The organism is Comamonas odontotermitis, from assembly GCF_014207855.1.
GTDB classification, from domain to species: Bacteria; Pseudomonadota; Gammaproteobacteria; order Burkholderiales; family Burkholderiaceae_C; genus Comamonas; species Comamonas odontotermitis_A.
On the sequence record NZ_JACHKZ010000016.1, the window covers coordinates 1 to 57,671 of the forward strand.

Annotated in this window: 50 protein-coding genes (1 of these 50 running past the window's edge); 15 read left to right on the forward strand and 35 right to left on the reverse strand. The window is 61.6% G+C overall.

What is annotated here, in order from left to right; genetic code table 11:
* Positions 1-331 precede the first annotated feature (331 nt).
* Together HNP33_RS12985 and HNP33_RS12990 are read right to left on the reverse strand one after the other, a co-directional pair.
* Positions 332-622 carry an H-NS family nucleoid-associated regulatory protein gene (locus tag HNP33_RS12985; protein WP_184709258.1) on the reverse strand — a complete coding sequence of 97 codons (291 nt, stop codon included), beginning with the start codon at positions 620-622 and terminating at the stop codon, positions 332-334.
* Between the two features lie 127 nt (positions 623-749).
* Positions 750-2,057, reverse strand: a complete 1,308-nt coding sequence (locus tag HNP33_RS12990; RefSeq protein WP_267906717.1) for a hemolysin family protein — start codon at positions 2,055-2,057, stop codon at positions 750-752.
* Positions 2,058-2,083: 26 nt separating this feature from the next.
* Between HNP33_RS12990 and HNP33_RS12995 the strand changes: the two genes are divergently transcribed.
* Complete coding sequence (locus tag HNP33_RS12995) at positions 2,084-2,926, forward strand: symmetrical bis(5'-nucleosyl)-tetraphosphatase (RefSeq protein WP_184709256.1); 843 nt, start codon at positions 2,084-2,086, stop codon at positions 2,924-2,926.
* Positions 2,927-3,006: 80 nt separating this feature from the next.
* On the opposite strand, the gene HNP33_RS13000 is transcribed toward HNP33_RS12995, so the two are convergent.
* From HNP33_RS13000 to guaD, 4 genes are all read right to left on the reverse strand, one after another.
* Positions 3,007-4,437, reverse strand: coding sequence for a DEAD/DEAH box helicase (locus HNP33_RS13000; protein ID WP_184709254.1), 1,431 nt, complete (start codon positions 4,435-4,437; stop codon positions 3,007-3,009).
* Between the two features lie 246 nt (positions 4,438-4,683).
* Entirely contained in the window at positions 4,684-5,562 is an 879-nt protein-coding gene (locus tag HNP33_RS13005; RefSeq protein WP_184709253.1) for a neutral zinc metallopeptidase, read from the reverse strand.
* A 243-nt stretch (positions 5,563-5,805) separates the two neighbouring features.
* Positions 5,806-6,372, reverse strand: coding sequence for a dCTP deaminase (dcd, locus tag HNP33_RS13010; protein ID WP_184709251.1), 567 nt, complete (start codon positions 6,370-6,372; stop codon positions 5,806-5,808).
* A 119-nt stretch (positions 6,373-6,491) separates the two neighbouring features.
* Positions 6,492-7,790 (reverse strand): guanine deaminase, encoded by a 1,299-nt coding sequence (gene guaD, locus HNP33_RS13015; RefSeq protein ID WP_184709249.1) that lies wholly within the window; start codon positions 7,788-7,790, stop codon positions 6,492-6,494.
* Positions 7,791-8,096: 306 nt separating this feature from the next.
* Between guaD and HNP33_RS13020 the strand changes: the two genes are divergently transcribed.
* Complete coding sequence (locus tag HNP33_RS13020) at positions 8,097-8,558, forward strand: HIT family protein (protein ID WP_184709247.1); 462 nt, start codon at positions 8,097-8,099, stop codon at positions 8,556-8,558.
* Here the strand turns inward: HNP33_RS13020 and HNP33_RS13025 are convergent, their stop codons facing one another.
* The 13 genes from HNP33_RS13025 to HNP33_RS13085 all read right to left on the reverse strand — a co-directional run bounded on the left by HNP33_RS13025 (position 8,559) and on the right by HNP33_RS13085 (position 23,548).
* Positions 8,559-9,263 carry an outer membrane protein gene (locus HNP33_RS13025; RefSeq protein ID WP_184709244.1) on the reverse strand — a complete coding sequence of 235 codons (705 nt, stop codon included), beginning with the start codon at positions 9,261-9,263 and terminating at the stop codon, positions 8,559-8,561.
* A gap of 26 nt (positions 9,264-9,289) precedes the next feature.
* Complete coding sequence (locus tag HNP33_RS13030; protein WP_184709242.1) at positions 9,290-9,775, reverse strand: GlcG/HbpS family heme-binding protein; 486 nt, start codon at positions 9,773-9,775, stop codon at positions 9,290-9,292.
* 92 nt (positions 9,776-9,867) lie between these two features.
* A complete protein-coding gene (locus tag HNP33_RS13035; protein WP_184709240.1) occupies positions 9,868-10,494 on the reverse strand; it encodes a response regulator transcription factor in 627 nt (208 codons plus the stop codon).
* A gap of 22 nt (positions 10,495-10,516) precedes the next feature.
* A complete protein-coding gene (locus tag HNP33_RS13040; protein ID WP_184709238.1) occupies positions 10,517-12,037 on the reverse strand; it encodes an ATP-binding protein in 1,521 nt (506 codons plus the stop codon).
* A 168-nt stretch (positions 12,038-12,205) separates the two neighbouring features.
* On the reverse strand, positions 12,206-13,270 hold the full coding sequence (locus HNP33_RS13045; protein ID WP_184709236.1) for an adenosine deaminase: 1,065 nt from the start codon (positions 13,268-13,270) through the stop codon (positions 12,206-12,208).
* Between the two features lie 175 nt (positions 13,271-13,445).
* A complete protein-coding gene (locus HNP33_RS13050) occupies positions 13,446-14,594 on the reverse strand; it encodes a BMP family ABC transporter substrate-binding protein (RefSeq protein WP_184709234.1) in 1,149 nt (382 codons plus the stop codon).
* A 183-nt stretch (positions 14,595-14,777) separates the two neighbouring features.
* Complete coding sequence (locus tag HNP33_RS13055; RefSeq protein WP_184709231.1) at positions 14,778-15,929, reverse strand: BMP family ABC transporter substrate-binding protein; 1,152 nt, start codon at positions 15,927-15,929, stop codon at positions 14,778-14,780.
* A 57-nt stretch (positions 15,930-15,986) separates the two neighbouring features.
* The gene (locus HNP33_RS13060) at positions 15,987-16,907 is read right to left on the reverse strand and encodes an ABC transporter permease (RefSeq protein ID WP_184709229.1); all 921 of its coding nucleotides are present in this window, start codon (positions 16,905-16,907) and stop codon (positions 15,987-15,989) included.
* Positions 16,907-17,989, reverse strand: a complete 1,083-nt coding sequence (locus HNP33_RS13065; RefSeq protein ID WP_184709227.1) for an ABC transporter permease — start codon at positions 17,987-17,989, stop codon at positions 16,907-16,909. The genes HNP33_RS13060 and HNP33_RS13065 overlap by 1 nt, the downstream gene beginning before the upstream one ends.
* Complete coding sequence (locus tag HNP33_RS13070) at positions 17,976-19,541, reverse strand: ABC transporter ATP-binding protein (protein WP_184709225.1); 1,566 nt, start codon at positions 19,539-19,541, stop codon at positions 17,976-17,978. The genes HNP33_RS13065 and HNP33_RS13070 overlap by 14 nt, the downstream gene beginning before the upstream one ends.
* 75 nt (positions 19,542-19,616) lie before the next feature.
* Positions 19,617-20,561: a LysR family transcriptional regulator gene (locus tag HNP33_RS13075; RefSeq protein ID WP_184709223.1), complete on the reverse strand. Its 945-nt coding sequence runs from the start codon at positions 20,559-20,561 to the stop codon at positions 19,617-19,619.
* A gap of 81 nt (positions 20,562-20,642) precedes the next feature.
* Positions 20,643-22,697, reverse strand: a complete 2,055-nt coding sequence (locus tag HNP33_RS13080; protein WP_184709221.1) for a diguanylate cyclase domain-containing protein — start codon at positions 22,695-22,697, stop codon at positions 20,643-20,645.
* A 218-nt stretch (positions 22,698-22,915) separates the two neighbouring features.
* On the reverse strand, positions 22,916-23,548 hold the full coding sequence (locus HNP33_RS13085) for a Crp/Fnr family transcriptional regulator (RefSeq protein ID WP_184709219.1): 633 nt from the start codon (positions 23,546-23,548) through the stop codon (positions 22,916-22,918).
* Positions 23,549-23,741: 193 nt separating this feature from the next.
* Here HNP33_RS13085 and HNP33_RS13090 point away from each other — a divergent pair, with 193 nt between their 5' ends.
* On the forward strand, positions 23,742-24,758 hold the full coding sequence (locus tag HNP33_RS13090) for a porin (RefSeq protein WP_184709217.1): 1,017 nt from the start codon (positions 23,742-23,744) through the stop codon (positions 24,756-24,758).
* Between the two features lie 250 nt (positions 24,759-25,008).
* Here the strand turns inward: HNP33_RS13090 and HNP33_RS13095 are convergent, their stop codons facing one another.
* Together HNP33_RS13095 and xdhC are read right to left on the reverse strand one after the other, a co-directional pair.
* Entirely contained in the window at positions 25,009-26,244 is a 1,236-nt protein-coding gene (locus HNP33_RS13095; protein ID WP_184709215.1) for a urate hydroxylase PuuD, read from the reverse strand.
* Between the two features lie 356 nt (positions 26,245-26,600).
* Entirely contained in the window at positions 26,601-27,425 is an 825-nt protein-coding gene (gene xdhC / locus HNP33_RS13100) for a xanthine dehydrogenase accessory protein XdhC (protein ID WP_184709213.1), read from the reverse strand.
* Positions 27,426-27,487: 62 nt separating this feature from the next.
* Between xdhC and HNP33_RS13105 the strand changes: the two genes are divergently transcribed.
* Entirely contained in the window at positions 27,488-27,976 is a 489-nt protein-coding gene (locus HNP33_RS13105; RefSeq protein WP_184709211.1) for a hypothetical protein, read from the forward strand.
* A gap of 107 nt (positions 27,977-28,083) precedes the next feature.
* Here the strand turns inward: HNP33_RS13105 and uraH are convergent, their stop codons facing one another.
* Positions 28,084-28,434 (reverse strand): hydroxyisourate hydrolase, encoded by a 351-nt coding sequence (gene uraH, locus HNP33_RS13110; RefSeq protein ID WP_184709209.1) that lies wholly within the window; start codon positions 28,432-28,434, stop codon positions 28,084-28,086.
* 92 nt (positions 28,435-28,526) lie between these two features.
* On the opposite strand from uraH, the gene HNP33_RS13115 reads away from it, so the two are divergent.
* The 6 genes from HNP33_RS13115 (at position 28,527) to HNP33_RS13140 (ending at position 37,469) form a co-directional block, all read left to right on the forward strand.
* Positions 28,527-29,204, forward strand: coding sequence for a GntR family transcriptional regulator (locus tag HNP33_RS13115; protein ID WP_184709207.1), 678 nt, complete (start codon positions 28,527-28,529; stop codon positions 29,202-29,204).
* Positions 29,201-30,160, forward strand: coding sequence for an allantoinase PuuE (gene puuE / locus HNP33_RS13120; protein WP_184709205.1), 960 nt, complete (start codon positions 29,201-29,203; stop codon positions 30,158-30,160). Before HNP33_RS13115 ends, puuE begins: the two co-directional genes overlap by 4 nt.
* 71 nt (positions 30,161-30,231) lie before the next feature.
* The gene (uraD, locus tag HNP33_RS13125) at positions 30,232-32,007 is read left to right on the forward strand and encodes a 2-oxo-4-hydroxy-4-carboxy-5-ureidoimidazoline decarboxylase (protein WP_184709203.1); all 1,776 of its coding nucleotides are present in this window, start codon (positions 30,232-30,234) and stop codon (positions 32,005-32,007) included.
* A complete protein-coding gene (locus tag HNP33_RS13130; protein WP_184709201.1) occupies positions 32,004-33,272 on the forward strand; it encodes a M20 family metallopeptidase in 1,269 nt (422 codons plus the stop codon). Before uraD ends, HNP33_RS13130 begins: the two co-directional genes overlap by 4 nt.
* 286 nt (positions 33,273-33,558) lie before the next feature.
* Positions 33,559-35,046 carry a nucleobase:cation symporter-2 family protein gene (locus HNP33_RS13135; RefSeq protein ID WP_184709199.1) on the forward strand — a complete coding sequence of 496 codons (1,488 nt, stop codon included), beginning with the start codon at positions 33,559-33,561 and terminating at the stop codon, positions 35,044-35,046.
* Between the two features lie 98 nt (positions 35,047-35,144).
* Positions 35,145-37,469 (forward strand): NADP-dependent malic enzyme, encoded by a 2,325-nt coding sequence (locus HNP33_RS13140; protein WP_184709197.1) that lies wholly within the window; start codon positions 35,145-35,147, stop codon positions 37,467-37,469.
* Positions 37,470-37,631: 162 nt separating this feature from the next.
* On the opposite strand, the gene HNP33_RS13145 is transcribed toward HNP33_RS13140, so the two are convergent.
* From HNP33_RS13145 to HNP33_RS13155, 3 genes are all read right to left on the reverse strand, one after another.
* On the reverse strand, positions 37,632-38,909 hold the full coding sequence (locus HNP33_RS13145; protein ID WP_184709195.1) for an NAD(P)/FAD-dependent oxidoreductase: 1,278 nt from the start codon (positions 38,907-38,909) through the stop codon (positions 37,632-37,634).
* Positions 38,910-38,924: 15 nt separating this feature from the next.
* Positions 38,925-39,776, reverse strand: coding sequence for an NUDIX hydrolase (locus HNP33_RS13150; RefSeq protein WP_184709193.1), 852 nt, complete (start codon positions 39,774-39,776; stop codon positions 38,925-38,927).
* 120 nt (positions 39,777-39,896) lie between these two features.
* Positions 39,897-40,877, reverse strand: a complete 981-nt coding sequence (locus HNP33_RS13155) for a quinone oxidoreductase family protein (protein WP_184709191.1) — start codon at positions 40,875-40,877, stop codon at positions 39,897-39,899.
* A 151-nt stretch (positions 40,878-41,028) separates the two neighbouring features.
* Between HNP33_RS13155 and HNP33_RS13160 the strand changes: the two genes are divergently transcribed.
* Together HNP33_RS13160 and HNP33_RS13165 are read left to right on the forward strand one after the other, a co-directional pair.
* Positions 41,029-41,931: a DMT family transporter gene (locus HNP33_RS13160; protein ID WP_184709189.1), complete on the forward strand. Its 903-nt coding sequence runs from the start codon at positions 41,029-41,031 to the stop codon at positions 41,929-41,931.
* Positions 41,932-42,072: 141 nt separating this feature from the next.
* Complete coding sequence (locus HNP33_RS13165; RefSeq protein WP_184709187.1) at positions 42,073-42,855, forward strand: DUF2076 family protein; 783 nt, start codon at positions 42,073-42,075, stop codon at positions 42,853-42,855.
* 105 nt (positions 42,856-42,960) lie between these two features.
* On the opposite strand, the gene HNP33_RS13170 is transcribed toward HNP33_RS13165, so the two are convergent.
* From HNP33_RS13170 to HNP33_RS13215, 10 genes are all read right to left on the reverse strand, one after another.
* Positions 42,961-43,788 carry an SDR family oxidoreductase gene (locus HNP33_RS13170; protein WP_184709185.1) on the reverse strand — a complete coding sequence of 276 codons (828 nt, stop codon included), beginning with the start codon at positions 43,786-43,788 and terminating at the stop codon, positions 42,961-42,963.
* A 66-nt stretch (positions 43,789-43,854) separates the two neighbouring features.
* On the reverse strand, positions 43,855-44,760 hold the full coding sequence (locus HNP33_RS13175) for a DMT family transporter (protein WP_184709269.1): 906 nt from the start codon (positions 44,758-44,760) through the stop codon (positions 43,855-43,857).
* A 343-nt stretch (positions 44,761-45,103) separates the two neighbouring features.
* Complete coding sequence (locus tag HNP33_RS13180; RefSeq protein WP_184709183.1) at positions 45,104-46,618, reverse strand: tripartite tricarboxylate transporter permease; 1,515 nt, start codon at positions 46,616-46,618, stop codon at positions 45,104-45,106.
* A 14-nt stretch (positions 46,619-46,632) separates the two neighbouring features.
* Complete coding sequence (locus HNP33_RS13185; protein ID WP_184709181.1) at positions 46,633-47,121, reverse strand: tripartite tricarboxylate transporter TctB family protein; 489 nt, start codon at positions 47,119-47,121, stop codon at positions 46,633-46,635.
* A gap of 300 nt (positions 47,122-47,421) precedes the next feature.
* On the reverse strand, positions 47,422-49,185 hold the full coding sequence (locus HNP33_RS13190) for a GspE/PulE family protein (RefSeq protein ID WP_184709268.1): 1,764 nt from the start codon (positions 49,183-49,185) through the stop codon (positions 47,422-47,424).
* 304 nt (positions 49,186-49,489) lie between these two features.
* Positions 49,490-50,269 (reverse strand): spermidine synthase, encoded by a 780-nt coding sequence (locus HNP33_RS13195; RefSeq protein WP_184709179.1) that lies wholly within the window; start codon positions 50,267-50,269, stop codon positions 49,490-49,492.
* A 209-nt stretch (positions 50,270-50,478) separates the two neighbouring features.
* Positions 50,479-51,003: a DNA-deoxyinosine glycosylase gene (locus tag HNP33_RS13200; RefSeq protein ID WP_184709178.1), complete on the reverse strand. Its 525-nt coding sequence runs from the start codon at positions 51,001-51,003 to the stop codon at positions 50,479-50,481.
* Entirely contained in the window at positions 50,996-51,862 is an 867-nt protein-coding gene (locus HNP33_RS13205; protein WP_184709176.1) for a TatD family hydrolase, read from the reverse strand. The genes HNP33_RS13200 and HNP33_RS13205 overlap by 8 nt, the downstream gene beginning before the upstream one ends.
* Before the next feature lie 81 nt (positions 51,863-51,943).
* Positions 51,944-52,624 (reverse strand): lipoprotein-releasing ABC transporter ATP-binding protein LolD, encoded by a 681-nt coding sequence (gene lolD, locus HNP33_RS13210; protein ID WP_184709174.1) that lies wholly within the window; start codon positions 52,622-52,624, stop codon positions 51,944-51,946.
* Entirely contained in the window at positions 52,617-53,873 is a 1,257-nt protein-coding gene (locus tag HNP33_RS13215) for a lipoprotein-releasing ABC transporter permease subunit (protein WP_184709172.1), read from the reverse strand. The genes lolD and HNP33_RS13215 overlap by 8 nt, the downstream gene beginning before the upstream one ends.
* A 75-nt stretch (positions 53,874-53,948) precedes the next feature.
* On the opposite strand from HNP33_RS13215, the gene HNP33_RS13220 reads away from it, so the two are divergent.
* The 3 genes from HNP33_RS13220 to HNP33_RS13230 form a co-directional block, all read left to right on the forward strand.
* On the forward strand, positions 53,949-54,869 hold the full coding sequence (locus tag HNP33_RS13220; protein WP_184709170.1) for a phosphoglycerate mutase: 921 nt from the start codon (positions 53,949-53,951) through the stop codon (positions 54,867-54,869).
* The gene (gene recJ / locus HNP33_RS13225) at positions 54,866-56,641 is read left to right on the forward strand and encodes a single-stranded-DNA-specific exonuclease RecJ (RefSeq protein ID WP_184709168.1); all 1,776 of its coding nucleotides are present in this window, start codon (positions 54,866-54,868) and stop codon (positions 56,639-56,641) included. The genes HNP33_RS13220 and recJ overlap by 4 nt, the downstream gene beginning before the upstream one ends.
* A 274-nt stretch (positions 56,642-56,915) precedes the next feature.
* On the forward strand, positions 56,916-57,671 hold the 5' portion of the coding sequence (locus HNP33_RS13230; protein ID WP_184709167.1) for an NAD(P)/FAD-dependent oxidoreductase. The gene runs 501 nt beyond the window's last position; only the first 756 of its 1,257 coding nucleotides appear in the window; it begins with the start codon at positions 56,916-56,918; its stop codon lies off the right edge, out of view.

Here is a 57,671-nt window from a genome sequence, read left to right on the forward strand (position 1 = left end):
CAGTTTGTGGTGCGGTACTTGCGCCGACCCCAGTTCGTCTCACTCATCATCCGAGCCTACTACCGCTGCGGCCCGGATTTGTGCAACAAAGCCCTATCCAACGCGAGCCGCCCCCTGAGCGCGGGCCTGACAGGCCTTTCCAGGAAATTCACGAGCCTGATATCTCAATATCCCACCAATTGGGACAAAACTCTAAATTTATTCTCAGAATGAATTTGGCCTATCGATAGCACAAGACTATTATTCAGAATATACCCCGCCAATAGGCAATCAGCCCCTGAAATACAAAAACCCGCCGAGGCGGGTTTTATTCATTGCGAGATCTAATCAATCAGATTGCAAACTTCTCACGGTCTTGGCCTTCGATCCATTTTGGAGCCTTGCCACGGCCAGTCCAGGTTGCGCCAGTCGCTGGATCACGGTATTTAGGAGCAACCTTGGAACCAGCTGCAGAATTGCGGCTACCGCGGGCTGGTGGAAACACATCTTGCTCACTGAGTGAATATTCCGCCACCAGGCTGCGCACCTGGTCCACCACGTTCTTCAGTTCGGTTTTACGAACCTCTTCACGTTGTGCTTGCAGCGCTGCCAATTGGGCGTCGATTTCCTTCAAAGTAGCCATGTTGGTATATCCTAGTAATTTGAATAACGGCCCAAGTATACCCAAAAGTCGAATTTGAAAAAGTTTTTTTTGCCTTCAGCCATTAAACATCAATGTAAATTTTCATAAACAGGGTCGTCTACTGCCATCAGTAATCGGCAAGCCCCGCGTCGATGCGAGCAATCACCTTGTCCACCCGTTTCCCTTCGAGGGCCATAACTTCGAATACCCATCCGGCACAATATATCTTTTCGCCCACTGGCGGCATATGTCCTGATTCGGCCATCAACATACCTGCCAGGGTGTTATACCGGCCCTTGTCTTCATCGGGTAATTCCTTGATATCCAGGCGGGCTTTCAATTCTGATACCGGCATCAAACCGTCGAGATACCAGGAGCCGTCGTCGTTCTGCACGGCCCAGGCTTCATTGGCACCGCCTGGTTTAAGTTCCCCGGTAATGGCTTCCAGCAAATCACGGGGCGTGATGATGCCCTGCACGACCCCATATTCGTCCACCACGAAAATCATGCGGCCTGCGCGGGCACGAAATTGCTCCAGAAGTTCAAAGCCACTGAGGGTCTCGGGCACATAGGTAGCCGCCACCACCAGATCTGACACCGGCACGGTCTTGGGTGCAGTCTCATCCAGCAGGCGGGCAACACTCACCAGGCCTACTACGTTGTCAAGCGACTCGCGGCAAACCGGATACCAGGAATGCGCGCCCTTGCCCCCGGCGGCACGTACCTCGTGCAAAGCCTCGGCCACTGTCAATCGAGCATCCAGCCACTGGACATCGCCACGCGGCACCATCATCGAGATCAGGGGGCGGTCATCGAGATGGAATACGTTCTGCACCATCAGGTGCTCATTCTGTTCGATCACACCGGCGTCACGGCCTTCATCCAGGCTGGCCACGATTTCCTCCTCAGTCACCGCTCGACTCGATTCATCCTTGATGCGCAGCAACTTGAGAACATACTGCGCCGAAACGGAGAGCAACCAGACAAAGGGTTTGGCAATTTTGGAGACCCAGGTCAGCGGCAACGCAATCACCCTGGACGAGGCCTCGGGATACATCTGGCCAATGCGCTTGGGTACCAATTCACCAAACACAATGGTGAGGAATGTGATCACAATGATCACTGTGGCAGTCGCCGCGACAGAGGCGATGGAAGCTGGGACTCCGGTAGAAATCAGCCAGCGCGCCAAGCCATCACTGAACGCGGCTTCACCGAAAATACCATTGAGCATGCCGATGGATGTGATGCCCACCTGAATGGACGAAAGAAACTGGGTAGGATTGGCCAACAATTCCAGGGCAGCCTTGGCGCCCTTGTCGCCGCTTTCCGCCATGGCCAGCAAACGTGATTTACGGCTGCTGGCCAGTGCCAACTCCGACATGGCAAATACACCATTGAGCAGGGTCAAAAGCGCGATCAGGAGTACGTCTAACAAAATAGTTCACAGGTAGTTCAACAAGCATGTCACTTTACTGTATTGGCGATATCCAGGGGTGCGATGGCGCTTTGGAGCGTTTGCTCGCAAAAATAGACTTCTCGCCCAGCCGCGATACCGCCTACCTTCTTGGTGATCTGGTCAACCGAGGTCCGGACTCCGAAAAAACCCTGCGCCGTTGCATGAAATCGGATGGCGCCATCCGTGCATTGTTGGGCAACCATGATCTGCATTTGCTCGCCGCAGCCAATGGGCGGCGCAAATTTTCCAGGCGAGACACCTTGCTGCAGGTGCTCCAGGCACCTGATGCGGAACAGCTGCTCCAATGGGTGCAGCAGCAGCCGCTGGCGCGTACCCATGAGGTGGGTGGAGAGACCCTGCTGATGGTGCATGCCGGCGTGCACAAATGCTGGAGCCTGGCCGACACCCTGCGCTACGCGCAGGAAGTGGAGACGGTGCTACAGAGCGATGAACTGCCCGCCTTTCTGCAGGCCATGTACGGCAATGAGCCCGATCAATGGAGCGAGCAACTCACCGGCATGGAGCGGCTGCGTGTCATCACCAACGTGCTCACGCGTATGCGATATTGCGCGCCTGATGGCCGAATGGATTTTGAAAGTGCAGAGAGCACAGAAAACGCCCCTGTCGGCCTGATGCCATGGTTCGATCTGCCAGGCCGATGCGCCGCCAACACGACCATTGCCTTTGGCCACTGGTCCACCTTGGGCGAATTGAACCGCCCGCACCTCATCGCGTTGGACACCGGCTGCGTCTGGGGAGGGTGCCTGACGGCGGTGCGCTTCGGTGCAAAGCTGGCCGAGCGTGAACTCATTCACGTGGAGTGCGAGCAGGCACAGCAACCAGGCTAAGAGCAACAAGCTCCGCGTCCGCTAAAGAAAAAGGCCTCTGCAAAATACAGAGGCCTTTTTTTCTTTTGGAAGTGACCGAATCACGAGTCGGTGGTCGGCGCGGGCTTGAACAGCGCTGCCACCTTACGGCGGGGCTTGACGCTCGCTGCACCCCTTGCAGGCGCAGGCTTGGCGCTTGCGTCCCAGGCTGCCGGTTCGGCAGCTTTGGCTTCGTAGGGTTTGTCAAAGAACGGATCGCGCGACACAGGAGCCGGACGGTAACGCTCGCGGCGATCTGATGTGTCGTCATCGCGCTCTCGGCCGCGTTGGTCGCGGCCTTCGCGCTCGCGGCGGTCCCGATGGCCGTCGTTGAAGCGACCACGTGGTCGCTCATCCAGCTCAAAGGGTTCGACCTCGATCTTCTTCTTGATCAGCTTTTCAATGTCGCTCACATGGCGCGCATCCGCGCTGGTCACCAGCGTCACCGCCAGGCCCGAAGCGCCTGCGCGCCCGGTGCGGCCAATGCGGTGCACATAGTCTTCGGCATTGAAGGGGACGTCGTAGTTGAAGACGGCGGGCACGTCCTTGATGTCGAGCCCGCGTGCAGCCACGTCGGTACACACCAGCAGATCAACCTCGCCCTGCTTGAACGCTTCAAGCGCCTTCAGGCGCTCGTCCTGGCTCTTGTCGCCATGCAGTGCTGCGGCGCGCAGGCCATCGCGCTCCAGCGCACGCGTGAGGCGCGAGCAGCCAAGCTTGCTGTTGACGAACACAAATGCCTGGCGGATCTGGCGATCACGCAGCACTTTGGTGATGACGCGACGCTTGTCATCATCGGTGGCGCTGAAAAAGCGCTGCTCGACGGTAGAAGCGGTTTCGTTGGGGCGCGCGACTTCGATCGTGATCGGGTCTTGCAGGTAGCTGTTGGCCAGGCGCTTGATCTCAGGCGAAAAGGTAGCCGAGAACAGCAAGGTGGTGCGCTTTTTGGGCAGGTACGACAGGATGCGCTGCAGATCGGGCAGAAAACCGATGTCGAGCATGCGGTCCGCTTCGTCCAGCACTACATATTCCACCTGGTTGAGAACCGCGTTCTTGGCTTCGATATGGTCGAGCAGACGGCCCGGTGTGGCCACCAGTACTTCTACGCCCTTCTTCAGCTCGATGGTCTGAGGCTTCATGTCCATGCCGCCAAACACCACGGTGCTGCGCAACTTGGTGTACTTGGCAAACTGCGCGATCTGCTGGGCCACCTGATCGGCCAGCTCGCGCGTGGGCAGCAGCACCAGGGCACGCACCGGATGGCGGGCGGGCGAGGCGGAGCTGTTTTCGTGCGCCATCATGCGCTGCAGCAATGGCAGGGAGAAGGCCGCTGTCTTGCCAGTACCGGTCTGCGCCGCGCCCATGACATCCTTGCCGGTCAGCACCACAGGAATGGCCTGTGCCTGAATCGGCGTCATGGATGCATAGCCCATCTCAGCGATGGCTTTGGCCAAGGGCTCGGCCAGATGAAGGTTGGAGAAAGAATTTGTCATGTAAGCCCCCTATTGTCGCACTCTGGACAAATTGGTGCTGCGCTTAACCCCGTACACGGTTACGGAATGGGGATGAGGGTTGTCACATTTCGCAAGGCACATACGCAAGCACTGGCTAAATTGCTATTGTTTTTGATAAAAAGCGCTTTCCAGCCATGCGCCACCGATTGCACTCCACCAACCGGTTTGATGAAAAACAGCCGGCAAAGCCGGCTGTGGGATGCAGGATTGGGGTGCGCCCGGTTTCTACAGACTGTTTGCCTGGAAGGTATCGCACGACTGGACGCTACCGGTCTTGAAACCCTGCGTGAACCAGCGCACCCGCTGGGCACTGGAGCCATGGGTAAAGCTGTCTGGCCGCACCGCGCCGGTGGCCTCGCGCTGCAGCTTGTCATCACCAATCTGTTGGGCGGCGTTCACGGCAGATTCGATGTCACCCTGTTCCAGCCAGTTCTTGGCCTGCTGCGAATGGTTGGCCCATACACCTGCATAGCAATCGGCCTGCAGTTCCAGCCGCACGGACAGCGCATTCTGATCGCGCTCGCTGATGCGGCCTCGCATACTGTCCACCTTGTCAGATATCCCCAGCAGGTTCTGCACATGGTGACCCACCTCGTGCGCGACGACATAGGCGCGAGCAAATTCACCGGGCGCGCCCAGCTGGCGGCTCATGGTGTTGAAAAAGTCCATGTCCAGATAAACCTTGTGGTCGCCCGGGCAGTAGAAGGGCCCCATGGCCGACTGGCCCGTTCCACAGGCCGTGCGCGTCACGCCGGTGAACAGCACCAATCTTGGCGCCTGGTAGCGGGCACCGGCCTTGCTGAAGATGTCGGTCCAGACGTCTTCGGTCGATGCCAGCACGGTCGAGACGAATTTGGCCCCCTGGTCGTTCGACGGCGGCGCCTTGGCCGGGCCTTGCTCCACGGGCGCAGGCGAGCCGCTGCCCGACAGCACACCAATCGTGGTCAGCGGATTGATGCCGAACACACCCCAGCCAATCAGCGCCAGAACCACGGTGCCAACACCGATGCTGCGGCCACCGATGCCAAAGCCCCCACCGCCTCCGCCACCCTGGCCGCGGCGATCTTCCACGTTCTCCGATTCGCGATTGCCTTCCCATCTCATCGTCACTCTCCTTGCCACGCCAAGGCGCCGCATCAGTTATCTGTTGGCTGTCACTGGCCGCTACAGTAGCGCATTTGCCGCCACTGTGCTTGCAAAGCAACGCTTTGGCGGGTCACTCGCAGTACAACAGCCGCCGTAATTGAACAAATTTTGCAAATTTTTCAAAAATTAAACCATCGGCAGCAGGCGATAAAAAAGCCATCCAGGGCGCTGGATGGCTTTTGACTGCGGTTTTCTGCGCCGTTATGCCTTGGGCAAAGTCACGCCATGCTGGCCCTGGTACTTGCCTGCGCGGTCCTTGTAGCTCACATCGCAAGGCTCGTTGCCCTGGAAAAACAGCACCTGGGCGCAGCCTTCGCCTGCATAGATCTTGGCGGGCAGCGGCGTGGTGTTGGAGAACTCCAGAGTCACATAGCCTTCCCACTCGGGCTCGAATGGTGTGACGTTGACGATGATGCCGCAGCGTGCGTAAGTACTCTTGCCCAGGCACACGGTCAGCACATCGCGTGGAATGCGGAAATACTCCACCGTACGTGCCAGCGCAAAGCTATTGGGGGGGATGATGCAGTAATCGCCCTCAAAATCGACAAAGCTCTTTTCGTCGAAGTTCTTGGGGTCGACCACGGTGCTGTGGATGTTGGTGAAGACCTTGAACTCGCGCGCGCAGCGGATGTCGTAGCCGTAGCTCGATGTGCCGTAGCTGATGATCTTCTTGCCATCGACCTGGCGCACCTGGCCGGGCTCAAACGGCTCGATCATGCCGTGCTGTTCTGCCATGCGGCGGATCCACTTATCGCTCTGAATGCTCATGTCTAAAACTCCTGGGCGGAGATTGTAGCGAATGCAGGGGCAAGACCTGGATCACAGGTTTAGCAGTTCTTTTGATAGCAGGTAGCGCTCATCTGTTGTGCGCTACCGGCCAGAATCGCTCAAACCTGCTGGGCAATGTGCGTCTGCTCGATCAACCGGTCGTCGCCCAGGATGACCATGCCAAAGAGCAGCTCATCGAGGTTGCGCGCCTGCTCGGCCTTGCGGGCCAGGAGCGGTGTTGCGCGCGGATTGATGACGACAAAATCTGCCTCGCAGCCGGGTTGCAGGTTGCCGATGACACCCTGCAGGCCCAGCGCCCTTGCTGCGCCCGCCGTGTGCTGCCACCACAGGTGCTGCGGCGACAGACTCTGCCCTTCCTTGGCGTGGCTTTCACGCCCCACCACATAGGCTGCCTGCATGGTACGGAACGGTGAGAAGCTCATTCCCCCACCCACATCGCTGGCCAGGCCATACAGCATCTGCGCCTCGTCGGCTTTGAGGTAATCAAAGTAGCCACTGGCCAGAAACAGGTTGCTGGTGGGGCTCACGGCCGCAGCCGCCTTGGTACGGTGCATCAGCTGGCGGTCCGTCTCATCCAGCCAGATGCTGTGTGCATACACGGCGCGCTCACGCATCAGGCCAAAGTCGTCATACACCGCCAGATAGCTGCGCGCGGCCGGGAACAGCTCTTTCACCCAGGCCACTTCGTCGAGGTTCTCCGCCACATGCGACTGAATCCACACATCGCTATATCTGGCCGCCAGCTCGCCTGCGCCTCGCAATTGGGCCGGGGTACTCGTGGGCGCAAAGCGCGGGGTGATCGCATAGCCCAGGCGGTCTGTGCCGTGCCAGCGTTGGATCAGCGTTTCCGTATCGACCAGGCTTTGCTCGGTATCGTCGCGCACGCCATCCGGGCTATTGCGATCTTGCAGCACCTTGCCGGCAATCATGCGCATGCGGCGCTGCTGCGCGGCCGTCATGATGGCATCCACCGACGCGGGGTGCGATGTGGCAAAAGCCAGCGCCGTGGTCACGCCGTTGCGCAGCAATTCATCCATGAAGAAATCAGCCACCCCATCGGCATAGGCGCGGTCATGGAAGCGCGACTCGTGGGGAAAGGTGTAGTTTTCGAGCCAAGGCAGCAGACCAGGCGCTGGCGCGCCGATCACATCGGTCTGCGGATAGTGAATGTGCAGATCGACAAAGCCGGGCGCAATGATGCGGCCCGGCAGGTGGTGAACCACCGCTTCGCCACCCGCCTGCCCCAGCAGCTGTGGCGACAGCGCCTGCCAGCCGCCCGCTGCCACCACCCGCTCACGGCCATCGTCGCCGGGCGCGGTGGCCAGCAGGCCATCTTCGTCATACATGGCGCGGCCATCATCGGCAAAGCGCAGCAGGGAGGATCGGTAGATATGCATGCGGCAAGCTTAAACGCAGCCAGCGCCACAGATATATGGATTGACCTATATCACCTATAGATGCGGGTGCAGGTGCACGCGCAGTTGCAGGCGCGGTACTGGCCCCGTTTGTTTCAAGCCACCACTTACATGGCAATGGCAAACCATTCAAAACAAGGGAAAACCCTGCGCATCCAAATACAGTTCATGCATGTGTGCGGTCTATAGTGTTTGTTTTACCTGTTGGTGAAAACAGTTTTCACCCCTATCAACCGTGAACCGACGCGCCCTGTGCCAAGGGTGCGCGAAAAGGAGGAGGCACAGCCCATGCCGCATTTTGTTGACACCTCTGTCGCAGGCAGCTGCATTTTTTGCAAGCTCGTCAATGGCGAGATTCCATCGGCCAAGGTGTACGAGGACGAGTTGACGCTCGCCTTCATGGACCTGGGCCAGGTCAACCCCGGCCATGTGCTGGTGGCCACCAAGCGCCACGCCGCCAATATTTTCGAGATCACTGATGCCGAGTCGGCGGCCGTGATGCAGACTGCCCGCAAGGTGGCGCTGGCGGCCAAGTTGGCGTTTGAACCAGCGGGCCTCACCTTGCTGCAGGCCAATGGTGCCGAAGGCGGCCAGACGGTGGCGCACTTCCACCTGCATGTGGTGCCGCGCCATGCGGGTGACGGCCTTACCTTCACCTGGCCGCGCAAGGAGCCGGGCAGCGCAATGCTGGAAGGCTATGCGCTGCAGTTGCGCAACGCCATGCATGCGCAGGCCGCATCGGCCGCCTGATCAGAAGCGGTAGCGCAGGCCCAGCGTAACTTCGCTGGAAGTCAGCTTGGCGCGCATCTGCTCGTCCTGCTGGCCGCGCACATTGGTGAAATTGTTCGCACCACTCCTGGTTCTGCCCATGGCAACATAGCGCCAGCCCAGATCAACGCTGAGCTTTTGCACCGGCGAGTAGCTCAGGCCCAGCCCCAGCGAATACGCCAGCTTGTTCTGCGAATCGCTGAAATACTGGCGATTCACGTTGCCCTGCCAACCACTGGACTCCAGGTGTGCAAGCCCCAGGCCGCCCATGCCGTACAGCGAGAACTGCGCATTCAAGGGGAAATCCTTGTATGCATTGAGCATCAGCCGCTGCGAGCGAATCTTGTGGTGGTTGAAGCTGGTCGGGAAGTTGGTGGAACCACTGGTGAACTCGTTGCGCTTGGGCAGCGTGTATTCCGCTTCCACGCGCCAGTTCGAAGGCAACTGGTAGCCCAAGGCCAGCGAGCCGCCTGCTGCGGAGCGGGAATCGTCGCCCGGAACGAACTGCCCCAGGCCCGGGCGGGCGCTGGAATCCATGTCATGCGCCTTGTAGTTGGCGGAGTTGATGCGCAGCGCGCCATAGTAGCTGCCGCCGCCAGTACCTGCGCTGCTCGGATTGCCCTGTGCCAGAGCGCTGCCGCTTGCAGCCAGAAAGAAAACGGGAAGGATGCGTTGGAGGTTCTTCATCGGTAGGTATGGATGGTTGCGATGGGTCACTTCAGCACGTCTGCGACCTTGGAGAGAGCCGCCTGGGCACACTGGTCATCCAGATGACCACCGGGCGCACCGGCAACACCCACGGCGCCGATCACTTCGTTGTCCACCTTTACAGGCACACCCCCGCCCAGCAGCAGAAAACCGGGGATGTCCTTCAGATTGGCCGCGCCAGGATTCTTCTGCGCGTTCTCCATGATGGCGAGTGACGGCGCCTTGGCCGAGGCCGAGGTGAACGCCTTGGCGCGGCTTGCCTCCACGGTGTGCGGGCCGGCGTTGTCGGCACGCTGCACGGCGCGCACGCCGCCTGCGCGGTCCACCACGGTGGCGGTCACGGCATAGCCATTGGCGGTGCAGGCCGCCACGCTCTGCGCAGCAATCTGGCTGGCCAGCTCCAGCGACAGGTTCTTTTCGGTGCGCACGCCTTGGGCGCTGGCAGCGGTAGCGGCCAGGGACAGAGCGGCAAGGATCAAGGTGCGTTGCATACAGTTTCTCCGAACAGGATGGAATGCTTGCAACTGTAGGAAAACACCAGCCCCGCGCCAATGCGGCCCGCTACGCGCGCGCCTCCGTAAAACTACGCAGTGTCCTCGTCCACCAGCGCTGCGTAGCCGCGAATGAGCTGCGCGAGCGAATCCGCCTCCAGCTTGGCAAACAGATTGGCGCGGTGCGTCTCCACGGTGCGTGGCGACAGCGTCAGCGCCCGGCCTATCTCCTTGTTGGTGAGGCCCGCAACAATCAGGCCCAGCACCTCTCGCTCGCGGCCAGAGAGCTGCGCATAGCGCGCACGCGCCTGCCGGTCGGCCTGCAAGCGTTCACGCGAGCGCACATGCTGCCGCACGGCGGCCTGCAATGCCTCGATGAGAAGCTCGTCGTCGACCGGCTTTTCCAGAAACTCCGCAGCTCCCGCCTTGAAAGCGCGGCGGCACATCTCCACCGTGCCGTGGCCAGTCAGCATGATCACCGGCTGATCCACACCCTGCGCCACCAGCATGTCCAACACCGCCAGTCCGCTGGTGCCGGGCATGCGCACGTCCAGCACAATGGCGCCCACATCGTCACGTTCGAACTGCGAGAGAAATACCTGCGGATCGCTCCATGGCTGCACACGCAGGCCCACCGTGCCGATGAGCAGCGCCAGGCTGTCGCGCACGGCGGCATCGTCGTCCACGAGATGGATCAAGGGTGAGAGCGCAGAGGTCATGGCGTCTTGGGTCGCAATGTGTTCAGGCCTGCGAGGCAGAGGGAGCCAGCGGCAGCAGCAGATGGAATTCGGCGCCCTGCTCGCCGTCAGGCACTTCCGGCGACGGTGCCAGCGTCAGCTCACCGCCCATCGCCTGGGCCAGGCTTTCACACAGCGATAGGCCCAGCCCGAGCCCGCCTGCGCGCGTGGTGTAGAAAGGCGTGAACAGCTTTGCACGCGCGCTGGCAGGCACGCCGGGCCCCGAATCGCGCACGCCAAGCAGCACCTGCGCCCCCTGCACACGCAGACGAATGTGCAAGCGGCGCTGGCCGGCATCCACCTGCTCCATCGCCTGCAGCGCGTTCATGACCAGGTTGTGGAGGATCTGCTGCAGCGCCACGGGCTCGGCCAGCACGGCAGGCAGATCGGCAGGCGCATCCAACTGCAAGGCAATGCTGCGGCGGCGCAGCTCGGGCTCCAGCAGGTGCAACGCGTCGTGCACGGCAGCGGCCAGCGCCAACGGCTGCACCTGGCCTGAGAGATCGGGCCGTTCCACCACGCGGCGCAACCGCCCCACGACGGAGCTCGCGCGCCGTGCCTGCTCTACGGCCTGGCCCATTGCATGGCGCGCAGTGCCCAGATCAGGCTCATCGTCTTTGAGCAAACGTTGGGCAGCCTGGGTACTGGCAAGCAAGGCGGTCAGGGGTTGGTTCAGCTCGTGGGCCATGCCCGCGGCAAGTTCACCCAGTTGGTTGAGCCGCGCCACCTGCCCTACGCGCAGCAGCTCTTCGGCCCGGCGCGCAGCCGCCCTCTGGCGCAGTAGTGCACGCAGCGCGGCGAGCACTGCTGCACTCAGCGCCGCCCAGCCGAGCATGCGCCCCCAGGGTAATTCGCCCCAGCCCACCTCGCGCTCCAGCACCACATCGAAAGGCTGGCTCTGCGAGGCGAGTGTCTTGCGAAAGTCATAGTGCCAGCCATCCGACGGGGAGCGCCCGGCCTGCACAACCAAGGCTTGCCCCTGGTATTGCAGGCGCACGCGCGCTGGGCTGGTTGCGGCATCCATGGGCCATTCCTCCCAGGGGATCGCTGCGCGCACATCCAGCAGCAGCGCAAAATCGGCAGTCTGGCTGGCAAGCGCCAGCCAGACATTGCCAGCGGTCAGATCCGCATGGGCCAGTTCCGCATGGCCACTCCGCTCCGAACGGGTTACCGCCTCCTGCGCTCCCGCGCGCAACGCCTGCGGCCAGGTGGCTGGCCAGGCGCTGCCCTGCAAGCGACGAAATACCTGGATGATCTGCGGATACGCCGCAGGCAGGCGCGGCAGCGGTACGGCCACGTTGCCTGGGCGATCAGCTGGGGGCTGCAACAGCGGCAGCATGGCCATCACCGCATCGTGCTGTACCGCGCGCTGGCTGAGCAGGCGGTGCACGATGCGCGCGTCCGTCACAAACGCATCCTGCAGCACCAGCAAGCGCGCATGGCCAAGCCAGGCAGCGCCTGCAACAGCCACCACCACCCACGCGGAGAGCCAGACCAGCGGACGGTTCCAGTTGGAAAAAGTCATGGCCGGCATTCTGTCATGGCGCACGCAGGATTGGCGTGGCGCTTCGTTATGAAGCAGATTTGTTCAACCGCTGGCGTCGTGAAAAAAGAGACGCCGCAGCGCCTCATTTCTATGATTCTGATAGCAATCAGCGCTCATCCGTTATGCGCAAGCTGCTGTTTTTTTAACTTATGCGCCCCGCGCCGCCTGTATGAAGCATTGCTGCAGTTGCGACAACCATGCGTCCTTCCGCTCTTGTGGCACAAAACTCGCTTCAAAGCTGTTCGCTGCCAGCTGGAAGGCTTCGCGCACCCCCATGCCGGTGGCAGCAAACAACTGAACAAAGTTGTCGTTCACATAGCCGCCAAAATAGGCCGGATCGTCCGAGTTGACGGTGGCCACCAGGCCTTGCGCGAGCAACTGGGGCATGTTGTGGTCGGCCAGATCGGGAAAGACCTGCAGCTTCTGGTTGGACAGCGGGCAGACGGTGAGCGGAATACGCTCGTCCTTCAAACGTTGCACCAAGGCTGCGTCGTGCACGGCCTGCACTCCGTGGTCAATGCGCTCTGCGTGCAGCAGATCCAGCGCCCCCCAGATGTAGGCTGGCGGCCCCTCTTCCCCGGCATGGGCAACGCGGCGCAGACCCAGGTTCTTGCAGTGGGCGAACACGCTGGCAAACTTTTCCGGCGGATTGCCGACTTCGCTGCTGTCCAGGCCCACGCCACTGAAGTAGTCGCTGTAAGGCAGGGCCTGCTCCAGCGTGAGCCAGGCATCGTCCTCACTCAGGTGGCGCAGGAAGTTCAGGATCAACTGCGAGGTAATGCCCCAGCGCTTTTCCGCCACCAGGCAGGCACGGTGCAAGCCCATGATCACATGCTTGATGTGCACGCCGCGCGCCGTGTGCGTCTGCGGATCGAAAAATATCTCGGTGTGCACGACATTGTCAGCCACAGCCTTTTCGAGGTAGGCCATGCCCATGTCATAGAAGTCCTGCTCGGTCAGCAGCACACTGGCGCCTGCGTAGTAGATGTCCAGAAAGCTCTGCAGATTGGTGAAAGCGTAGGCCGCGCGCAGGGCTTCCACATTCGGGTAGGCCAGCTTCACGCCATTGCGCTGGGCCAGTGCAAAGATCAGCTCCGGCTCCAGCGAGCCTTCGATATGCATGTGCAACTCTGCCTTGGGCATGGCGCGCAGCAGGGCTGGCAAGCGGTCTGCGGGCAGATCCTGGGGAAAATCGGTGGGCAAGGATGGCATGGGGTACTTTCTGCAGTTTTATGGTTTTTATGGATTTAAGCCATTGGCACGCGTACAGCAAGCGCCAGCAGTTCAATTTTCGTAGCATACCGCCGGAATCGGCAAATCAGTTGCTTGGGCCACTGTAACGAAAAAAGGGCCGCATGTGCGGCCCTGTACTTGCGCAAAAAACTGTTTACTGCGCGCCTGGCACCTTGCCATCCACGCCCTTGACGTAGAAATTGATGCCACGCAGGAAGTCGTCGTCCGCCGATTTACCCTCTTCCACCACGGCCTTGCCGGACTGGTCCAGGATCGGGCCCTTCCAGATGGTGAAGGTACCTTCCTTGAGGCCTTTTTTCACTTCCTCGATCTTGGCCTTGGCGTTGTCGGGCACATCAGGCGCCAGCGACACGATGTCGATGGCGTTTTCCTTCACGCCCCACCAGGTGTGCTGGCTGGTCCACTTGTTGGCAAGCACATCGTTCACTACCTTGCTGTAGTAAGGCGTCCAGTTGATGATCGCCGAGCCCAGATGCGCCTTGGGGCCATAGGCGGTCATGTCCGAATCCCAGCCAAAGGCGCGCTTGCCCTTTTCTTCGGCCGTCTTGAGCACAGCAGGCGAATCGGTGTTCTGGAACAGGATGTCGGCGCCGCCATTGATCAGGCCCGTGGCTGCTTCGGTTTCCTTCGGAGGCGCAAACCACTCATTCACCCAGACCACCTTGGTAGTGATCTTCGGGTTCATCGACTGGGCACCCAGGGTGAAGCTGTTGATGTTGCGCAGCACCTCGGGGATTGGCACCGAGCCGACGACACCCAGCACATTGGATTTGGTCATTGCGCCAGCAATAATGCCTGCCAGATAGGCGCCTTCATAGGTGCGGCTGTCATAGGTGGCCACATTGGCACCCTGCTTGTAGCCCGTGGCGTGCTCGAACTTCACATCGGGGAAATCAGGCGCAATGCGCTGGATGGGCTCCATGTAGCCAAAACTGGTGGCAAACACCAGCTTGTTGCCATTGGCTGCCATGTCGCGGAACACGCGCTCAGCGTCGGCGCCTTCGGGAATGCTCTCAACGAACGAAGTCTGGATCTTGTCGCCAAATTCCTTCTCGATGGCCTTGCGCGCCTGGTCGTGCGCAAACGAATAGCCACCGTCGCCCACGGGGCCCACGTAGCCAAAGGCAATCTTGAGCGGCTCTGCAGCCGGTGCGGGCGCTGCAGCTGCCGGTGCAGGCGCCGGGGCGGGATCCTCTTTCTTGCCGCAGCCCACCAGGGCCGCGCTGGCCAGGGCCGAAAGAGCTGCTACCTTGAGCAGCGAACGCTTGTGCATGGAATTCATGGAAAAGTCCTCGGTTGCGTGGTTGTTATCAGGAAGATCAATCAAACTGTATTCAATATAGGCACAAAGCATGGGGTTTGCCGAGTTCTGCCGCCAAAAAACGACAGGTCACAGCTTGCATTGCTGCAGCACCCTGCTCCGTGCTCTCTAGCAAAAAGAGCGCCAATGCGCCCTTTGCCGTGCTTAGTTGGTACCCGGTACCTTGCCCTCAATACCGTTCACATAAAAATTGATGCCGCGCAGGAAGGCATCGTCAGCCACCTTGCCAGCTTCAAGCACCTGCTTGCCGGTGTTGTCCTGCACAGGCCCCGTCCAGACGGCAAAACTGCCATCCTTCATGCCAGCCTTGGCCTTTTCGACCTTGTCCTTGATCTCTTGCGGTACGTCGTCTGCGATCTTCTTCAGATCGATGGCACCTTCCTTCACGCCCCACCAGAAGTTACCGGTCTGCCACTTGCCAGCCAGAGTGTCCTCCACGACCTTGGTGTAGTAAGGCGTCCAGTCGATCACGGCCGAGCCCAGGTGGGCCTTGGGTGCGAAGGAGCTCATGTCGCCATCCTTGCCAAAAGCACGCACGCCGCGCTCTTCGGCCGTCTTCAGCACTGCTGGCGAATTGGTGTTCTGGTACATCACATCCACACCGCCGTTGATCAGGCTGGTGGCTGCTTCGGATTCCTTGGGCGGAGCGAACCATTCGTTCACCCATACCACCTTGGCCTTGATCGAGGGATCAATGCTCTGCGCACCCAGCACAAAGCTGTTGATGTTGCGCACCACTTCGGGGATCGGCACCGATGCCACCACGCCCACCGTCTTGGTCTTGGTCATGGCGCCCGCCACGATGCCAGCCAGGTACGCGCCTTCAAAGGTCTTGGTGTCATACACGGCCACGTTGTCACCGGTCTTGTAACCCGTGGCGTGCTCGAACTTCACATCCTTGAGATCGGCTGCCGCCTTCTGCACGAATTCCTGGTAGCCGAAGCTGGTGGCGAAAACCAGCTTGTTGCCCTGGCCAGCCATGTCGCGCATCACACGCTCGGCATCGGCGGATTCAGGCACGCTTTCGACCATCGAAGTCTCGATCTTGTCGCCGAACTTTTCCTGGATCGCCTTGCGGCCCAGCTCGTGTTGGTACGTCCAGCCGCCATCTCCAACCGGGCTGACGTAGACAAAGCCGATCTTCAGCTTGTCGGCCGCAGGGGCGGCTGCAGCGGGTGTGGGTGCAGCCGTCGGCGCAGCGGCCTCTTCTTTCTTGCCGCAGGCCACGAGGGCGGCCATGGAGACTGCCGACAGGCCGATCAACTGGATCAAGGTGCGTTTGCTGGAATGGCTCATGGGTGAACGCTTTCGAATCTGAAATGGTGGAACGGAATGGGTTACTGCCTATACTTTTTATGAACCCGGGTAGAACGGTTTGCCCAGCGATGCGGGCATGTTGACGCGAATCCAGGTTGGATTGCGCGACATGATTGCCAGCACCACGATGGTGGCCACATACGGCAGCATGGAGAGCAACTGGCTGGCCACCTGCACGCCCGTGGCCTGCAGGTGGAACTGCAGCATCGTCACGCCGCCGAACAGATACGCACCCAGCAGCACGCGCGCAGGGCGCCAGGTGGCGAAGGTCGTCAGTGCCAGCGCAATCCAGCCGCGCCCCGACACCATGTTTTCCACCCACAGCGGCGTGTACACCACCGAGATGAATGCACCGGCCAGCCCGCACAGCGCGCCGCCAAACACCACCGCCATCAGGCGGATGCGGCGCACGGGGTAGCCCAGCGCATGCGCCGAGGCAGGCGACTCGCCCACCGAGCGCAGCACCAGACCTGCGCGAGTGCGGTACAGAAAGTAGACCATCACGGCCGCCAGTACCATGGTGGCGTAGACCAGTGGATGCAGGGTGAAAAGCGCCTTGCCCACGACCGGCAGGTCCTCCAGCACCGGAATGCCATACTTGGGCGATGCAGGCATTTTGGCCTGTACGTAGTTGATACCGACAAAGGCGGAAAAGCCCACGCCGAACAGGCTCAGCGCCAAGCCGGTCGCATATTGATTGGTGTTGAGCCAGATCACCAGCCACCCAAACACGAGCGCCAGCGCCGCACCCGCCGCCATACCCGCCACAAAGCCCAACCAGGTGCTGCCCGAGTGCACCACGGTGGCAAAGCCCGCAATGGCGGCGCACAGCATCATCCCTTCTGCGCCCAGATTGACGATACCGGCCTTTTCGTTGATCAGGAGACCCAGCGCCGCCAGAGCCAGAATGGTGCCCGCCGTCAGCGTAGAGCCCAATAACAGTGCATACGCGTCCATCACAGGCCTCCTCTCACAGCGGCAGCGGGCCGCGCCCAACGCACGCGATAGGCAATCAGTGTGTCGCAGGCCAGCAGAGTGAACAGCAGCATGCCCTGGAACACGCCGGTCAGCGACTTGGGCAAGCCCAGGCGCGATTGCGCCAGCTCGCCACCGATATAGAACATGCTCATCAAAATGGCGGAAAACACCATGCCCACCGGATGCAGGCGCCCCACAAAGGCCACAATGATGGCGGCAAAGCCGTAGCCCATGGGCACATAGGGCGTGAGCTGGCCTACAGGGCCTGCCACTTCCAACGCCCCGGCGAGACCCGCACAGCCGCCCGAGATCAACAGGGCCGTCCACAGCGCACGGCGCGAGCTGAAACCCGCATAGCGGGCCGCCGCGGGCGCGAGACCACCCACTTGCTGGGCAAACCCCACTTTGGTGCGAAACAGAAACACCCACAGCAGCGCAGCCCCCACCAGGGCGATGACGACGCCAATGTTCATGCGCATGCCTTGCACCAGCTTCGGTATCTGGGTGACGCGCTCGAACATCTTGGTCTGCGGAAAGTTGTAGCCCATCGGATCCTTCCACGGGCCATACACCAGATACCCAAGAAACAAGGTGGCCACATAGACCAGCATCAGGCTCACCAGGATTTCATTGGCGTTGAACTTGTCGCGCAGCAGCGCCACGACGCCTGCCCAGGCCATGCCGCCCGCCACACCTGCTACAAGCACGAGTGGCACGATCCAGCCTCCAGTGCCCTTACCTGCCATCAGCGCCACGCCGCCAGCGGCAATGGCCCCCATGACGAATTGCCCCTCGGCACCGATGTTCCAGACGTTGGAGCGAAAGCACACAGCCAGGCCCAGCGCGATCAAGAGCAGCGGCGTGGCCTTGACGGTGAGTTCTGCCAGCGCGTTGGCCGATTTGATCGGCTCCCAGAAAAAGGCCTGCAGGCCGCGCACCGGGTCTTTGCCCAGCAGCGCAAACAGTGCAATGCCCAGCAGCACGGTGATCACCAGCGCCAGCAATGGAGACGCCAGAGTCCAGATACGTGATGGCTGCGGGCGGGCTTCAAGCTTGAGCATGGGCCGCCTCCGCGTTGACTGCGGGCCACAAGCCGCTCATCCATTCACCAATCTGCGCCACGTTGGCTTCGGCACGCGACACCGAAGGCGACAGGCGCCCGTGGGCAATCACATGCAGGCGATCACTGATTTCAAACAATTCGTCCAACTCCTCACTGACCACCAGCACCGCGCAGCCCGCATCGCGCAGCGCCAGTATGGCCCCGCGAATCTGCGCCGCAGCACCCACATCCACGCCCCAGGTCGGTTGCGACACGATCAGCAGGCTGGGCTTGGCATCGATCTCTCGACCCACAATGAATTTCTGCAGATTGCCCCCCGACAGCGACTGCGCCGCCGAATGCGGGCCTCCCGCCTTGACGCCAAAGCGGCTGATGATGCTGCGCGCCATGTCGTCGAGCTGGCCCATGCGCAGCCAGCCTGCCGGGCCGACCATCTCCTTGCGGGTCAGAATCAGGTTGTGTGCCAGGCCCATGCTGGGCACAGCACCTCTGCCAAGACGTTCTTCGGGCACAAAATGCAGCCCCAATGCGCGGCGACGGCCCGGCGCAAGGCGGCCCGCCGGTGTACTGCCGATCATCACCATCTCAGGCGCAGCACGCATGTCTTCGCCAGACAGCGCATAGAGCAGCTCCTTCTGACCGTTGCCGGATACCCCGGCGATGCCGACCACCTCGCCAGCGCGCACCTGCATCGATATGCCGTCGATATCGACGCCAAACTGGTCTTGCCGGGGCAGGCGCAGTTGCTGCACCCGTAAAACGGCAGCGCCGACCTGGCTGGGGCGCAGCTCCAACTGCGGCGGCTCTGCGCCAATCATCATGCGCGAAAGTGAGGCATTGCTTTCCACTGCCGGGTTGCATTCACCCGTTACCTGGCCAGCGCGCAGCACGGTGCAGGCGGTGCACAGCGCACGAATCTCATGCAGCTTGTGGCTGATATAGAGAATGCTGCAGCCTTCTGCGGCCAGTTTGCGCAGCACCACAAACAGTTTTTCCACCGCCTGCGGCGTCAGCACCGAGGTTGGCTCATCCAGAATCAGCACACGTGGCCTCGTCAGCAGGCCGCGAATGATCTCGACCCGCTGCATCTCGCCCACGCTCAAGGTATGAACCGGGCGCTGCGGATCGACTTCGAGTCCATATTCACTTGCAATGGTGGAGATGCGTGCAGTCACTTCGGCCAGCGAGAGTTGCTTGTCCTGGCCCAGCCAGACGTTTTCCGCCACGGTCAGGGTGTCGAACAGGCTGAAATGCTGGAACACCATGCTGATGCCAAGCTGGCGCGCCTCCTGCGGATTGCGCACCTGTACGGGCTTGCCATCCACCAGGATCTGGCCCTCGTCGGGCTTGACCGATCCATAAATGATCTTCATCAGCGTGGACTTGCCTGCGCCGTTTTCGCCAAGCACGGCATGTATCTCGCCTGCGCGTACCGAAAGTGATACCTTGTTATTGGCTACTACCGAGGGGTAGCGCTTGGTAATACCGATCAGCTGTAACCGGGGCACTGCAGCACCTGCGGTTGTCGGAGTCGGGGTCTGTGCATTCATGGGCCGCAATTGTCTCTCAGAATGTTACGGGGGGGCGGGAGAAAAACCAGCGAAGCGCTCACTCACATCAATTTTCTAGGTGGCGCCACCAGCGTCACGCAAGGATTGCGCCACTTTTTTGAGGCAATCGCGCAACCAGGCTGCGGCGTCCGATGCATGGGAGCGTGCATGCCACAGCAGGTAGTAATCGAGTGGCGGCAATTGCGCAGGGCATTCCAGAATCTCCACGGGCAGCTGCCCCGTGAAGCGCTCGCAGAACTGCCGCCCTGTGGTCAACACCAGCAAAGTGGACGCACACATGGCCGGAATGGCACTGAAATGGGCGCAGCGGGCGGTAATGCGCCGCTGCAGGCCCATAGCGTCCAGATGCGCATCGATGACGCCGCGCGCTCCGGGGTGGGTCGCCGTAGGGGCAATGTGCTCAGCCTCCAGCCAGCTCGCTACATCCCATCCTCGACGCACAGCCGGGTGCTTGCTGCTGACGAGGCACACCACCTCGTCGCGCATCAGGTTGGCCATGTGCAGGTCATCCGTTGGTTGCAGCCAGTTGCCAACCACCACATCGATATCACCATTGGCCAGCTGCGCGTGGTAGTGCGTTTCAGGCGAAAGCGGGTAGATCTCGACCGTGCACAGTGGTGCCTCGGCCTTGATGCGCGACACCAGGGAGGGCAGATAGAGGGGATCGAAGTAATCGCTGGCCGCGATCCGGAAGGTGCGCGTGGCCGTGCGCGGATCAAAGCTGCGCACATCGCTGAACAGGCCCTCGGCCGAGCGCAGAATGGCCGCTGCGGGCTCCACCATGCGCTGGCCCGCTTCGGTAGGCATCATGCCGGCTCCTGAGCGCACCAGCAAGGGATCGCCTGCCAGTTCGCGCAGGCGCTTGAGCGATGCTGACACCGCAGGCTGGTACATGCCCAGACGCAGCGCCGCACGCGAGACGCTACGCTCGGTCAGCACCGTGTGCAGTACCCGGATAAGGTGCAGATCTACTTTGTCGAACAGGGTTTGGTCTCGCATGCCAGCGGGGCACGCAGCGCATGCCAGAAAAGCTCATACCCGATGAGCTTATCAGTAGAGACGCTCCCGACAATCCCGGTCTTACCCGTGGCGCAATGAGGTGCCGTCGGCCTCTGCTCGGTCAGCCCTCCAATGCACACTGTTGCCGCCATGCCGTTTGGCCTCATAACAGGTCATGTCTGCGGCGCGAATGACCTGGTGGGCATCGGCAAAGCCTGCATCCATGTGCAATAGCCCAATGCTCACCGTGACCAAGAAATGCTTGCCGCGCAACTCAGGCTGCCAGTTCTGCAGCGCTTCACACAACTGCCTTGCAAGCGCATCGGCCTTTTCGCGGCTGCACTGGCGCAGCACCAGCGCAAACTTGTCACCAGCCACCCGCGCGGCAAAGCCCTGAAATGGCTGGAGCATCTGCAACTGGCGCGCTACCTGCTGAAGCACCAAGTCGCCCTGCGCATGACCAGCCAGCGCATTGATGGACGACATATTGTCGACATTGACATAGAACAACACCGGTGCGCTGGGCGACGAGCCATCCAGCCCTTCGCGCTGCGCCTGCAGCATCGCAGTGAGATGCGAGAACAGTGCATCGTAGCTAGGCAGCTCCGTCAACTTGTCCTGCTGCGTAGCCGACCGGCTGGCCACCCGCGCCTGACCAGCACGCACAAAACACCACAGATAGCCTGCAGTCACTCCGGGCACCCGTACCAGCTGCACCGTGGCAATGACCGGTGCCCCCGACTGGTGACGCAGACTCACAGTAGCTTCGGCGCTGCCATCGCGCAAAAGCTGCGGCTGCACCTGGCTCCACAGTGCATCCAGATCTGCCTGATCCATGGCCAGCAGTTGCACACCCTGCCCTTCCAGGTCACCACGGTCATAGCCTAAAAGATGCGATAGCGCCTGAGAGACCTGCACCATCCGCTCATCTTTCAAGAGCAACATGGAAAACCTTGCGCTCTCCAGCACCGTGTCTGCCAACTGTGATTTTTGCTGCAGGCGGCGCTCCAGCAGGCTTTGCTGCTGCTGCAGGCTGCGTAATTGCCGCCCTATCTGGTCAAGCTCGTCACCCGCAACTAGCACCTCGCCCGGCATGGGCGGAGGAACCTCCGCGACCATGACCCGCAGTTTGCGCGTGTGCCACCACAACCAGGCGAGGCTGAGAACCACCATGACCAATGCCAGGGCCTGAACCGTCAGACCCGACCAGGTGTCGAGCATGGGGCCCACCAACGGCGAGCTGGTTTCATGCTGCACCACCCGCACCACCAACCAGCGCGCCGCGGGAATCTCGGCCACGCTGATAAGCTGTGGCGCACGCCACCAGGCTTGCGCGGTGGTGGATGCGCCATTGCGTTCACGCTCGCTCCACAGCCGCAGGGCCTGGGCCAGAGCAGGCTCATCGACAGCCATGCCCAAAATGCGCGACGGATCGGGGTGCGAGATGACTACTCCGCTGGTACTCATCACCACCAGCTGCGCGTTTTCGCGCGCTGGCACGGCCAGCGACACAGGCAGCAGGCTTTGCGATTGCAGCCGCAGCACACCAGCGATCGCCCCCTGCACACTGCCATCTTTGGCCCGCAGCGGAATCCCCAGGGCAATGCTCGGCCCCCCCAGCGTGCTCTTGACCGGATCGGACACCTGGGGTTTGCCATCAACGATCACCCGCCGCAGCAAATCGCGCTCCGCTGGCTCCACCTCGGCCCTGTCGCCATCGCCAGAGCGAAAATCCAGACGGAACACCTGCGCACCACGGGCAAATACCATGCTGTCAAAGTACCGGGTGGCGGGCAAACCTTGGTCCAACAACCATTCCAGGGTTGGACGGGAATCAAGTGCCCAGGGCGCCGCGGCCTCGGCAACCGCAGCCAGCACTTTCTGGCTCTGCTCCAGCTTGCTGCCGATGAGCTTGGCAAGCAACTCCGTCTCATCGGCCTGCTGGGCCACCATCTGCCGCATGGTGCCTTCCTGGTTGCTGCGCAAGACCAGCCATCCCGCCAATGCCATTGCGAGCAATAGCATCAGGGGCACCACCACCATCAATTGCAAGGCCCAGCGGCCTGGCACAGCACTGCCTGATTGCGGGGCGTGCAGCGAGGTCAGCAGATGCTGGCTATCAAACAGGCGCCTCATATGCGCCCTAGGCTGGCAAGCAAATCGGTAGCTCTGGGGGCAGGATTGTCAAAGGCAGATACATGGCGCAACTCCTGTTTGAACTGCGCACATGTTCGCTATTTCAGCGCTGCCCGGCTATCGGTAGAAGGCCGTAAGGAAAACACCTTGGTCTGCAGACAACCGGACAGCACTTGCCCAAGTCTGTGAAGCCCCACTATCGCCAACGATACGAGAACTCAGGATTTGGCCAACTGGCGCAATGATTCGGGCTGAGGTAACCGCAGGCTTTTGCCCGCCCCATCCAGCAAACCTTGATCGCGCAGCTGACGCAAAACGCGCGACAGGGTTTCTGGTGCAATACCCAGATGTGCGGCGATCTGGCGCTTGGACTGCGCCAAATGGACGGCCAGACCACTTATCGCTTCATTGGCGTGTACCGGTTCTGCGTGTTGCAGCAACCATTGGGCGCAACGTGCCACCGCATCCTGGGCCACACGGCTGACGGCCAGCGCCGCTTGCTGGCAGTAGCCCTGCGCCATGCTGGTCACCAAGCCCTGCGCATCGGCAGGCCATTGCTGCAAGCTGGTGCGTAGCCGGTCTACCGGCACGGAACGCCATTGCACCTGCGTCTGGGCCATCATGTCCACCGCACAAGGCTGTCCAGCGAGGGCCGGAGCCGCATCCAGCCAGCATGGAGCATGCATTACACCCAGCAGATGACGCATGCGCCCTTCTTCTTGAACCCCAAATACTATGGTTCCGCTTTCCAGATACAGCACATCCACCAATGGTTGGTGGCGGCGGCGCACCATCACGCCGGCAGGCGCGCTGTGGGTCACAAAGTCATCCAAAGAAAGCAGATCGAGCATGGCACGAACTTTGCACGCCACTGCCCTTGGGCGTATTGCGCTAAATCAACGCGTATGCGTGCAGCTTCTACACCACACCTCGTGTAAGTTCTGACTGACACAGCGCAAGTTGAAACGCATATTCCACAACGGGGCTACCCACATTTGAAAATTCCCTCGATCACAAATCCAACACCTGAAACAAAGGACTGTTATGCATAACAAAAAACTGCTCGCAACGGCTGCCATGCTAGCTTGTGTTGCTACAGCGCAAGCCCAGTCGTCGGTCACTGTGACCGGCCTGAGCGATCTCTACGTAGGCTCGATGAAAGCGCCGGGCGATGCCGGCCGCACTAACGTCGTCAATAGCGGCGGCATGACCACCTCGTGGATCGGCTTTCAGGGCACAGAAGATCTGGGCGGAGGCCTCAAGCTCAATTTCATGCTGAACAGTTTCTTCCGCGGCGACACAGGCTCTCCTGGCCGTTTCAATGGCGACCCATTCTTCTCGCGCGATGCCTTTGTCGCCCTGGATGGTGGTTTTGGTCGCGTGCTGCTGGGCCGCACCGTCGCCCCCAATTTCGTGCCGACCATTTCGTTCAATCCTTATGGCGATTCGTTCACCTTCTCTCCGCTGGTACTGCACCAGAACATCAGCGGCCCGGCATGGCAGAGAACCAACCCTACCGATACCGGCTGGAGTAATCAGATTGTCTATTCCACCCCTGATGTCAGCGGACTCAAGGCGAATGTGCATTACCAGTTTGGCGAGCAGGCCGGCCAGAACGGCAAGAAGAATGTCGGCGTCAACGCTACCTACAGCCAGGGCCCACTGGGACTGACAGCGTTCTACGAGGATGTCAGCATCGCCAGCCCCATTGCTTCAGTGCTTCCTGATGGCCGCAAGAACTGGATGCTGGGCGCCCGCTACGACTTCGGCGTGGTCAAAACCTTTGCCACCTATGGCCAGACCAAGGGCAAAAACGACGACTACAAAGCCAAGACCGGCTCTCTGGGCGCCACCATTCCACTGGCCGCCAACAGCCGCATCCTGGCTGCCTGGGCCCAGTCAAAGCTGGACCAGACCAGCACCAAACGCAATACTGTCTCTGTGGGCTACAACTACGATTTTTCCAAACGCACCGATGGCTACGCCATCGTGATGTACGACAAGGTCAAAGACGTAGGCAGCGGCACCAGCGTGGGCGTGGGCATCCGTCACCGCTTCTGACACGGCCACATTGCGCGCCAGCCGATGCTCTCCGTGCCTCCACTTGAATGCACCTGCGACCTTGCACTCTGATGGATAGCCGCTGACGCGCCTTACCTATGCGCAGACAAGCAAAGACCTCCAAGCAAAGTTTGGAGGTCTTCTTATTCCGGGATCGAGCCCGAGCTAAAGATCTGCAGGGTGGCAGAACCAAAGACATGAAAAACACCCTCATCAGAGGGCGTCTCATCATCGATCTCTCAGTTGGCCATCAAGGCGCCGTCGATGCACCACCTTCAAACCAGCGCTTGACCAGGTCACGTTCGGTGGCAGACAGACCATCGGGATTGCCAAACGGCATCTTCTTGAGCACCACCACCTGTTGGTAAATCTGTTGGGTGTGCTGTGCCACTTCACCTGGTGAATCCAGCTTCACGTTCTTCTGTGCCAGGCCAGCCGCGCTGTGGCAGGCCACGCAGTGCTGGGCAAATACCTTGGATACCTCGCTGTATGCCACCGCGCCTTCTGCAGCAGGCTTTGCGGCCGCTGCAGGTGCCGCCGGTGCAGCAGCCTGCGGGCCGGGCTTGAGCCAGACCATCACGCCCAGGATGGCTGCCACGCCGATCACGGCATACGGCCAGGGGTGCTTGTTGCGGCCAAGCTTGAAGCCATGGCGCAGCACAAAGAACTGGCGAATGGCCGCTCCCGCGAACATCATGAAGATCAGCACCAGCCAGTTGTACTTCTGGTTGTACAGCCAGCCGTAGTGGTTGGAGAGCATGGCAAACAGCACAGGCAGCGTGAAATAGGTGTTGTGCACGCTGCGCTGCTTGCCGCGTTTGCCGTGGATAGGGTCGACTGGTTCACCGTTCTTGAGCGCGCGTACCACCGTGCGCTGGCCAGGGATGATCCAGAAGAACACATTGGCGCTCATTGATGTGGCTAGCATGGCCCCCATCAGCAGGAAAGCCGCCTGGCCAGGGAAGATGTGGCACGCCAGGAAGGCCGCGATGCAGACCAGCACCAGCACCAGGGCGCCCACAATGCCATCGCCATTCTTCTTCTGCCCGAAGACGCGGCAGATGCCGTCATACAGCAGCCAGAACACCACCAGAAAGCTCAGCGCCGCAAACACCGCCATTGGCGTGCTCATGGCATTGGGGTTGGCGGGGTTGACCAGATAGATATTGGCGTTCCACAGGTAAGACACCGTCAGCAACGCAAAACCAGATAGCCAGGTGGTGTAGCTTTCCCAGTAAAACCAATGCAAGTGATCGGGCAGCTTGGGAGGTGAGACATTGAACTTGACGGGGTGGTAGAAGCCGCCACCGTGCACGGCCCATAGCTCGCCACTGACACCCTGCTTCTTCAGGTCTTCGTCTTCGGGCGGCGTCAGGCTGCTGTCCAGAAACACAAAGTAGAACGACGAGCCCACCCATGCAATTGCCGTGATGACGTGCAGCCAGCGCAGCAAGAGGTTCGCCCAGTCGAGGATATAGCCTTCCATCGCTTTCATCCTTGGCAGCGTGGAGCTGCCCTTGCGGGCGGCGCTGTTGCGTGGGGCAACCGGCACCGTCCGAGAAAAGCTGCTCACCACTGCGGGCGCTCTGAGCAGCCAAGTGGCCGCGCTCCACAGCAATCATCGATGCCAGGGCTCCGCTGCGACCATTTTGTAGACGCAAAGTGTATGCAATTTTTGGTGACAGTGGGAGCTTATCGTGTCATGCTCACCCTAGTTAAAACCCTGATGTGAAATACACCATGATTACGCACTGCCTCGAACGGGTGCATGCAGTCAAGGCTTGAAAACATGCCTTCTTTCGGCCTCTGGCTCAAAGCATGAAAGCGTCGCCAGCTATCAAACTAATAGCTGACTGACTGCAAAAGCTGCGCCGCTACCGCAATGGCAATCACTTCAGGGGCCTTGCCGGTGATGCCTGGCACGCCGATCGGGCAGGTGATACGGGCAAATTCAGTGGCAGAAAAGCCGCGCTCTTGCAGGCGATGCGCAAAACTCGCGCGCTTGGTGGCGCTGCCAATCAGGCCGACCATGCCCAAATCAGCCTGCTCGCGCAGTCGTACCAGGCAGGCCTGAGTGATGAACAAGTCCTGCTGGTGGTTGTGCGTGAGGATGAAGATGCTGCTGCCTGCTGCCAAATCGGCCACGGCAGCCTCGACGGGATCGGAATGTTCGGCCACCACATTGGCAGACAACTCGGAAGGGAAGATCGCGTCTCGGCTGTCCACCCAGGTAATTTGCAGCGGCAGCGGCGCCAGCACCTGCACCAGAGCCGCGCCTACATGGCCTGCGCCAAAAATGGCGACCGGCGCAAACTTCTCCGCCAGCCGGGCCTGCAGGGCAGCGCGGTCTGCGGCTCCCACCTTCACAAAGCGCAGATGCACGACGCCACCGCAGCATTGGCCAAGCTTGGGTCCCAATGGGTAGCGCTCGTGTGCCTCCGTCTCGCTGCCAGCCAGCATGGCACGGGCCTTTTCAGCAGCCAGCCACTCCAGATGGCCGCCCCCGATGGTTCCGATCTGACCGGTGCTCGCTGGCGCGTCTCCCGCGCCAAACACCGCCATCCATGCGCCTTGCTCGCGCGGCGCCGACCCTTGGGTCGCCTCGACTTCGACCAGGCAGGCCGGCTCCACTGACAAGCGGGCCAATAGTTGCTGCAACGCACGCATTCCTAGCTCTCCATCCCGATGGGCGGCAACACACCACGGCGCTGCACGCTATCATTTCTACCATGACTGAACCCAACCCCAGCGCTTGGCAACGCTTCTGGAACAGAATCACCGGCCACGCAGATTCCAGTGAGGCCGCCACTGAAGACATAGCGGCACAGCACACGCCACCTGCGCCCCCTGAGCCATCTGCCGAGCAGCCCGTCGTACTGTCTGCCGCCCGTAACGAAGATGAGTACCGCCGCGAGTGCGCGCGCCACCTGTACGATCGTTATGCGGACCGCATCTTCCAGGGCATGATGCCGCCCATGCTCTACGCCATCGGCAGCCTGGAGCTCTATCTGGACGCCCAAGGCCGTATCGAAGGCCTGAACTGGCTGCGCGAACCAAGCCACGCACCAGAAGTGGTGCAGCAGATCGAAGACATGGTCTACGACGCCGCCCCTTTTCCGGCTGCACCCCGGCTGGCACAAACCATTTACACCGATACCTGGCTGTGGGATGAAAGTGGCCGCTTCCAGCTGCACACCCTCACCGAAGGCCAGCGCTGATTGCTATCCAAACAGTAGCCTGTCGCACGCATCAACAGCGTGCTACAGAAGCTATTCTCAGAAGCCTTGGCCGCGAGTGCCTGCCAACATGTCGGGCATAACCTGCATCACGAGCCTCGGTACGTGGAATAGCTCCAGGGGCTGACCAGAAGCGGCACGTGGTAGTGCTGGTCCACATTGGCCACGCCAAAATCCAGGCTCACCTTGTTCAGAAAGCTGGGCTCGGGCAGTTGCACGCCCCGGGCCTTGAAATAAGCCGCCACGTCAAAAGTCAAACGGTACGTACCCACTTGGAGGGTGTTGTTGTCAAACAGCGGCGCGTCGGTACGTCCGTCGTGGTTCAAAACCAGGCTTTTGACCAAAGTGGCCTTGTCGCCTTCGGTGGAGAACAATTCCACCGCCATGCCCGCAGCGGGGCAGCCATTCATGGTATCGAGAACGTGGGTGCTGAGGCCCATAGGGAAATCTCCTGATGATTATGGTTAAGATGACACTGGTGATGTGCACTGAAAGTGTATACACTTTTTGTCAATCGATCTATCATCCTGGTATGGAATCCACCTCCACTTCCACCATCGCTCAGGCGCTGACCCGCGCCATCGTCGAGCACAAGCTGTTGCCAGGCACCAAACTGGCAGAGCAAAAGCTTGCCGATCACTTCGGGGTCTCTCGCACTCTGGTGCGCCAGGCGCTCTTCCAGCTGTCGCAGAACCATCTGGTCACGCTCGAACCGGCCCGTGGCGCGTTCGTGTCTACGCCTTCGGTCGAAGAGGCCCGCCAGGTGTTTGCCGTGCGCAAGATGCTCGAGATAGAGATGACGCGCAACTTTGCGCAGAACGTGACGCCCAAACAGCTCAAGGCCCTGCGCGATCATGTCAAGCAGGAAGCCGCCGCGATGGGAGGCACCGATGTCAGCAGCCGTACCGAACTGCTGGGCGACTTCCATGTCCGCATTGCCGAGCTGATGGGCAATGAAGTGCTTGCCCAGATGCTGAGCGATCTGATCTCCCGCTGCGCGCTGATCACGCTGATGTACCAATCGGCCAGCGCCGCCGCGCATTCGCACGAAGAGCACGAGGCCATCGTGCAGGCGATTGCTGCGCGGGATGTCGAAGGCGCCGTGCAGCTGCTGCAGGAGCACCTGGAGCACGTCGAGCAAGGCTTGCAGTTTGAGCGCGATATTCCCAGCAACGATTTGTCCATGGCTTTGTCCACGATCACGGTATGACTTACGACGCCACCGCCTCCTACCCCCGCGACCTCATCGGCTACGGCCGCGACGTGCCCCATGCGCAATGGCCGCAGGGCGCGCGCATTGCCGTGCAGTTTGTGCTGAACTACGAAGAAGGCGGTGAAAACAACGTGTTGCATGGCGATCCCGCCAGCGAGCAGTTCCTGTCCGAAATGTTCAACCCGGCGGCCTACCCTGAGCGCCACATGAGCATGGACGGCATCTACGAATACGGCTCGCGCGCAGGCGTGTGGCGCCTGCTGCGCGAATTTGAAAAACGCGGCCTGCCACTGACCGTGTTTGGCGTGGCCACGGCGTTGCAGCGCCACCGCGAACTGGCGCAGGCCTTTGCCGACCTGGGCCATGAAGTGGCCTGCCACGGCCTCAAATGGATCCACTACCAGAACGTGCCCGAAGAGATCGAGCGCGCGCACATGCAGCAGGCCATGGATATCTTCAAGAATATCTATGGCAGCCGCGTCGAACACGGCCTGGGCTGGTACACCGGCCGCGACAGCCCCAACACCCACCGTCTGGTGGCCGATTTCGGCGGCTTTGCCTATGACAGCGATTACTACGGTGACGACCTGCCATTCTGGATGAAGCTGCAAAAATCCGATGGCACAGCCGCCCACCAGCTGATCGTGCCCTACACGCTCGACTGCAACGACATGCGCTTTGCGCTGCCCCAGGGCTACTCGCATGCCGATCCGTTCTTCCAGTACCTGAAGGACAGCTTTGACGTGCTGTATGCCGAAGGCGACCCGCATGGCGAGAACCGTCCCAAGATGATGAGCATCGGCATGCACTGCCGCCTGCTCGGCCGCCCAGGCCGCATCACGGCGCTGCAACGCTTTCTGGACCACATCCAGCAGCATGACAAGGTCTGGGTCTGCAAACGCATCGACATTGCCCGCCACTGGGCCCAGCACTTTCCAGCCCCCGCACTTTGAATGAAAACGGCACCAAGTCCAAGTGCTTGATCGGCAAGCGCTGGATGCTCATATTTTGATAGGAGACAACCATGGCATTGACCTTGGAACAACTCAACAGCGCAACATCTGAAGAAGCGCTTGTCATGCTCGATGGCCTGTACGAGCATTCACCGTGGATCGCAGAGGCCGCGCTGGCACAGCGCCCCTTTCAGTCGCTCGCGCAGCTCAAGTACGCCATGGTGCAGGCGCTGGCTGCCAGCAGCGATCAAAAGAAGCTCGACCTGATCCGCGCTCACCCGGAGCTGGCTGGCAAGGCCATGGAAACCAACACGCTCACGGCCGAATCGACCAATGAGCAGAGCAAGGCGGGCCTGACCAATTGCACTCCGGATGAACTGGCCCATATCCGCCAGCTCAATGCCGACTACCAGGCGCGCTTTGGCTTCCCACCCGTGCTTGCCGTGCGCGGCCCGCGGGGCCTGGGCCTGCCCAAGGCCGAGATCATCGCCACCTTCGAGCGCCGCCTGCACAACCACCCGGCCTTTGAACGTGACGAAGCACTGCGCAATATCCACCGCATTGCAGAAATCCGCCTGAACGACAAGTTCGGCTACGAGCCCGCGCTGGGCAACGACGTGTGGGACTGGCAGGAAAAACTGGCTCAGCACAGCGACGAGGGCTACGCCGAAAAGGGCCAGCTCACCGTCACCTATCTCACGGACGCGCACCGCGCCTGCGCCCAGCGCATCAGCCACTGGATGCGCGAGAGCGGTTTTGACGAAGTCGAGATCGACGCCGTAGGCAACGTAGTAGGCCGCTACCACGGCGCCACGCCCGATTCCAAATACCTTTTGACCGGCAGCCATTACGACACCGTTCGCAACGGCGGCAAATACGATGGCCGCCTGGGCATCTTCGTACCCATGGCCTGTGTGCGCGAGCTGCACCGCGCGGGCAAGCGCCTGCCCTTTGGTATCGAAGTCGTCGGATTTGCCGAAGAGGAAGGCCAGCGCTACAAGGCCACCTTCCTGGGCTCAGGCGCGCTGATCGGCCACTTTGACCAAAACTGGCTGGGCCAGAAAGACGAAGACGGCATCACCATGCGCGAAGCCATGCAGCATGCCGGCCTGTGCATCGACGACATCCCCAAGATCCAGCGTGATGCCACCAAGTATCTGGGCTTCATCGAAGTGCATATCGAACAGGGCCCAGTGCTCAACGAACTCGATATTCCGCTGGGTATCGTCACCTCGATCAATGGCAGCTCCCGCTATGTGTGCGAAATGATCGGCATGGCCAGCCATGCTGGAACCACCCCTATGGACCGCCGCCGCGACGCTGCCTGCGGCGTGGCCGAGCTGATGCTGTACGCCGAAAAGCGCGCCGCACAGGATGGCGATTCGGTGGCCACCGTTGGCATGCTGGAGGTGCCCAGCGGCTCGATCAACGTGGTGCCCGGCCGCTGCAAGTTCAGCCTCGATATGCGCGCGCCCACCAATGCACAGCGCGATGCCATGGTGAGCGACATCCTCGCCGAGCTGGCAGCCATTGCCGAGCGCCGAGGCCTGCGCGTGACCAGCGAGTTGACCATGCAGGCCGCCGCCGCCCCCAGCGCGCCAGAGTGGCAACAGCGCTGGGAAAAAGCCGTAGCGGCCCAGGGTGTGCCCCTGTTCCGCATGCCCAGCGGCGCAGGGCACGATGCCATGAAGCTGCACGAAGTCATGCCGCAGGCCATGTTGTTCGTGCGCGGCATCAACAGCGGCATCAGCCACAACCCGCTGGAATCGAGCACGTCTGACGACATGCAGCTGTCCATCGACGCTTTCACCCACATCATTCAACAACTCGAAAAAGAGGCAGCATGACCAACGCAACCACCTACGCAGCCCTAGACCAGTGGATCGATCAGCACTTTGATGAAGAAGTGCAGTTCTTCCAGAAGCTGGTGCAGGTTCCCACCGATACGCCGCCCGGCAACAACGCGCCCCACGCCGAACGCACGGCCGAGCTGCTCAAGGACTTTGGCTATGAAGCCGAAAAGCACGTGGTGCCGGAAGCCGAGGTCAAGGCCTATGGCATGGAATCGATCACCAACCTGATCGTGCGCCGCCAGTACGGCAGCGCAGGCTCGGGCCGCACCATCGCCTTGAACGCCCACGGCGATGTGGTGCCTCCCGGCGAGGGCTGGACCAAGGACCCCTATGGCGCCGAAATCGTGGATGGCAAGCTCTACGGCCGCGCTGCCGCGGTGAGCAAGAGCGATTTCGCCAGCTTCACCTACGCCGTGCGTGCCCTCGAAGCCGTGGCCAAACCCGCCAAGGGTGCGGTGGAGCTGCACTACACCTACGACGAAGAGTTCGGCGGCATCATGGGCCCGGGCTGGCTGCTGGAGAAGGGGCTGACCAAGCCCGATCTGATGATCGCAGCCGGCTTCAGCTACGAAGTGGTGACGGCCCACAACGGCTGCCTGCAGATGGAAATTACCGTGCAGGGCAAGATGGCCCACGCTGCCGTGCCGCATACGGGGGTGGACGCGCTGCAGGCTGCCGTGGTGCTGATGAATGCGCTGTACGCCGAAAATACCAAGTACCAGCAGATCACCTCCAAGGTACCTGGCATCAAGCACCCTTACCTGAACATCGGCCGCATCGACGGCGGCACCAACACCAACGTGGTGCCCGGCAAGGTGGTGCTCAAGATCGACCGCCGCATGATTCCCGAAGAGAATCCCGCAGAAGTCGAAACCCACATCCGTGCGGTCATCGCCAAGGCCGTTGAAGATTTCAACACCCGAGGCGGCTATACCGGCGAAGATGCAGTGCGCGTGGACATCAAGCGCCTGCTGCTGGCCAATGCCATGACACCCCTGCCCGGCAACAAGCCGCTGGTGGATGCCATCCAGCAGCATGGCGAAGCCGTTTTTGGCGAGAAGCCACCCGCAGTCGGCACGCCGCTGTACACCGATGTGCGCCTCTATGTGGAGCGAGGCATTCCCGGTGTGATCTATGGCGCAGGCCCCCGTACCGTGCTGGAATCGCACGCCAAGCGCGCCGACGAGCGCCTTGATCTGCAAGACCTGCGCCGCGCGACCAAGGTGGTGGCACGCGCGCTGTACGATCTGCTGGCGTAAAAGCAATCTGAAAGCTGCTGCAGACGCCGTTCACTGACTGCGCATCGCCCTCTTGCAACGCCTCCTTCGGGAGGCGTTTTTCATTCCTTTTCACCTCCAGCGCTTACCGTGCTTGCACGCAAACTCCTGATTCAATAGCAAAAAAATTGTCGCGTACCAGACGGGTTCAGGGCAGTTTCAGGGTAATCAGCAAGTCGCCTGCACGCCGAATGTGTATACACTTTTTGTATGGATTCGCCCTGCCGCAATCCAGCTGTACAAGGTTTTTCGTGATAGGAGCGAAAGAATGCAATCTAACAAACACCCTGTGGACGAAGTACTGCCGTTGGGGCGGTTGACGGCACTTGGTTTGCAGCATGTATTGGTCATGTATGCGGGTGCGGTGGCGGTGCCGCTGATCGTGGGTCGGGCATTGAACCTGGACCACCACCAGATCGCCAAGCTCATCTCTGCCGATCTGTTTGTGTGCGGGCTGGTCACCCTGATCCAGGCCTGGGGCGCGACGCGCTGGTTCGGCATCAAGCTGCCGGTAATGATGGGCGTGACCTTTGCCAGCGTGGCGCCCATGATTTCCATGGCGCAGACCACGGGCGGCACCTATGGGGCAGGGTTGATTTTCGGCTCGGTTATTGGGGCCGGGGTGATATCGATTGCCATAGCACCGTTTGTCAGCCGCATGCTGCGGTTCTTCCCGCCTGTTGTTACCGGCACCATCATCACGGTCATCGGCATCAGCCTGATGCGCGTGGGCATCAACTGGATCTTCGGCAACCCGGTGGGCCCCACAGCACCCAACGTGGTCAATCCCGAGTACGCCAAATGGCTGCAGGAAGCGCAAGCCATGGCGGGCGCACCGGGCTCTTCGCTGCCACCTATTCCAAAGGGCATGAGCATCCTGCCATCCATTCCCAACCCCAAATATGCCGACCTCAGCGGTGTGGCCATTTCGGGCATCGTGCTGGTATCCATCCTTTTGATCACCAAGTTCGCCAAAGGCTTTCTGGCCAATGTGGCCGTGCTGGCCGGCATCGTGATCGGCGCCATCATCGCCACGGCGATGGGTTTCATGACCTATGAGAAGGTGGTGCAGGCCGAATGGTTCGATTTCGTGATGCCGTTCGAAATTGCGGCGCCCGTGTTCGATCCGATCCTGATCCTCACCATGACCCTGGTGATGATCGTCGTGATGATCGAATCGGTCGGCATGTTCCTCGCGCTCGGAGACATGACGAGCAAGGAAGTGACGCCAGATGACCTGACGCGCGGCCTGCGCACCGATGGCCTGGGCACCTTGCTGGGCGGCATCTTCAACACCTTCCCCTACACCAGCTTCTCGCAGAATGTGGGTCTGGTGGCAGTCACCGGCATCCAGAGCCGCTTTGTCTGCGTGGCTGGCGGCTTCATTCTGATCATTCTGGGCGTGCTGCCCAAGCTGGGGGCCCTGGTGGAATCGCTGCCCACCATGGTGCTGGGCGGCGCGGGGCTGGTGATGTTCGGCATGGTTGCCGCCACCGGCATCCGTATTCTGGGCAATGTGGATTTCCGCAACAACCGCTATAACGGAATGATTGTTGCAGTGTCCATTGGCGTGGGCATGATCCCGCTGATTGCACCGAGCTTTCGCCAATGGATGCCGCACGCCATCCACCCGCTGATCGAATCGGGCATTCTGCTCGCATCCATCTGCGCCGTGGCGCTCAATGTGTTCTTCAATGGTGCCAAACACGACGAGGCCGCCATTGTGCAGGCCGCCCGACAGGCGGACGCTCACTAACAACACTTGTTGCGCTGCAGCATTGAAATTGAGACCCACTACCAAAATGGAGTGGGTCGACGCATTTATGATGCAGTTGACATTTACAGGATTGATCTATGGCACAGCAACCACTCTCCGCCGCCGAACAGGCCCTCCGCGATGCAGCTCGCGAATACCACCGCAGCCCCAGCAAAGGCAAGATTTCGGTCACCCCCACCAAGCCATTGTCCAACCAGCGTGATCTGTCGCTGGCCTACTCGCCAGGCGTGGCCTACCCCTGCCTCGATATCCAGGCCGACCCCAGCAAGGCGTTCGATTACACCTCGCGCGGCAATCTGGTTGGCGTAATCACCAACGGCACCGCCGTGCTGGGCCTGGGCGATATCGGCCCGCTGGCCGGCAAGCCGGTGATGGAAGGCAAAGGCTGCCTGTTTAAGAAATTTGCCGGTGTCGATGTGTTCGACATCGAACTGGACGCACGCGATCCCGACAAGATCATCGAAATCGTTGCAGCGCTGGAGCCCACGCTGGGCGGCGTCAACCTGGAAGACATCAAGGCGCCCGAGTGCTTCTACATCGAGCAGGAGCTGTCCAAGCGCATGAACATTCCGGTGTTCCACGACGACCAGCACGGCACCGCCATCATCTCCAGCGCGGCCTTGCTCAATGGCCTGGAACTGGTGGGCAAGGACATCGGCGCCGTCAAGATTGCCGTCTCGGGCGCGGGCGCTGCAGCCATTGCCTGCGTGGACGTGATGGTGGGCCTGGGCGTCAAGCGCGAGAACATCTACATGGTGGACTCCAAGGGCGTAATCTACGAAGGCCGCCCTGGTGGCCTTGATGCCTCCAAGGCCCGCTACGCGCAGAACACCCAAGCTCGCACCCTGGCCGACGTGGTTCATGGCGCCGACGTGTTCCTCGGCTGCTCGGCTCCTGGTGTGCTGACGGCTGAGATGGTCAAGACCATGGCCGACAAGCCCATCATCCTGGCGCTGGCCAATCCCGAGCCGGAAATCCGTCCTGAACTGGCCAAGGCCATCCGTCCCGACTGCATCATCGCCACTGGCCGCTCGGACTATCCGAACCAGGTCAACAACGTGCTGTGCTTCCCCTACATCTTCCGTGGCGCACTCGATTGCGGCGCCACCAAGATCACCGAAGCCATGAAGCTTGCCTGTGTGCGCCAGATCGCCGAGCTGGCCAAGGCCGACATCAGCGAAGAAGTGGCCGCCGCCTACTCGGGCAAAGAGCTCACCTTTGGCCCGGACTACCTCATTCCTACGCCATTCGATTCGCGCCTGATCCTGAAGATCGCACCCGCCGTGGCGCAAGCTGCAGTGGAATCCGGTGTGGCAACCCGCCCCATCACCGACATGGAAGCGTACAAGGAGCACCTGACCCGCTTCGTCTACCAGACCGGCATGCTGATGCGCCCAGTGATCAGTGCCGCCAAGGCTCTGCCTGATGTACAGAAGCGCGTGGCCTACGCCGACGGTGAAGACGAGCGCGCGCTGCGTGCCGCACAGATCGTCATCGACGACGGCATTGCCCACCCCATTCTGGTGGGCCGCCCTGCAGTGATTGCAGCGCGCATCGCCAAGGCCGGCCTGCGTATGCAGCCCGGCAAAGACGTGGAAATCGTCAACCCTGAAGATGATCCGCGTTTCCGCCAGTATTGGGAAACCTACCACCAGCTGATGAAGCGTAATGGTGTGACAGCAGAAACGGCCAAGGCCTTGGTGCGCCGCTCCAACACCATCATCGCAGCGCTGATGGTTAAACTTGGCGACGCCGATGCCATGATCTGCGGCCTGGTCGGTACCTACGAAACCCATCTGGAGCGCATTCACAATATCATCGGCCGTGCGGAAGGCGAAAAGCAATACGCAGCCCTGAACGCACTGATGACCGAGCAGAACGGCTCGCTGTTCATTGCCGACACCTACGTGAACGAGAATCCGACTGCTGAAGAACTGGCCGACATCGCCTGGGCTTCGGTGCAGGAAGTGCAGCGTTTTGGCATTCCACCCAAGGTGGCGTTCCTCTCGCACTCCACCTATGGCTCGTCCAAGCGTGCCTCGGCCCGCAAGATGCGTGAAGCGCGCGACATCTTCGTTGCCCGCCACCCCGGCATCGAATGCGACGGTGAACTACATGGCGATGCTGCACTGGACCCGGCTATCCGCAACAGTTACATGGAATCAGCGGAAACCACGCTCAAGGGCGAGGCGAATGTACTGGTCTGCCCCAACCTGGATGCGGCCAACATTCTGTACAACGTGCTCAAGACCACGACCGCCGGTGGCGTCACCGTCGGCCCGATTCTGATGGGCACGGCCGCTACGGCCTACATCCTGACACCGGCCTCCACCGTGCGCCGCGTATTCAATATGACGGCCCTGGCCGTTGCCAGCGCCGCTGCGCGCCGCGCGAACGCCTGATGCCCTAACCCGGGCACCCGCCCGGTGCAATGCCCCCTGCAGTCGCTTCGGTTGCAGGGGGTTTTATTTTGCTATTGAAAATATCGTCAACAGCGCAGCGCCATGAGGCGCCACCAGCAAAACGCACTGCGCGCGCATGCAAGTTTTCGGTAGCAACAGCCGCTAACCTGCCGTGCGCAGTTGCCAGAATGGCAGCGCCTGCGGACCGCACATGCCCGTGGCAATGCGCTGCGCCGTCGGCAGCGATCCGGTCAGCCCCAGATGACCGTGACCCACCGCGAGCCACAGGCCTGGAATGGAGTCGATGTGGCCTACCACCGGCACCGAGCCCGGCAGGCAGGGCCGGTGCCCCATCCAGTGCTGGGCCTGGTGCTGCGCCAAGGCTGGAAAGGCCGTACGCGCAATGCGCTCGATACCCGCCGCGCGGCGCGGATTGGGCGGCGCCTTCAGGCCCGCAATCTCGACCGTGCCGCCGACACGCAGGCCGCCTTCCATCGGCGCAATGAACACTTTCTTGTCGGCCAGCACCACGGTACGGCCCACCAGATGCTGGGCTCCGGCAAACTGTGCGTGGTAGCCGCGTTGCGATTCCACCGGCAGCAGCATGCCCAGCGGGCGCAGCAATTGCGGAGCCCAGGCGCCCGCCGCCACAACTACTTGCGTCCAGCGTTGCTTGTCCAGTGCAGCGTCTCCGGTCTTCACTGCCCAGCCATCGGGAGTGATATGGAGTGCGCGCACTTTGGCACGCGCCAGCGTACCGCCGCGCCGTACAAAGGCATCCACCATGGCTTGCACATAGCGCAAGGGGTTCAGGATGGTGCCATGATCGGCCAGGAAACGGCCATAGGCATAGCCCTGCGGCGCGTTGGGCTCCAATGCCTCAATGCCCGCGCGATCCAGTTGCTCCACCTGGTAGCCATACTGCTCGCGCAGCTTCCAGCCCATGGCGTCCTTCTCTGCAGCCGCTGCATCGGGGTACAGATGCAAATGGCCCTGACGGATGAACAACTCGGGAACACCCAGGCGCTGCGCCATGGTTTCGTGGGCATCAACTGCACCGTGGTACAGATCGTTGAGCCGCGCTGCCGCAGCCGCCACGCGCCTGGGCTCGGCCGATTGTGCAAAGGCCACGAGCCACGACGCCGCCTTTGGGAAATGCTTCCAGGCGATGGATAAAGGGCCATCCTGGTCCAGCAGCATACCGGGCACGGTTTTCAAGATACCAGGCAAGGCAAGCGGCGCCACCGAGCCCGGGCTGATCGCGCCCGAGTTGCCGTAGCTGCACTCCATGCCGGGCTCTCCACGGTCGATCAGGGTGACAGCCACACCGTAGCTTTGCAGCGCGAGAGCCGTCGCTACGCCCACCACGCCCGCACCCATTACCACCGCTTCCTTGGGGCGCATTACTTTTGCGCCGCCCGCACCTGCCTGCTCTGCCATGACCGTCCTCTGTTGCTACTTCATCCAGCCCGCATAGCCTGCCCACACCAGGCTGGCCTCGGGGGTAAATTGGCCTTGCGCCAAGTGCTGCTGCACCTCATCTGCCGACCAGGGAACAAACTGCGCAACCTCTCCGTCCTGGTTCTGTGGCGCCTTACCGAGCGGCACGGTTGCGACATACCAGTGAATGTCCTCGTGCATGTAGCTGATGTCATCGCCACCATCCACGCCCGGCTGGCGAAAATGCAGAACGCCGCCCCAGCGCATATCGGCCAGCTCAGCCGTCCGCAGCCCTGCTTCTTCCCAGGTTTCACGCTCCAGTGCCTGCTCCAGCGTGTCCTGCGCGGACACCATGCCGCCCATCAGGGTATCCCAGTGCAGCGGATAGCTGGCCTTGTCTGCCGCCCGCTGCTGCACCCACAGCCGACCATCGGGGGAGACGCCCACCAGGTGCACCGCCTGCGTCGCAATACCCAGCACGCGCACCGCGCCGCGCTCCACCGTGCCAATGCGGCGGCCATTCACGGCCTGCACGGCCAGTTGCTCGTTGCGCCACGGGCCGCTGCGGCCCACATCGCGCAGCGCATCGGCCAGCCGGTTCATCAGCCGGGTAGCGTCCTGCGTGGGAGATTCCAGCAGCCACACCGCCACGCCTGCACGCTCTTCTTTGGACAGAAGACTGTCGCCTCCCAATCTGCCTGCAATGCCGGTCTCCTGCAGAAAGTGCTCCACCAGTGAACCCACGGCCTGCCCATTGACCCACAGCGGAACGCGCGGCTTGCGCGCTGGCTGCCGCATGGCAGCTTGTGCTGCACCCAGCCACGCTGGCGGCTCTGAAGCAAAGAAGACGGAGGAAATCGCTGCCATGGAAACTATCAAAAAAGAGAGCTGGTCGCGCTTTACGCAATTGGTTTTACGTGGATTCTATCCATCAACCCCAATCTCAAAAAGCACTGCCAGCTATGATTTTTATAACCATTAAGGCATTTACGGCAGCAATATGCTGGAGCCGGTTGTCTTGCGCGCTTCGAGCGCACGGTGGGCCTCTTGCACATCGGCCAGCGCAAAACGTTGTTCGATGTGAATCTTGACCTCGCCGGAAGCCACCACGTCGAACAGATCATCGGCCATGGCCTGGCAGGCCTGCCGCGAGCTGAGGTGCGCAAACAGTGTCTGCCGCGTCACATACAGGCTCTTGGCTGCCAGTGCCGCAGGTGCAAACGGCGGCACGGGTCCGGATGCATTGCCGAACGACACCATCAGCCCGAAACGGCGCAGGCATTGCAGCGAACCTTCCCACGTATCCTTGCCGACCGAGTCGTAGACCACCTTCACGCCTTCACCACCGGTGATCTCATGCACGCGCTTGGCAAAATCTTCCGTGCGGTAATTGATAGCAACATCCGCACCATTGGCGAGCGCCAGCTGGCATTTTTCTTCCGAGCCCGCCGTGGCAATCAGGCGCAGGCCCAGCGCTCTCGCCCATTGGCAGGCAATCAGGCCGACACCGCCCGCCGCCGCATGGAACAGCACATGGTCGCCAGGGTTCAGCCCCTCTACGGGCTTGGCCTTTTTCAGCAGATACTGCGCCGTCATGCCCTTGAGCATCATGGCTGCGCCAGTCTCGAAGCTGATCGCATCAGGCAGCTTGCAGACAAAGGTGGCAGGCATCACACGCGCTTCGCTGTAGCTGCCCGGCGGGTTGGTGGCATAGGCCACACGGTCGCCCTCCTTCAAATGGTCCACGCCGTCCCCCACGGCCTCCACAACGCCTGCGGCCTCCATGCCCAGTTGCAACGGCAGGGGCAATTGGTACAGGCCGCTGCGCTGGTACACATCGATGAAGTTCAGGCCGATGGCATGGTGGCGCACCCGTACCTCGCCCTTGCCCGGTGCGCCTACCTGCACCTGAACGAGCTTCATCTCCTCAGGGCCGCCGTTGCGTTCAATCTGTACTGCCAAAACCATGGGATCTCCTTTGCGCCAGTCTGTCGCCAAATGAAAGGCCATGCTGCCACGGTTTCGCCAAATCTGCAGCACCGGCTCGTCAAAGCCTCAGCGCACCAGGCAACTGCCCGGGGAGACTTCGAACGCGGTCTGTAGCAGTTACAGTCACGCGATGCAACAAAAACTCACGCCTTCGACCATCTTCTTCCTGACAGCCGCTCCGCTGATGTGGGCAGGCAACGCAGTGGTCGGGCGGGTGGTCCACGATCTGGTGTCGCCCATGTTGCTCAACTTCATCCGCTGGCTGATTGCCTTTGCCGTCATCCTGCCGCTGGCACACCGCATTCTGGCCAAAGGCAGCCCGCTGTGGCCGCACTGGAAGCGCTGGTCTGTCATCGGCCTTCTGGGCATCGGCTGCTACAACGCTTTCCAATACCTGGCGCTCAAGACCTCGGGGCCCATCAATGTAACGCTGGTGGCCGCCAGCATGCCGCTGTGGATGATGGCCTTTGGCGCCTTGTTCTTCAACAGCCGCATCACGCGGCCGCAGCTGGCGGGAGCAGTGTTCTCCATCACCGGCGTGCTGATCGTGCTCAGCCATGGCCAGTGGGAACAGTTGACCCAGCTGCGGCTGGTGCCCGGTGATCTGTACATGCTGCTGTCGACGGCGTGCTGGTCTCTCTACAGTTGGCTGCTGGTGCGCACCACGGAGCCTGCAGGTATCAAAAGCCATTGGGCGCAGTTGTTGATGGCGCAACTGGCCTTTGGTCTGGTCTGGTCGGGGCTGTTTGCCGGTGGCGAATGGGCGGTGGGCGCAAGCCACCTGCAGCTGAACGGAACCTTGCTGGCCGCCATTGCCTATATCGTGATCGGCCCGGCCATCCTGGCCTACCGATTCTGGGGCGTGGGCGTGCAGCGTGCGGGCCCCACGGCAGCGGGTTTTTTCACCAACCTGACGCCGCTCTTCGCCGCCGTGCTCTCCGCAGCCTTTCTGGGGGAGCCACCACGCCTGTACCACGCCATTGCCTTTGTGCTGATTGTGGCGGGCATCGTGATCTCGTCGCGCCGCGTCTGAAAATGGATGCGCCCCTGCAGCAGCTGCGCGAAGTTACACCCTGCAACGGTTGCCGCCTTAACTTCACATCAGCGCTCTTGTTTCGGCGCACACTGCAACCATCTGCGGTTCATTCCCGGCAGACAGGAAGGGATTCACCCCATGACTGAACAAGAACAGCAACTGATCAGCAGTTTGTTTCAGCAATTGCGCCAATTGGATGGCCAGCCCAAGGATGCGCAGGCTGAGGCCAGCATTCGCCAGTGGGCCGCGCAAACACCGGATGCGGCTTACTGGCTCACCCAGCGCACGCTGCTGCTGCAGCAATCGCTGCAACAGGCCCAGCAGCAGATTGCACAACTGCAAGGCCAGCTCTCAGCCGCTGGCACTCGCACCGACAGCGCAGCCGGCAGCTTTCTTTCGCCCGCACCAGGTCTGGACACACGCTTTGGCCGTGGTGCCGATGTGCCAACTGGTGTGCCAGTCGGCGCGGTGCCATCCGCACTGCCAGGTTGGCGCGACCGCCGGATCGGTGCGCCTCTTGCAGAGGCTCCCACTGTGCCTGCGGGCGCATACGCGCCACCCGGAGCCAGCCTGGGCGGCGGCTTTCTGGGCAGCGCCGCAGCTGCGGCGGCCGGTGTTGCAGGGGGCATGCTGCTGTTCAACGGGCTGGGCCACATGCTGGGCGGCCAGCAAACTACGGGCAATGGCTGGAACAAGGACAGCAATGCCAACGCCACAGACCATGGCAACGCCCTCCCCGGCAACGACAACAGCGGCCTGGACAAGCTGGCCCAGCAAGCCGGGCGCGACCATGTCGGCCAGCCGGATGCGTCACCCAACACCTTGCTGGACGACGGCCGCGCCGATGACAGCGGCGATGACGGGTTTGGCAGCAACTTCAGCGACGGCGGCGATATCTTTGACGACGACAATTTCGCCTGATCGCATGCAGCGGTCATGAAAAAGCCACGGCATGCCGTGGCTTTTTTAATGTGATGGCAGTTGGCCCACCATGGGCAAGCGCCAGCCGACGCCCCTCGCCACGCCTCAATAGGTCCCAGGGTAGGCGCCACCGTCAGGCAGGATGTTCTGCCCGGTGATGTAAGCCGCCTGCTGGCTGCACAAAAAGGCGCAGATGGCGCCAAACTCCTCGGCAGTGCCATAGCGGCCTGCAGGAATCTGCTTTTGCTGCGCAGCCCGGACATCCGCTTCGGATTTGCCGGTTTTCTGGGCAGTGGCAGCAATGGTGCCCGCAATGCGGTCGGTGTCGAACTTGCCCGGCAGGATGCTGTTGATGGTGACGCCCTGCGCGGCGATGGAACTGCGCGCCACGCCTGCCACAAAGCCGGTCAGGCCGCTGCGCGCGCCATTGGACAGGCCCAGGATATCGATGGGCGCCTTGACCGAGCTGGATGTGATGTTGACGATGCGGCCAAACCCGCGCTCGGCCATGCCGTCGATCACGGTCTGGATCAGCGCAATCGGGGTGAGCATATTGGCGTCCAGCGCCTTCACCCACGCCTCGCGGTCCCAGTCACGAAAATCACCTGGTGGCGGGCCACCTGCGTTGTTCACCAGAATGTCAAAGTTCCGGCCCGGGCCACCTTCGGCGTTCAGCACCGCAGCGCGGCCCTCCTCGGTCGTGATGTCTGCGGCCACGGCAATCACCTGAGGAGCCACCCGGCCCGGTGCTGCAGCCGCCCACATGGCGGCCATCACCTTGAACTGGCGCGCCGTGTCCTTGAGCGCGTCAGCGCCACGGGCGTTGATGACAACGTTCACGCCCTCATTGACCAGCGCCTGCGCACAGCCGCGCCCCAGCCCTTTGCTGGCCGCACATACCAAGGCCCACTTGCCCGCAATTCCCAGATCCATAATCCGTCTCCTTTCGAGATTGCAATACAAAAAAAATGAACAAAATCCGCTGCCAACGCTTATCAGTCAATCGCCTGCAGCTGTCTTTTTTATACTTTTGGTCTGGTGGGTAAATACATAGATGCCCACCAGCACCAGCGCCGTGCCAGCCACCATCACGGGTGTCAGCGCCTCACCAAGCAACCACACGCCCATCAGAATGGTGGACAGAGGGCCAATCATGCCAGTTTGCGCCACCGTAGCGGCGCCCAGGCGTTCGATCGCCAGCATGACCAGAAGCACCGGCAGCGCCGTACACACAGTCGCATTGAGCACCGACAGCCAGATGACCGGCATCGCCACCTGCGCAGCCGACAGGGGCCGCACCAACAGAAACTGCACAATGCAGAACAGACAGGCAAAGCTGGTGGCCAGCCCCACCAGGCGCAGCGCGCCCATGCGCTGCACGAACTGCGCGCTGTACACCAGGTAGATGGCATAGCTCACCGCACTGGCAAACACCAGTGTGGCACCCCACCACACCTTGCCGCCACCGGCGCCCGCAGCGCCGTGCCCGAGTGCCTCCACGCCAAACACCAGCATCACACCGGCATAGCTGATGGCCAGGCCCTGCAACTGGCGGCGGGTGGCCTTCTTGCGGTAAAGGAGCCAGCCCAGCGCCAGCACCAGGGTCGGGTTGAGGTAGAGGATGAGGCGCTCCAGCCCTGCAGTGATGTAGGTGAGCCCTGCAAAATCCAGAAAGCTGGCCAGGTAATAGCCCGAAAAGCCCAGCGCTGCAGAGCCCAGCCAATCGCGCAGCGAAAGCGCTGGCTTGCCGCGCCCGGCCCACCAGGCCATCACAACAAACAGCGGCAGCGCAAACAGCATGCGGTACATGATGAGCGTGACCGCATCCACGCCGTAGCGGTAGGCGAGCTTGACGATGATGGCCTTGCCACTGAAGGCAATGGCGCCCACCACGGCACAGGCCATGCCCGCTTTGCGGGCCGATGGCGAAAGCACCGGCGCAGGTGCTGCAGTAACTGACACAGTGAATCCAGCGAAGAAGAAGGCCCGGGGGCCATAAGGCCTGCGGGCGGTTTGGGTGTGCTCTTGCGCACCATGGAGCAAACAATGGTGCAAGCGGTGGACCGACCACCATGGATCCAAGCCTACCATGGCGATCACCGGCGGCGCCGTCGTGTCTGGCGACAGCGGTCAGCCCCAATTCTGCAGGCCCTTGGCCAGCTAGAGGATGAGGCTGGCAAAGGCGGCAATAAAAAACGGCACCCGAAGGTGCCGCTGCAAAGTGGTAGTTGTCTGTCTGTGTCAGCGATCAGTCTTCTTCAACGAAGGCTTCTTCACGCTTCTTGCTCACTGCGGGCAGGCACACCACAATCAGCAGGATAGCGGCTGCAATCAGCAGGCCAGCGGAGATGGGGCGGGTCACGAACACCGACCAGTCACCACGCGAGAGCAGCAGCGCACGGCGCAGGTTCTCTTCCATCATCGGGCCCAGAATGAAGCCCAGCAGCAGTGGCGCGGGCTCGGTGCCCAGCTTGTGGAACACATAGCCCACAAAGCCGAAGATACCGACCATCCACACATCCCAGCTGTTGTTGTTGGTGCCATACACGCCGACCGCGCAGAACAGCACGATCGAAGGGAACAGCCAACGGTATGGCACGGTGAGCAGCTTGATCCACACGCCGATCAAAGGCAGATTCAGAATGATCAGCATCAGGTTACCGATCCACATCGAGGCAATCAGGCCCCAGAACAGCTCAGGGTTGCTGGTCATCACCTGGGGGCCAGGCTGGATGTTGTGAATGGTCATGGCACCCACCATCAGTGCCATCACGGCATTGGGCGGGATACCCAGCGTCAGAAGCGGAATGAACGAGGTCTGCGAGCCAGCATTGTTGGCCGACTCCGGGGCGCACACGCCACGGATATTGCCCTGGCCGAAAGGCACTTCACCGGGCTTGAGACGGGTCTTCTTCTCGATCGTGTAAGCCGCAAAAGCCGACAGCATGGCGCCACCGCCTGGCAGAATGCCCAAAGCTGAACCCAGGGCCGTACCGCGCAGCATCGCAGGGAACATGCGCTTGAAGTCCTCTGCCGTGGGCATCAGACCGGTCACCTTGGCTGCGAACACTTCACGCTCATCGTCTGGCTTGGAGAGGTTGGCAATGATTTCGCCGTAGCCGAACACACCCATGGCAATCACGACGAAGTCGATGCCGTCGGTGAGCTCTGGAATGTCGAACGAGTAGCGGGCTACACCCGAGTTCACGTCGGTACCCACCAAACCCAGCAGCAGGCCCAGCACAATCATGCCCACCGCCTTGAGCAGCGAGCCCGAAGCCAGCACCACCGCGCCGATCAGGCCCAGGGTCATCAGCGAGAAGTATTCGGCTGGGCCGAACATGAAAGCCACTTCGGTCAGCGGAGGCGCAAAGGCGGCCAGAATCACGGTGCCCACGCAGCCTGCAAAGAACGAGCCGATGCCCGCCGCCGCCAACGCCGGCCCCGCTCGCCCTTTTCGGGCCATCTGGTAGCCGTCGATCACGGTCACCACAGAGGACGATTCGCCCGGCAGATTCACAAGAATGGCGGTGGTCGAGCCACCGTACTGCGCGCCGTAGTAGATACCGGCCAGCATGATGAGCGCAGCCACTGGAGGCAGCGCATAGGTTGCAGGCAGCAGCATGGCGATGGTAGCGACAGGGCCAATGCCAGGCAGCACGCCGATCAGGGTACCCAACAGACAGCCGACAAAGCAGTAGATCAGGTTTTGGAAGGTGAAGGCCACACCGAAACCGGTGGCCAGGTTATTGATCAGATCCATGGTCCTGGCTCCTCTTAACCGGTAATGAAGCTAGGCCACACGGGGAACTGCAGATTCAGTGCCCACACGAAAGCGACGTAACTGCCAACGGCCAGGATGGTGGCCAGAACGAACACTTCTTTGGCGCGGAACTCATGGCCCGCCATGCTGGCAATGAAGACCAGTGCATAGATGGCAACAATCAGACCCATGGCAGGAATACCGAGGGACGGCACACCAACCAACAGGATGCCGAAGGCAAAGTTCGCCAGCAGAATGAAGAACACCTGCTTCCATGCCCATTTACCGATGGGATCGCCATCCTTGGGGCCATTGGTGAGCCCCTTGAAGGCGACGGCAGCACCAATCAGTGCAAGCAGAATGCCCAGAATCAGCGGGAAATAGCCCGGCCCCATGCGAGCGCCTGTACCGATCGTGTAGTTCTTTGCGCCCACTGCGAACGCAACCCCCACCGCCAAGTACATGATGCCCGCCCAAAAGTCTTTTTGGCTCTTGAGTTTCACTATGTCTCCAAACGAAAATATGGATGTTGTGCATTGTGGATGCTGACAGTTGGCTGACAGATGTGGATTCCACTTACGATTGGACACAGGAAAACCCTAGTCCAAATCACACATTCAGATCAAAGCTTATTGATTTACAAGCAGTTTTTTGAATAACTGTATTTTTTGGAATTCACTGACCCAATGAATTTTTACAAAAACCAATCACCGCCGCGCAGCCCATGCACGGCAGTGATTGGTGGTTGATAGCAACATGTCAGCCGCCTGCAAACATGCTGCAAAGGAGCCAGTCCGCAGTTGTCAGCGGTCACCCATCTCGATAGGTGGGGTGCTGGCGATGACTTCTTCGAAGGTGGTCATGCCCTCGGACACGCGCAGCGCACCGGCCAGGCGCAACGGGTGCATGCCGTCCTTGACTGCCTGGCGGCGCAGGGCAGACATGGAGGGCGAGGTATGCACTTTGTCCTTGATTGCCTCGCTCACCGTCAGCAGTTCATACAAGCCCATCCGGCCGCGGTAGCCGGTGCTGCGGCATTCATCGCAGCCCACAGGCTTGTAGGGCTTGTACTCGCGCTTGATCTTCCAGGGATGGATGGCATTGTTCAGCGCCTCCACGGTGCTTTCCTCATCGGGCTGCTTGCAGGTTTCGCAGAGTGTGCGCACCAGGCGCTGGGCCAGCACGCCCAACAACGTGGCATTGATCAGGTAAGGAGGTACGCCCAGTTCCATCAGTCGGCTGATGGCGCTGGGGGCGTCGTTGGTATGCAGGGTGGAGAACACCAGATGGCCAGTCAGCGCAGCCTGCACGGCCATCTCGGCGGTTTCCAGATCGCGGATTTCGCCCACCATGATGATGTCCGGGTCCTGGCGCATCAGCGCACGCAGGCCTTCGGCAAAGCTGAAATCGAGCACCGGCTGCACCTGCGTCTGGTTGAAGGCCGGCTCAATCATTTCGATCGGGTCTTCCACCGTCGAGACATTCACCTCTTCGGTCGCCAGGCGTTTCAAGGTCGAATACAGGGTTGTCGTCTTGCCCGAGCCGGTAGGGCCGGTCACCAGAATGATGCCGTGCGGGCGCGATACCAGTTGCTCCCAGCGCTGGGCATCGTGGGAGGTAAAGCCCAGCTCAGCCAGGTCCTTGACCGTGTTTTCCGGGTCGAAGATACGCATCACCATCTTCTCGCCAAATGCGGTTGGCAAGGTCGAGAGACGCATTTCCACCTCATCGCCCAGCGTGTTGCGGGTCTTGATGCGGCCATCCTGCGGGCGGCGCTTCTCTACCACGTCGATCCGGCCCAGCAGCTTGACGCGCGAGACGATGGCGTTGTGCACGCCAATCGGCATCTGGTAGACCTTGTGCAGCACGCCATCGATACGGAAGCGGATCACCGCCTGGTCGCGGCGCGGCTCCAGATGGATGTCGCTGGCACGCTGCGAAAACGCAAACTGCCACAGCCAGTCAACCAGCCGGATGATGCCCTGGTCGTTGGCGTCGAACTGCTGGTTGGCATTGCCCAGATCAACCAGCTGCTCAAAGTTGCCGATGCCCGAGAACGAGCCACTCAACTTGTTGGCAGCCTTGACCGATTTGGCCAACGCAAAGAATTCGTTGCGGTAGCGGTCGATATCCTTGGGGTTGGCCAGCACCCGTCGCACCTTGCGCCTTGCCTGGCGCTCCACCTCGCCTACCCACTCGTCAATCCAGGGCTCCTTGACAGCCACCACCACCTCGTGAGAGGAGACCTGCACCGGCAGGATGCCATGGCGCTGCGCATACGGCGCGCCCATGGTTTCAGCCACCTTCGCCGCATCCGTCTTGAGCGGATCGATTTTGTAGTAAGGCAGGCCGCAGTGTTTGGCGACGAACTCGGTCAACACCTCCACATCCAGCGCCTTGCCATCCTGGGCGCGCGGCACCACCACGCTGGCGAGGCGCACTATCGGATGCTGGCTGCTGGAGGCATGGCTGCACCGCTCGATCGTAGCCTTGGCGATGGCTGCGGTCACCCAGCCATCGGCCTGCAGCCAGTTGACGATCTGCACCAGATCGAGCGGACGCTGCATCAGCGCCGTCAACGCGCCGCGGCCAGCGGCCAAAGCTGGCGGAGAAACAGAAGGCGTCGGTGGCGCAGGCGCGCTGACAGGATCATCACTCTCCACAGCACCAGGCACAAATACGGCGGAACGCTTGCCAGGGGGTGCGGGCGTGGCAGCTTCTCTGGGCAAACCAGCCGGATCCACCAGCACCGTGTGTTGAAAATCCGGCTCGTCATCCGACGGGTGATCTGGCGCGCCCATGGTGCAATCCCTCATGTCATAGTTGGTCTGCCGAGGTTATACCTGAAAGCCCGCAAAGGCGAGGTAAAGCTCAGCCCGCCAGGGGCACCACAGGTTTAAAAACCTTCAACCATTTGAGCGCGGGCAAACCGGTTGCCTGCTGTATGGCATCGGCGCGCTGCACCAGCAGCTCCCGCTCCGGGCGGGTGGCGGTACGTTGCGCCAGCACGACGGTGTTGCCTTCCTTGGTGGCGGCAAATCGCCAGACTGCCTCTTCGCCAAACGCCTGCTGTATGTGGGCCAGGCTGCGCGCATAGCTATTGGTGCGACCAAACAGGTTCACCGTCATGCAGCCATCGTCGGTCAGCAGATTGCGGCAGTGCAGGTAGAAATCAGGGCTGTCGAGCACCGGGGCCGCTGCTTCATGGTCATACAGATCCACCTGCAGCGCGTCCACCGACTGCAGGTAGCGGTGCTTCTGGATTTCCACTCCCGCATCGCCCTGCACCACTTGCAGCCGGTCGCTGTCGGGGGGCAGCTTGAACCACTGGCGGCATACCGCGATGACTTGCGGGTTCAGCTCCACCGCCGTGGTGGCCATGCCCAGCTTCTGCACGCAGAATTTGGTTGCCGCTGCCGCGCCCAGCCCCAGTTGCATGGCCCGGCGCTCGGGCACGGTGGCCGGATCCACCAGCAGCAGCCAGGCCATCATGCGCTGCACGTATTCCAGATCGATATCGAATGGCTTCCTGATACGCATGGAGCCCTGCACCCAGGGCGTTCCCAGGTGCAGATAACGGATGCCATCAAAATCGGAAATCGTCACTTCAGGCAGCGCTACATCGGCTGCCACAGTTTTTCTTTTGGTCATGGTGCGGGCATTATCTGCATTTGGCCTTGCAGTTGTGGATCGTTGACCGAAAACTCCAGCAGCAGGTCCATCAAGGCCTTACCCGCGCGGGACGACGGCGCTGCGGTGATATCAGCGATATATCGTGTGGAGCCTGCCTGCCCACATGGCAGCACCAGGCTACGCCTGCTGCAAAGCAATGCGGGCGCGCCCATGCCGCTGGCTGGCGTTCAGACCAGCAAGCCGCAGTGACGCAGCACCCCGCGCCAGCCCTCCAGTTTGCGCTGCATGCTCCATGACGCATTGGCCGGGCTGGTGGACGGCAACCGGTACACCGGCAGACCGAGGATGACCTGAACGGACTTGGCATGGCGAAAACTCTCACCGCCATTGTGGGCAGCCGCCACCAGCTGCGGGCAATGGGCCTTTAGCGCAGCAAAGTCGTTGACTGCGGCATCGCGGATGGCACTGTCCAGACTGCCGGCGCGCTCGCAACTGGCATACACATCCCACAGCCCCAGGCCACGCGCCAGCAGCCACTCGCAGCGGCCCGCATAATCCGGCGGTTGCGGGTGCTGCGGCCATAGCTGCGCCAGAATGGGCCAGAAGTGGTTGCGCGAGTAGGCATAGTATTGCTGCGCCCTCAGCGATGCGGCGCCGGGAAAACTGCCCAAAATCAGCACCCGGGTCTCCGCCCCCACCACCGGCGGCAGGCCATGCAGTCGCTGCGAAGCTTCCATGCGCGCGTCAGCCATGGCGCGCTCCTGCCAGCAAAGCGCCCAGCTTGGGCAATACCCGGCAGGCGTTGGCCGTGGTGATCTGCTGCCAATCCTGTCGCGCTTCGCGCATGTCTGGTGCGCCCTGGGCGCGTATTTCCTGCAAAACCTGCGCAATGCGCGGTATCTCGGCAGGCTGGTTGCGCCCCTGCGGCACGCCCTGCGCGCGTTGTTCGGCCGTGGTGTAGAGCCAGTGCGGCGGGATATCCGGCGCATCGGTCTCGATGACAATGCTCTCCATGGGCACCGTTTGCAACAGGCGGCGCAGGTGGAGCGCCCGGTCATAGGTGAGCGCGCCGCCAAAGCCCAGCGCAAAGCCGCACTCCATGAACTGCTGCGCCTGCTGCAGGCTACCGTTGAAGGCATGGGCAATGCCTCCCATCACCGGCCACTGGCGCAGGGCCTTGAGCAACTGGTCGCTGGATTTGCGCACATGCACGATCACCGGCAGGTCAAAGCGGCGCGCCAGCTTGAGCTGCTCCTGGTAGAACCAGGTCTGCCGCTCTGCATCCAGCCCTTCGACAAAGAAGTCGAGCCCTATCTCCCCAATGGCCACCAGGCGCGGGTCATCGTGGTGGTCTTCCAGCATCTGTGCCAGTGCGTCGATATCGCGCTCGTGAGCGCGGCCGGGGCCGGTATAGAGCGGGTGAATGCCCAGCGCGTAGCTGTCACCCCAGCGGTGGGCCAGCTCGCGCACGGTCTCCCAATCCATCCTCCCAATCGCGGGGATGACACAGTGCGCCACCCCGGCGGCACGCGCGGCCTCGCGCAGCAGGTCGCGATCGGGGTCAAACTCGGGCGCGTCCCAGTGGCAGTGGGTGTCGATCCAGAAGCTCACGATATGTGGCGATGTTTATCAATCAAACGCTATCAAAATATGTGCATACAGCGTAATTTGGTTGGGCGCTGACAGCCCGTTTCATTCAAATCTGCCGTTGGCCATGCGCACGGCGCGGTCGCAGCGCTTTGCCAGCTCGCCATCGTGCGTCACCATCACAAAGGCGGTGCCCTGCTCGCGGGCCAGCTGCATCATCAGCGCAAATACGGTATCGGCGGTGGAGCGGTCGAGGTTGCCGGTGGGCTCATCTGCCAGCACGCAGGCCGGTTGCGTGACGAGTGCCCGCGCGATGGCCACGCGCTGGCGCTCGCCGCCCGACAGCTCGGCTGGGCGATGCTGCACGCGGTCCTTCAGGCCCACGGCGGCCAGCATGGCTGCGGCGCGTGCCGTGCACTCCTCATACGGCATACGGCGGATGCGCAGCGGCATGGCCACGTTGTCGAGGGCGCTGAACTCGGGCAGCAAATGGTGGAACTGGTAGATAAAGCCCAGGTGCTGGTTGCGCAACTGCCCCTGGCGGGTCGGGCTCAACTCGCCCAGCAACTGGCCTTGCAGACGCACGGAACCGCTGGTGGGCTCATCCAGCCCGCCCAGCAGATGCAACAAGGTGGACTTGCCCGAGCCGGAAGCGCCCACGATCGCCAGCGTCTCACCAGCACGCACCTGCAGATCAATGCCCTTGAGCACCTCCACATCCAGAAGCCCTTCGGAGAACCGCTTGGTCAGGCTACTGGCCTGCAACACTACAGAAGAATCATTCATAACGCAGGGCCTCCGCAGGGTTGACGCGGCTGGCACGCCAGCTCGGGTACAGCGTGGCCACAAAAGCCAGAATCAGCGAAATCACGGTGATCGGCACGATGTCGGCGCTTTGCGGCTCGCTCGGCATGCGGCTGATCAGGTAAATGTCCTTGGGCAGGAAGCTGGTGTGCAGCGCCCGCTCAATGGCAGGCACGATCACATCGATGTTGCAGGCAATCAGCAGGCCCAGCGCCAGGCCCGCCAGGGTGCCGATCACTCCGACCAATGCGCCCTGCACCACAAACACGCCCATGATGCTTTTGGGGCTGGCGCCCAGGGTGCGCAAAATGGCAATATCGGCGCGCTTGTCCGTCACGGTCATCACCAGAGTCGTCACCAGATTGAAGGCGGCCACGGCCACGATCAGGGTGAGGATGATGAACATCATGCGTTTTTCCACCAGCACGGCCGCAAACCAGGTCTTGTTCTGCTGCGTCCAGTCACGGATCAGCAGATGGCCGCTGAGCGTTTTGGCCAACTGCTGCACCACCTCGGGCGCATCATGCAGGTTCTTGAGCTTCAGGCGCACACCGGTCGGCCCTTCCAGGCGGAAGAGCTTGGCAGCGTCCTCGTAGTGCATCAGCACCAGGGCAGAATCGTATTCATAGTGGCCCGAGTTGAAAGTGCCCACCACATTCATCTGCTTGAGGCGCGGCACCACGCCAGCCGGCGTCACCTGCCCGCTGGGCGCGACCAGCGTGACCTGATCGCCCGCCTCCACGCCCAGAATGCGCGCCAGCTCCGAGCCCAGCACCACATTGAAGCTGCCAGGCGTGAGTGCCTGCAAGGCCTGTTGCTGAATGCCGGTGGCCATGTCGGTCACCTCGGGCTCCAGCGCCGGATCGATGCCGCGCAGCAGGGCGCCGCGCATGTCTTCCCCGCGCGCCACCAACGCCTGGGCCGCCACGAAGGGGGCTGCCCCGATGACATTGGGGTTCTGCCTGGCCTCGGCCATGGTCTTGGCCACATCGGGCATGGCGTCGCCCCCTGGCGTGAAGATCTCGATGTGCGAGACCACGCTGAGCATGCGATCACGCACCTCTTTCTGGAACCCATTCATCACGGACAGTACGATGATGAGGGCTGCAACCCCCAGCGCAATGCCCAGCATGGACACACCCGAGATGAATGAAATGAACCCGTTGCGGCGCGTGGCGCGCCCCGCCCGGGTGTAGCGCCAACCCAGCGCCAGCTCATAGGGAATCTGCATATGTTTTTGTAGCCATCATGGCGGCGGAAGCCACCGCTTGCAATCCAGCATTGTGGCATCGCTGACAATAGGCCCATGTCGGAATTCCAGCATTTGATCATTTCCTACGCAGCCTCCGACGAGGAGGGCTGCCAGCAGGCGCTGCAAGACCTTGCACTGCCCCGGCTGCAGCAGTGGCTCAAAACCCTGCAGCCCGCTGCCACCGACAGCGGCGAAACCGAAGATTTTTCCCCTCCGCACGAACGGGCTCTGGCCCGCGCCCTGCAACTACCCGCCCGCGCCACACCGTGGGCAGCGCTGCACCAATTACAGCAAGGCGCAACGCCCGGTGATGCCGCCTGGGCCTTCATCACCCCCTGTCATTGGCATATCTCGCCTGACCAGGTCCGCATGAGTGAGCTGGCTGCCGCGCAGATGCACGAGGCGCAATCGCGCGAGCTGCTCGCCATCATGGCTCCCTGGTTTGCCGAGGACGGCATCACCCTCACCTATGACCGCGCAGACCGCTGGCTGGCCCAGGGCGAGGTATTCCGGGGCCTGGAGACCGCTTCGCTGGACCGCATTGCGCTGCGCGACGTGCGCCCCTGGCTGCCCAGCAAAGACCAGGCAGCCGTGCTGCACCGCCTGCAGACCGAGATGCAGATGCTGCTCTACACCCACGCCTGGAGCGACGCACGCGAGGCCGCAGGCCAGGCACCCATCAACTCCTTCTGGGTGCACGGGGCTGGCGCCTTGCCTTGCGGTTACCAGTTGCCTGCCGCCATGCCGGTGCTGAACACCGATTTGCGCGATGCGGCGCTCACCGGCAACTGGCCGGCCTGGCAAAAGGCCTGGCAACAGCTGGACGCCAGCCTGCCTGCAGCGGCTCCTGCCAAGCTCACCCTGTGCGGCGAGAAAAATGCCGTCACGCTGGAACGTGCACCCGCCGGGTTGCTCCAGAAAATCAAACAACTGTTTGGCAGCCAGCGTGCTGCCGATATGCTCCGCGTACTATGAAAATTCTAGCAAGAGATATCCCGCCACGAACCGCCTGGGCGTTGGAGCAAGCGGGTGTGCACCCACTGCTCGCCCGCCTGTTTGCCGCTCGCGGCGTACAGGCCGTCGCTGAGCTGGACGATGGTCTGACCCAATTGCTCTCGCCCGCTGACCTGCTTGGCGCACAGGATGCAGCCCGCCTGCTGGCCGACGCCATCGAACGGCAATCGCGCATCTGCGTGGTGGCCGATTACGACTGCGACGGCGCCACCGCCTGCGCCGTGGCCCTGCGCGGGTTGCGCATGCTGGGCGCAGCCAACGTGCGCTACCTGGTGCCCGACCGCGTCGTCGACGGCTATGGCCTCACCCCCGCAATTGCCGAGCGGGTGCACCAATTGGGCACCGATGTGCTGGTGACCGTGGACAACGGCATCGCCAGCGTGGATGGCGTGGCCCGCGCCAAGGCGCTGGGCCTCACGGTGATCGTGACCGACCACCACCTGCCTGCGGCCACCCTGCCCGCAGCGGACGCCATCGTCAACCCCAACCAGCCAGCCTGCGGATTTGCCAGCAAATCCATCGCGGGCGTCGGCGTGATGTTCTATGTGCTGATGGCCCTGCGCGCCGAGTTGCGCAGCCGTGGCGCTTTTGAAGACGCGAGCCCCCCCTCGGGAAGCAATGCCTCCCACACCTTGGCCAACGCTGCGGAGAAAAGGCCTCAGCCCCGGCTGGACACCCTGCTGCCCCTGGTGGCACTGGGCACGGTGGCCGATGTGGTCAAGCTCGATGCCAACAACCGCCGCCTGGTGGCCCAGGGCCTGCGCCGCATACGTGCTGGCCAGATGCCGCCGGGCCTGGGCGCCCTGTTCTCGGCCGCCAGTCGGCGCGCGGCAGTCGCCAGCACCTTTGACTTCGGCTTTGCCCTGGGCCCGCGCATCAATGCCGCAGGGCGCCTTGCCGACATGACGATCGGCATCGAGTGCCTGCTGACGGAAGACGCACTGCGCGCCGACGAACTGGCACGCCAGCTTGATGCCATCAACCGCGAGCGCCGCGATATCGAAAGCGGCATGCGCGAGCACGCCATGCTGCTGGCCGAAGAACTGTTTGAGGCAGGCGAGGAGCCGCCTCCCGCCGTCAGCGTATTCGACCCGGATTTTCACGAAGGCGTGGTGGGCATCGTGGCGTCGCGCATCAAGGACAAACTGCACCGCCCGACCTTCGTCTTTGCAGCCAGCAGTGCACCGGGCCACGAGCATGAGCTCAAAGGCTCGGGCCGCTCGATCGCGGGCTTTCACCTGCGCGACGCGCTGGATCTGGTTGCCAAGCGCCACCCGGGCGTGCTGATCAAGTTTGGCGGCCACGCCATGGCCGCTGGCTGCACGATTGCCGAAGAACATTTTGAGGTGTTTGAGCGCGCCCTGGCCCAGGTAGCCCAGGAATGGTTGGACGAGCGCACGCTCACCCGCCAGCTGGAAACCGACGGCCCGCTGCCCGCGCAGTTCCGCCGCGCCGAAACCGTAGATGCCATCAACAGCCAGGTCTGGGGCCAGGGCTTTGCGCCGCCCACCTTCAGCGAAGAGGTCGAAGTGGTGAGCCAGCGGCTGGTGGGCGAAAAGCACCTGTCCCTCAAGCTGCGCCACCAGGGCGAGATGGTGGATGGCATCTGGTTTGGCCATACCGAACCCCTGCCCGCCAAGGTGCTGCTCGCCTACCGCCTCGACATCAATGAATGGCAGGGCCAGCGCAAGCTGCAGTTTCTGGTGGAAGGTGCGCAATTGACCACGGGGTAGAAAACCCTGTCTGCTGGCCCCTAATGGCCGCCTCCGGAGGCCAGGTGCGTGCAAACACGATGGAAAGCTTGCAAAAGCCCAAACACCTGCGCGCTGCTATGACTCAACCACTTTGCTGCCATAGAGTGCTATAGTTTTTTTAAAATGCTGCATCGGCATGGAAACGGGCCGATGCAGCTGCATTTTTTACCGATAAAAAATGTGATTGCTTATACCTAGCAAGCATCATGCGCTATTGATTTAATATCATCTGCGCACCACACCACCATCATCCATGAGCAATATTTCCGTAGCCGTACTGGGCGCCGGCATGGTCGGCGTTGCAGCGGCGCTGGCACTGCAGAAGAAGGGCTTCCAGGTCACCTTGCTGGACAGGCGTGCGCCCGGCGAGGAAACCTCTTATGGCAATGCGGGCGTGATTGCCCGCAGCTCGTTGATGCCGTTCAACAACCCCAGCCTGTTCGGCAACCTGCCCACCCTGCTGAAAAACCAGAGCGCCAGCTTTCGCTACCGCCCGCAGTTTCTGTTGCACAACGTGGGGTGGGCCACGAAGTTTCTGGCCAATGCCCGCGCCAGCGTGTTCCGCGAAACCACCACGGCACTCGACAGCCTCATCCGCCTGTCGATGTCCGAGCATGCCCAACTGCTGCGTGCAAGCGGGGCCGCGCACCGCATGCGCGACAACGGCTACCTCATGGCCTACCGGCAAGCGGCAGCCCTGGGGGGCGCAGCACTGGCCCGCGAGCGCATGGCGCATTTCGGCGTCTCGACCGAGGTGCTGGAGCGCGACCATATCCGCCAGCTGGAGCCCGCGCTGAACCCGATCTTTGAGCGCGCGCTCTGGATCAAGGACACCTGGTCGGTCGACAACCCGGGCGCTGTCGTCAAAGCCTATGCCGAACTATTCCGCAAGCAAGGCGGGCAGATTCTGCAGGCCCGCCTCAAGACGCTGGAGCCTCTGGCGGGCAGCCGCTGGCGCGTGGTGGGCGATGCCGGAGGTGCCGTGGAGGCCGACCGGGTCGTCGTCGCG

What these genes read in the sequence shown, in the direction of transcription:
- HNP33_RS12985 (WP_184709258.1), bottom strand. Translation starts at nt 622, where the DNA reads ATGGCTACTTTGAAGGAAATCGACGCCCAATTGGCAGCGCTGCAAGCA.
- HNP33_RS12995 (WP_184709256.1), top strand. Translation starts at nt 2,084, where the DNA reads ATGTCACTTTACTGTATTGGCGATATCCAGGGGTGCGATGGCGCTTTG.
- HNP33_RS13000 (WP_184709254.1), bottom strand. Translation starts at nt 4,437, where the DNA reads ATGACAAATTCTTTCTCCAACCTTCATCTGGCCGAGCCCTTGGCCAAA.
- HNP33_RS13005 (WP_184709253.1), bottom strand. Translation starts at nt 5,562, where the DNA reads ATGAGATGGGAAGGCAATCGCGAATCGGAGAACGTGGAAGATCGCCGC.
- dcd (WP_184709251.1), bottom strand. Translation starts at nt 6,372, where the DNA reads ATGAGCATTCAGAGCGATAAGTGGATCCGCCGCATGGCAGAACAGCAC.
- guaD (WP_184709249.1), bottom strand. Translation starts at nt 7,790, where the DNA reads ATGCATATCTACCGATCCTCCCTGCTGCGCTTTGCCGATGATGGCCGC.
- HNP33_RS13020 (WP_184709247.1), top strand. Translation starts at nt 8,097, where the DNA reads ATGCCGCATTTTGTTGACACCTCTGTCGCAGGCAGCTGCATTTTTTGC.
- HNP33_RS13025 (WP_184709244.1), bottom strand. Translation starts at nt 9,263, where the DNA reads ATGAAGAACCTCCAACGCATCCTTCCCGTTTTCTTTCTGGCTGCAAGC.
- HNP33_RS13030 (WP_184709242.1), bottom strand. Translation starts at nt 9,775, where the DNA reads ATGCAACGCACCTTGATCCTTGCCGCTCTGTCCCTGGCCGCTACCGCT.
- HNP33_RS13035 (WP_184709240.1), bottom strand. Translation starts at nt 10,494, where the DNA reads ATGACCTCTGCGCTCTCACCCTTGATCCATCTCGTGGACGACGATGCC.
- HNP33_RS13040 (WP_184709238.1), bottom strand. Translation starts at nt 12,037, where the DNA reads ATGACTTTTTCCAACTGGAACCGTCCGCTGGTCTGGCTCTCCGCGTGG.
- HNP33_RS13045 (WP_184709236.1), bottom strand. Translation starts at nt 13,270, where the DNA reads ATGCCATCCTTGCCCACCGATTTTCCCCAGGATCTGCCCGCAGACCGC.
- HNP33_RS13050 (WP_184709234.1), bottom strand. Translation starts at nt 14,594, where the DNA reads ATGAATTCCATGCACAAGCGTTCGCTGCTCAAGGTAGCAGCTCTTTCG.
- HNP33_RS13055 (WP_184709231.1), bottom strand. Translation starts at nt 15,929, where the DNA reads ATGAGCCATTCCAGCAAACGCACCTTGATCCAGTTGATCGGCCTGTCG.
- HNP33_RS13060 (WP_184709229.1), bottom strand. Translation starts at nt 16,907, where the DNA reads ATGGACGCGTATGCACTGTTATTGGGCTCTACGCTGACGGCGGGCACC.
- HNP33_RS13065 (WP_184709227.1), bottom strand. Translation starts at nt 17,989, where the DNA reads ATGCTCAAGCTTGAAGCCCGCCCGCAGCCATCACGTATCTGGACTCTG.
- HNP33_RS13070 (WP_184709225.1), bottom strand. Translation starts at nt 19,541, where the DNA reads ATGAATGCACAGACCCCGACTCCGACAACCGCAGGTGCTGCAGTGCCC.
- HNP33_RS13075 (WP_184709223.1), bottom strand. Translation starts at nt 20,561, where the DNA reads ATGCGAGACCAAACCCTGTTCGACAAAGTAGATCTGCACCTTATCCGG.
- HNP33_RS13080 (WP_184709221.1), bottom strand. Translation starts at nt 22,697, where the DNA reads ATGAGGCGCCTGTTTGATAGCCAGCATCTGCTGACCTCGCTGCACGCC.
- HNP33_RS13085 (WP_184709219.1), bottom strand. Translation starts at nt 23,548, where the DNA reads ATGCTCGATCTGCTTTCTTTGGATGACTTTGTGACCCACAGCGCGCCT.
- HNP33_RS13090 (WP_184709217.1), top strand. Translation starts at nt 23,742, where the DNA reads ATGCATAACAAAAAACTGCTCGCAACGGCTGCCATGCTAGCTTGTGTT.
- HNP33_RS13095 (WP_184709215.1), bottom strand. Translation starts at nt 26,244, where the DNA reads ATGGAAGGCTATATCCTCGACTGGGCGAACCTCTTGCTGCGCTGGCTG.
- xdhC (WP_184709213.1), bottom strand. Translation starts at nt 27,425, where the DNA reads ATGCGTGCGTTGCAGCAACTATTGGCCCGCTTGTCAGTGGAGCCGGCC.
- HNP33_RS13105 (WP_184709211.1), top strand. Translation starts at nt 27,488, where the DNA reads ATGACTGAACCCAACCCCAGCGCTTGGCAACGCTTCTGGAACAGAATC.
- uraH (WP_184709209.1), bottom strand. Translation starts at nt 28,434, where the DNA reads ATGGGCCTCAGCACCCACGTTCTCGATACCATGAATGGCTGCCCCGCT.
- HNP33_RS13115 (WP_184709207.1), top strand. Translation starts at nt 28,527, where the DNA reads ATGGAATCCACCTCCACTTCCACCATCGCTCAGGCGCTGACCCGCGCC.
- puuE (WP_184709205.1), top strand. Translation starts at nt 29,201, where the DNA reads ATGACTTACGACGCCACCGCCTCCTACCCCCGCGACCTCATCGGCTAC.
- uraD (WP_184709203.1), top strand. Translation starts at nt 30,232, where the DNA reads ATGGCATTGACCTTGGAACAACTCAACAGCGCAACATCTGAAGAAGCG.
- HNP33_RS13130 (WP_184709201.1), top strand. Translation starts at nt 32,004, where the DNA reads ATGACCAACGCAACCACCTACGCAGCCCTAGACCAGTGGATCGATCAG.
- HNP33_RS13135 (WP_184709199.1), top strand. Translation starts at nt 33,559, where the DNA reads ATGCAATCTAACAAACACCCTGTGGACGAAGTACTGCCGTTGGGGCGG.
- HNP33_RS13140 (WP_184709197.1), top strand. Translation starts at nt 35,145, where the DNA reads ATGGCACAGCAACCACTCTCCGCCGCCGAACAGGCCCTCCGCGATGCA.
- HNP33_RS13145 (WP_184709195.1), bottom strand. Translation starts at nt 38,909, where the DNA reads ATGGCAGAGCAGGCAGGTGCGGGCGGCGCAAAAGTAATGCGCCCCAAG.
- HNP33_RS13150 (WP_184709193.1), bottom strand. Translation starts at nt 39,776, where the DNA reads ATGGCAGCGATTTCCTCCGTCTTCTTTGCTTCAGAGCCGCCAGCGTGG.
- HNP33_RS13155 (WP_184709191.1), bottom strand. Translation starts at nt 40,877, where the DNA reads ATGGTTTTGGCAGTACAGATTGAACGCAACGGCGGCCCTGAGGAGATG.
- HNP33_RS13160 (WP_184709189.1), top strand. Translation starts at nt 41,029, where the DNA reads ATGCAACAAAAACTCACGCCTTCGACCATCTTCTTCCTGACAGCCGCT.
- HNP33_RS13165 (WP_184709187.1), top strand. Translation starts at nt 42,073, where the DNA reads ATGACTGAACAAGAACAGCAACTGATCAGCAGTTTGTTTCAGCAATTG.
- HNP33_RS13170 (WP_184709185.1), bottom strand. Translation starts at nt 43,788, where the DNA reads ATGGATCTGGGAATTGCGGGCAAGTGGGCCTTGGTATGTGCGGCCAGC.
- HNP33_RS13175 (WP_184709269.1), bottom strand. Translation starts at nt 44,760, where the DNA reads ATGGCCTGTGCCGTGGTGGGCGCCATTGCCTTCAGTGGCAAGGCCATC.
- HNP33_RS13180 (WP_184709183.1), bottom strand. Translation starts at nt 46,618, where the DNA reads ATGGATCTGATCAATAACCTGGCCACCGGTTTCGGTGTGGCCTTCACC.
- HNP33_RS13190 (WP_184709268.1), bottom strand. Translation starts at nt 49,185, where the DNA reads ATGCAGCGTCCGCTCGATCTGGTGCAGATCGTCAACTGGCTGCAGGCC.
- HNP33_RS13195 (WP_184709179.1), bottom strand. Translation starts at nt 50,269, where the DNA reads ATGACCAAAAGAAAAACTGTGGCAGCCGATGTAGCGCTGCCTGAAGTG.
- HNP33_RS13200 (WP_184709178.1), bottom strand. Translation starts at nt 51,003, where the DNA reads ATGGCTGACGCGCGCATGGAAGCTTCGCAGCGACTGCATGGCCTGCCG.
- lolD (WP_184709174.1), bottom strand. Translation starts at nt 52,624, where the DNA reads ATGAATGATTCTTCTGTAGTGTTGCAGGCCAGTAGCCTGACCAAGCGG.
- HNP33_RS13215 (WP_184709172.1), bottom strand. Translation starts at nt 53,873, where the DNA reads ATGCAGATTCCCTATGAGCTGGCGCTGGGTTGGCGCTACACCCGGGCG.
- HNP33_RS13220 (WP_184709170.1), top strand. Translation starts at nt 53,949, where the DNA reads ATGTCGGAATTCCAGCATTTGATCATTTCCTACGCAGCCTCCGACGAG.
- recJ (WP_184709168.1), top strand. Translation starts at nt 54,866, where the DNA reads ATGAAAATTCTAGCAAGAGATATCCCGCCACGAACCGCCTGGGCGTTG.